Source organism: Rhodococcus sp. G6(2025) (assembly GCF_058628105.1).
The window spans coordinates 6,611,117-6,668,787 of sequence record NZ_CP179750.1 but is presented as its reverse complement, the minus strand read 5'-3'; the positions used below and the strand labels follow the sequence as shown (position 1 = coordinate 6,668,787).

Genomic DNA, 57,671 nt, shown 5'->3' with positions numbered 1-57,671 from the left:
CTGCTGCCGCTCGCGGTGGAGCGCGACGTCGCGGTCGTCCTCGGCGGTGTGTTCAATTCGGGCATCCTGGCCACCGGCGCGGTGCCCGGCGCCAAGTTCAACTACCAGCCCGCATCCGAAGCGGTGCTGAGCCGGGTGCGCGACATCGAGACGTTCTGCGAGCGTCATCGGGTTCCGTTGGCGGCCGCTTCGATTCAGTTCGCGGCCGCGCATCCCGCGGTGCGGGAACTTCTGCTGGGCGCACGGAACTGCGAGCAGCTGCGCCAGAACGCGGCCTGGCTCGAACACCCGATCCCGGCCGAATTCTGGGATGACCTGCGCGCCGCGGGACTGATCCTGGAGGAGGCGCCCACGCCGTCCTGACCGTGGATCACATCGTGTACGGAGCCGTCGCGTTCTGTAGCTCCTCGAGAAAGTCGGAGGGCACCGTCGCCCAGTCCGGCCGCCACTCTCCGGCCAGCTGATCGGCCCGCAGATCTGCGACCAGCGCGACGACGAAGGGTCCGCCGTCGGGAAGCACGCGGTGGAGTCCACGTGCCGCGCAGATCGAGGCGATGGAGGCGAGGGCCTGCTTCGCCTCCTCGTCGCGGCCCGCGGCGGCGAGGCACGCCACCCGGAGGCGCTCGGCCAGCAGGTAGGCGCGGTTGCGGCCGGTGCCGGCCAGCCGATCGGTCCACTCCTGAGCCCAGGTGCACGCCAGCTCGATGTTCTCGCGCGCCCCGGTGGCGAGCAACATCCGGATCGCGGTGGTCTCCTCGACCTGCGCGACGATCTCGTCGATGCCCGACACCGGGCGCCGCCGGTCGTCGTGCCGGATTGGGTCCGGCGCCCCCAGTGAGGGATGCGGGGTGATGCCGAGCCGCCGGCGTTCGTTCTCGATGCGGGCCCGCAGGCGGGCGAGGGAGTAGGTCTGGGCCACCTCGAGTCCGGCGTGCAGGCGTGTCGTCGCCTCCTCACGGTCACCCCGGAGCGCCTTGACGTGAGCGCCGGTGACGAAGCGGGCGACCTTGAAGTCCACCCCACCGGTCTCGACGGCGAGGGTGTAACCGTCGTCGAGGAGACGTTCGGCTTCTTCGACGTCCCCGCGTTCGTAGAGCACCTCACCGAGCAGCGACCCCGCGAGCCGGGCGGACGGCGCTCGCGGCCCGCCCAGTTTCCGTCCGGCTCGGCGGGCCCGCCGGAAACGGTCGACGGCGTCGTCGACGTCGAGCTGCTCGTAGGATGCGACACCCAGATAGCTCTGACCGTGAACAACGTTGTGCGGTCCGGTGTTCCGCTCGTAGTAGGGCCGGGCCACCTCCTGGATCCTGCGCACCTCCGCGAAGTCGAAGCGGTACACGGCGGCGAACGTCGTGACGTTGAAAGCGGCGCACACCACCCACGGGGACATGGCCTCCGGCCGCGCCAGGCAGTCGGCGGCGAGTTCGTCGATCCGGTCGCTGCGGTCGTTGCGCAGTTCGGCCACCGCACGGACGACGCCCGCCTCCGCCCGCAGATCCGCCGTGTCGCTCGCGCTCGCGCCGCTGTGTTCGAGTGCCCATTCGGCTCGCTCGAGCGCGCGTTCGGCGGCCATGGTCCGGTTCGCCATCGCGTGCGCCCACGCCGTCGTGACCTGCAGCCGGGCGCTCGCGGCGACGAGAGCCGGTGGCAGCTTGTCGACCACCGCCGACAACGTCGCCGCCTGCGACTGCTCGAGCAGTGTCAGTCCGTCGGCCTCGACGAGTTCCACGGCGCGTTGCTCTTCGCCGCCGGCGATGGCGTGGTCGACGGCCTCGCGGAGCAGGCTGTGGTCGCAGAACCAGCGGGACGCGATGCGGTGCAGTTCCCGGACGCGGTCGGGTTGGTCGCGTTCGAGCCGGCGGCGCAGGAACTCCGCGAACAGGGTGTGGTAGCGGAACCACGTCCGCTCGTCGTCGATGTGGCGCAGGAACAGGTCCCGGTCCTCGGCGGCCTCGAGCATCGCCTGCCCACGGGCGGTGTGCGCGAGGGCGCCGGCGAGGCTGCCGCACGTGCGCTCGGTGATCGAGGTGGCCAGCAGGAAGTCGAGCATCTCGGGTTCGAGGGTGTCGAGGACGTTCTCGGCGAGAAATTCGCCGATCGCGTGGTGACGGCCGGACAGTCCGGCGATCAGCTCGGAGGGGTCCGCTCGCCCGCGCAGTGACAGCGACGCCAGTTGGAGAGCCGCCACCCATCCGTCGGTGGAGTCGCGGAGCTCGGTGACGTCCTCACTGTCGAGGGGCAGGCCACCGAGGTCGACGAGGAACGATCGGGCTTCGGAATCGTCGAAACGCAGTTCGGAGTAGTCGATTTCGACGAGTTCGTCCTTGACGCGCATGCGGCTCATCGGCAGCCCGGCCCTGGTTCGGCTCGTCACCACGACCTGCAGGTGGTGGCAGCCGTTGTCGAGGAGGAACTCCAGGGCGGCGATCGTCGCGGGCTCGGACACGCGCTGCCAGTCGTCGATGATCAGGGCGATCCGTTCGCCGCTCTCGTGGATCTGGTTGACGAGCGAGGTGAGCACGTAGCGTTCGGCCTCGTCGTCGTGCTCCTCGAGGACCTGGCCGAGTTCCTTGGCCAGGTTGGGACGCACGCGGCGGATCGCCTCGATGAGGTGCGCGACGAACCAGACCACGTTGTCGTCGTCGTTGTCGACGGTGAGCCACGCGACGGCCACCCCCTCGTCGGCGAGGACGTTCCGCCACTGGGCGGCCAGAGTGCTCTTGCCGAATCCGGTGGGGCCGTGGATCACGGTCAGCAGGCGCCGGCGTCCGGCCCGCAGCAGGTCGATCAGCCGGTTCCGCTCGACGAGCTGACGGGTCGCGGCGGGGGGCCGGAACCGGGTGGCCGGCGCGGGCGGTGGCGTCGACGCGTAGCGCGCCCGTCCCGTCGTGGACGTCCGGAACGGACCGGAGATGGTCGAGACCGCCCCGGGCGAGGAATCCTCGACGTGGTGCACCCCGGCGTCGACGGGCATCGCCATCTCGTCCACGGCCAGCCCGTGGTGGCGTTCGACCTCCCGCAGTTCGTCCCCGAATGCGGCGGCGGACGCGGGGCGATCCTCCGGTTTACCGGACATCGCCCGCTGGATCACGGCGCTGAGGTCCTCGGGGAAACCCTCGGTCCGCAGGTCCGGGACGGGTTGGGTGGTGATGCGCAGGAACTGCGCGATCACCTCCTCGCCGTTGTGCCGTTCGAAGGCCGCGTGCCCGGTGATCGCGCTGAACAGGGTCGCACCGAGGCTGTACACGTCGGAGGCGGCGGTCGGGGTCCGCCCGGACAGCACCTCGGGTGCGGTAAATGCGGGGGAGCCGGTGACGGTGCCCGCAGTCGTCTCGAACGCCCCCGACATCCGCGCGATCCCGAAATCGGTGAGCTGCGGTTCGCCGTACTCCGTCAGCAGGATGTTTCCCGGTTTGACGTCCCGGTGCAGGATGCCCACCCGGTGCGCGGTTTCGAGCGCACCGGCAAGTTTCACCCCGACCCGCAGGGCGTCGCTCCAGGGGATGGGCCCGCGCCTGCGGATCTGCGCGTCCAGCGAATCGTGGGGATGGAACTGCATCACGATGTACGGCCGGCCGGTGTCGGTCGTCCCGACCTGCATGATGTTGACGATGTGCGGGTGGCCGCTCAGCCGGCCCATGGCGCGCTGCTCCCGCAGGAACCGTTCGAGGTTCTCGGCATCGAGTGCCGCGGTGAGGACCTTGACCGCCACGGTTCGATCGAGTTCCGGTTGGGCACACCGATAGACCACCCCGAACCCACCGTGCCCGATCTCCCTGGCGTCCTCGAGACCGACCGCGGACAGCTCGGTTGCGAGTGTTTTCGACACCGACTCACGCTGGGTGGCGAGCGGGTCAAAATCGGTCATTCCACCACCTCTTCGCTCGTCATCGAGCATATCGCGGTACGCGTGACCCCGAGGCCGGACAATCGAGCGATGCCACACGTGCGGAAAATCGTGGATCTGTCACACACGATCGGGCCGGGGATGCAGGTGTATCCCGGCGACCCGGTGCCGACGCTGATCCGGCACTGCACTCTCGAACGCGACGGCTACAACGTGCTGGACGTCAGGATCGGTTCGCAGTCCGGGACTCATGTCGACGCCCCGGCGCATCTGAAGGCGGGGGCCGCGACCGTCGACCGGCTGGCACCGGAGCTGTTCGTCGGCCGCGGCGTCGTGTTCGACCTGCGCGAGCTCGTTGCGCGGCAGCGGATTACCCGCGAACTGATCATGTCCCGGGCGGGCGACGTCGGGCCGGGCGACATCGCCGTGTTCCATACCGGGTGGTCTCGCCACTACGGAACGGATGCCTACTACACACATCCATTCCTCGACCCCGAGGCGTGCGCACTGCTGCTCGACCGGGGAGTGCGGACGTTCTGCCTCGACGCCCCGAGCATCGACGAGACTCCGGACGAGGACCACGCCGACGCCGGATACCCGGTTCACCATCTGATCGCCGACGCCGGCGGAGTGATCGGCGAGAATCTGTGCCGACTCGACCGGATCGACTTCCCCGACCCGCTCCTCAGCCTCCTGCCGATCGCCCTGGAGGCCGGGGACGGAGCGCCCACCCGGGCAGTGGCGATGGAGCTTGCGGAGTAGTCGCGCTCAGCCGCCGGCCACGGACTGCAGAATCTGCAGTTCCTGCCCGGGCGTCACCTCGGTGCCGACGCCGCCGAGGAGCCGGACGTCCTCGCCGTCCACGTAGACATTGACGTACCGCCGCAGGGCGCCGGTCTCGTCGCGAATCCGCCGGCCGAGAATCGGGAACTCGCCCGCGAGGACGTCGAGCACGTGGGACACCGTCGAGGCGGCGTCGAGGGGAACGTGCACGGAGCGTTCACCGCCGACGATCGACGCCAGTGCCCGCGGAACCCGCACGGTGACGCCCCCGCTCATGACGCGATCACCGCGGCCCGCACACACAGGACGTCGGGCAGATGCGCCGCGACCGTGCCGAACGAGGCACCCTCGTCGGCGCTCCCGTAGACCTCGCCGCCGCGCGTGCCGAAATACACCCCGACCGGGTCGGCGGTGTCCACTGCGGCGGCGTCGCGCAGCACCACGTTGTAGTCGCGTTCCGGCAGCCCGCTGTCGAGGCGGGTCCAGCTGTTCCCGGCGTCCTCGCTCCGGTAGACGGCCAGCCGGCCGTCGGGTGGGATCCGTTTGCCGTCCGCCTCGATCGGAACGACCCAGATGGTTCCCTCCCGGCGGGGATGGGTGAGCATCACGAACCCGAAGTCCGTCGGCAGTCCGTCCGCGATCGACTTCCACGTGTCGCCGCTGTCGTCGGAGCGGTAGACGCCGTGATGGTTCTGGGCGTACAACCGGTCGGGAACGACGGCGTCGCGGGCGATCTTGTGGACGCACTGGCCGAACTCCGGGTTCGGGTCCGGCAGGAAGTAGGCCGTGATCCCGGTGTTGCGCGGCTCCCAGGACGCGCCCCCGTCCGTGGTGCGGTAGACACCTCCGGTGCTCATCGCGACATGCACCGTGTTCTCGTCCTGTGGATGAGGGGCGACGGAATGCGCTGCGGCACCGCCATATCCGGCTCCCCACTCGAGGCGGTGCGGATGGTCCCACAGCCCACGTTCGAGGTCGAAATGCTCGCCGCCGTCGACCGACCGCCACACCGAGATGGGTTCGCACCCCGCCCACACGACGCCCGGACGGTCGTCCGTGTCGGGCCGGAGCTGCCACACTCGCTCGAGCGCGGCGCCGTCACCGTCGCCGAAGCGGATGGCGCCGTGGTCCGGTTCGGTCCAGGTGGCACCCAGGTCGTCGGAGTGCGCGACGGTGGGACCCCAGTGCTCGGATCGGACCCCGACCAGAATGCGGGTGCGGCCGGCCCGCGTGTCGATCCCGATACTCGGAATCTCGTTCATCAGGAAGTGCGGGCCTGACAACGCCCAGGTGGCGCGGTCGCGGCTGGTGGCCAGCCACAGGCCCTTCTTCGTTCCGATAGCGACCAGGACCGTGTCGGGTGCGCTCATGAAATCCATCGGACCACTCGGCCCCCGCAATTGGCAACGACGGGGCGGGAACTCTCAGCGGGCAGGCCCGTGCCCGATCCTCGCCCGCAGGTGGCTCAGCGCCCGGTGCTGGGCGACACGGACGGCGCCCGGAGTGGTGTCCAGGACCCGTGCGGTCTGCTCGGCCGACATTCCCACGATGACGCGCATGAAGAGGATCTGCTGGTGCCGGACCGGAAGGGTCTCGACGAGCTGGCCCATCTCGCCGCGCAGTTCGCGGCGCAGGACGTGATGCTCGGGGCCGTCCTCGACGTCCACCACATGATGTGCGGCAGCGCCGCGCGCGGTGGTCGGTGCGGACAACCGGGTGGCGCGGCGCCGCGCGTCGGACACCTTGTGCGCGGCGATGCCGAAGATGAACGACAGCAGCGACTTCCCCTGATTCTCGTACGTCCGCAGGGAACTCATCAACGCGAGGCACACATCCTGGGTGACGTCGTCGGCGGTGGCGTGCGGGTGATCCACCGACTCGAGCCTGCTCGTGCAGTAGCGGTGCACGAGTGGGTGCGCGATGCGGAGAACCTCTTCGACGGCGTTCTCATCGCCCGTCGCTGCGTGCGGCGCGAGGCGTTCCAACTCGGCTCTGGCGTCCAACTCGATCATGGTGTTCTCCCTGTTCCTGGTGCTGCATCCAGCCTCGGGGGAACGCGCGATCGTCGATAGGCACCGAAGGGTGCGGAAGTCGCCACCCCGGCTAGGACTTCATAGTGGGATCTAGGACACGCGCTAGATGAGCGCAGATTCGGCAACAGAGGTTGTTACCTTCGTGGCCATGGACCCTGTCCGTAACCCCTATGCGCCCGGCGCGGGGCAACGCCCGCCGGAGCTCGCGGGCCGAACCAGGCAGCTCGACGCGTTCGACGTGGTGCTCGAGCGGATCGCGCGCGGTCGCCCGGAACGCAGTGTGATGCTCACGGGTCTGCGCGGCGTGGGGAAGACGGTCCTCCTGAACCACCTGCGGTCGGCCGCCATCTCGCGGCGGTGGGGCACGGGGAAGATCGAGGCCCGCCCGGATCAGGATCTGCGGCGGCCGCTGTCGTCGGCGTTGCACATGGCGGTGCGGGAGATCGCGGGCTCGCATCGCGACCCCGACCGGGTGGAGGAGTTCCTCGGCGTCCTGAAGTCGTTCGCCCTGCGCGCGACGGCCGACAAGGGCATGCGGGAGCGGTGGCAGCCGGGCATCGACGCCCCCGCGGTGAAGGGTCGCGCCGATTCCGGCGACATCGAGATCGACCTGGTGGAACTGCTGCTCGACGCGTCGTCCCTGGCCCGCGACGTCGGGGTCGGGATCGCACTGTTCATCGACGAGATGCAGGACCTCGGCGCCGCGGACGTGTCGGCGGTGTGCGGGGCGTGCCACGAGCTCAGCCAGGACGCGGCGCCGCTGATCGTGGTCGGAGCCGGCCTGCCGCACCTGCCCGCGGTGCTGTCGGCGTCCAAGAGTTACTCGGAGCGGCTGTTCAGCTATCACCGCATCGACCGGCTGGACCGGGTGTCGGCCGATCGGGCATTGATCGCGCCCGCCGAGCGGGAGGACGTGAAGTTCACGGACGAGGCGCTCGACGCGTTGTACGCCGCGGCCGACGGCTACCCCTATTTTGTCCAGGCCTACGGCAAGGCGACGTGGGACGTGGCCGCGGCCAGCCCGATCACCGAGGAGGACGTGCGGGTGGCCGCCCCCACCGCGGAGGAGGAACTCGCGGTCGGGTTCTTCGGGTCGCGGTACGAGCGCGCGACGCCTGCCGAGCGGGAGTACATGCGGGCGATGGCCGACCTCTCCGGGGACGACGGACCGGTCGCCACGTCGGCGATCGCCTCCGAGCTCGGCCGCAAACCCGCGTCGCTGTCACCGGCGCGGGACGGGCTGATCAAGAAGGGCCTGATCTATTCGGCCGAGCGCGGGTCGATCGGATTCACCGTGCCGCACTTCGGCAAGTATCTGCGGGCGCAGAACGACTAGCGGAATCTAGCTTTCTCTACGAATTTTCCTAGATAGCCGAAGATTGTCCTGTCGAGTGCCGGACGGGTTCGGGGCGCTGGCCCTCGCCGTGACTCCGGCGCATCCTGGAGGTACGACGAAGGGATCAGCGATGTCGGACACTGTCGCCCGCAAGGTCATCGGTGCACACCTCCTCGACGGCCGGATGGAACCGGGCGAGGAGATCTCGATCCGGATCGACCAGACCCTCACCCAGGACGCCACCGGAACCCTGGTGATGCAGGAACTCGAGGCGCTCCACCTCGATCGCATCAAGACCGAGTTGAGCGCGCAATACGTCGACCACAATCTGCTGCAGACCGACGAGAAGAACGCCGAGGACCACGAGTTCCTCCGCACCGCCGCGCTGCGGTACGGGTTGTGGTTCTCGAAGCCGGGCAACGGGGTCTCTCATCCCACCCACATGCAGCGCTTCGGTGTTCCCGGCAAGACCATGGTCGGTTCCGACTCGCACACACCGGCGGCGGGATCGCTGGGCATGCTCGCGATCGGCGTCGGTGGGCTCGAGGTCGCCATGGCGATCGCGGGTCAGCCCCTGCACCTGCGGATGCCTCAGATCTGGGGTGTGGAGTTGACCGGCAGGCTCCCCGACTGGAGTTCGGCGAAGGACGTCATCCTCGAGATGCTCCGCCGCCACGGGGTCAAGGGCGGGCTCAACAGAATCATCGAATACCACGGTGAGGGGCTCGCAACGTTGACGGCGATGGATCGTCACGTGATCGCGAACATGGGCGCCGAACTGGGCGCCACGACGTCCATCTTTCCCGCCGACGACGCCGTCCGCGATTTCCTGCGCGCCGAGGGCAGGGAAGCCGACTTCGTGGAACTGCTCGCCGATGCAGGCGCGGAATACGACGTGCACGAACACCTCGACCTGTCGACGATCGAGCCGCTGATCGCGAAACCGTCTTCGCCGGGAAACGTGGTGCCCGTCCGGGAGGTCGCCGGTGAGGACGTCAGCCAGGTGGTGATCGGGTCGTCCGCCAATCCCGGGCTGCGCGATTTCGCGATCGCTGCGGCCATGGTGTCGGGGAGGCAGACCGACCCGAGCGTGAGCTTCGACGTCAATCCGAGTTCGCGGGAGATCCTTTCCGATCTGACGAAGATGGGCGCCACGCTCGCGCTCGTCGTGGCAGGCGCGCGAATTCATCAATCCGGGTGCATGGGCTGCATCGGCATGGGCCAGGCGCCGGCGACCGGCCGGAATTCCCTCCGGACGATGCCCCGCAATTTCCCGGGGCGTTCGGGCACCCGTGAGGATTCCGTGTGGCTGTGTTCACCCGAGACGGCGGCGGCGTCGGCTCTCACCGGGGTGATCACCGACCCGCGGGACTGGGCGGAGAAAGTGGGGATGCCGTACCCGGAGATCACACTTCCGGACGAGGCCACCGTCAACACGGCCATGCTGGTGGCTCCGCTGCCCGAGGAGGAGGCTCGGCTCGTCGAACTCGTGAAGGGTCCCAACATCTCGTCCCTGCCCGAGTTTCCGCCCCTGCCCGACCGCATCGAGGCACCGGTACTTCTCAAGGTCGGTGACAACATCTCCACCGACGAGATCTCTCCGGCCGGGGCGCGGGCCCTGCCGTTCCGCTCCAACATTCCCAAGCTGTCCCGGTTCACGTTCACCCAGGTGGACGAGACCTATCCGGCGCGCGCGGAGGAGACGGCGAAGACCACCGGGCATTTCATCGTCGGCGGTGACAACTACGGGCAGGGGTCCTCGCGTGAGCACGCCGCGATCACCCCGCGCTACCTCGGGTTGCACGCGGTGATCGCCACCTCGTTCGCCCGTATCCACTGGCAGAACCTCGCCAACTTCGGTGTCCTCGCGCTCGAATTCGAGAACCCGGACGACTACGACACGATCCGGCAGGACGACGTGCTTGTCCTAGACGGGGTTCGGGAGGCCATTCGTTCCGGCCCCCACCTGACCCTGTTCGACTCGACCCGTGACGTGGAGATCCCGGTGCGTCATCGGCTGTCCCCACGTCAGGTCGACGACGTGCTCGCGGGCGGATTGATTCCACAGCTGGCACGCAGGGAGTGATCGGCCGGTCGCCGTACACTCGGCGCCGATGAATGGAATTCAATCGCTGTGGGAGCGCATGAGCGCCGTCAGCCCCGCGCCGGCTCCCTGGATCGTTCAGGTCACGGCGGTGGTGGCGGTGATACTCGTCCTCGAACCGCACGCCTGGCGAGTCACCCGCAACGTGGTGACCATCGTGCACGAGGGCGCGCATCTGGTGGTCGCCCTGCTGTTCGGTCGAACGCTGAAGGGGGTGCGGCTGCACTCGGACACGTCGGGTGTCGCCATCTCGTCCGGCAAACCGACCGGGCTCGGTGTGGTCCTCATGACGTTCGCCGGCTACGTGGGTCCTGCCGTTCTGGGGCTCGGTGCGGCCTGGGTGCTGGGCACCCAGCACGCGGTCGCGGTGCTGTGGATCGGTGTCGTCGCTCTTGCGGCCATGCTGATCCTCGTCCGAAACCTGTACGGGTTGTTCTCCCTGACGGTGGTCGGGGCGCTGCTGTTCGGACTCGTGTGGTTCGGGACGCAGGACCAGCAGGTGGCCGCGGCGTATCTGATCACCCTGTTCATGCTCGTCGCCGCGCCGCGTCCGGTCCTCGAACTGCAGCGGCAACGCGCCCGCGGCGCGGCACCGGAGTCGGATGCGGATCAGCTGGCGCGGCTCACCCGCGTTCCCGGCATCGTCTGGGTGGGTCTGTCCCTACTCGTGACGCTGAGCTGCCTCGCACTGGGTGGCTGGTGGATTCTCCGTCCCGTCGGTGGCTGAGGCGCCCGCCAGGTATTCGGCCAGGATCGGTCCGATGACGGCCAGCGCCTCCGGGTCGGTCATCCGGGTGTGTGGGCGGTCGACGGTGTGTGCGATGACGTCCCCATCGATCCACGGCCGCCACGTTGCGCTCGCCGGAGCGGGCTGGGATCCGTTCCTGGCAGCGCCGAAGAACGCCAGGTCGCCGTCGAAGTGTCCCGGTACGAAGTCGGCGGCAGCGTCGACGACGTCGACGTAGTCCTCGTACAACCGGGTCAGCTGCTCCGGCCCGAGGTGCTCCGACGCCCCGCCGCCGAATTCCGTGAGCAGTTCCGGCAGCGTCGGTGCCGGGGTGTCCCGCTCCGCCGCCGCGTAGCTGTCGATCATCGCGAGCACACGCACCTCCTCGCCGAGCGAGCGCAACTCGACGGCCATCGCGTGCGCGATCACGCCGCCCACCGAGTACCCGAGCAGGTGATACGGCCCCCGCGGCTGCACACGGTGAATCTCCTCCACATATCGATGGGCCCGCTGCGTGATCGACGAAAACCGTTCGACGGGCATGGTCACGGCGGGCGACTGCACCCCCCAGACGGGGCGGTCGGGGCCGAGATGCGCACTCAATCCCGCATAGCACCAGGCCAACCCGATGGCCGGATGGATGCAGAACAGCGGCTCCCGTCCACCGTCCGGGTGCAGCGGCAGCAACACCCCGAGTCCGGCGGAGGCGTCGGAGGCCGCCGCGAAACTCGACGAGATTCGCGCGGCGATGCTCTCCGCGGTCGCGTCGGCGAAGAACCATTCGAGCCGGACCTCGACCCGAGTCGTGGCGTGCAGCCGTGACGCAGCCCTGGTCGCGGACAGCGAGTTGCCGCCCAGTTCGAAGAAATTGTCGTCCAGCCCCACCAGACCCGTGCCGAGAACGTCCGCGAACACCGCGGTGACCAGTTTCTCGGTGCGGGTCGTCGGGGGACGGAACCGCTGCGCCCGCGGCACCCCCGGATCCGGAAGCGCCCGTCGATCCAGCTTGCCGTGGGGTGTGGACGGTAGCGCCTCCAGCACCACGACCTGGTTGGGCACCATGTAGCGAGGCAGCCGCTGTGCCAGTTCCGCCGACACGGCACGGGTGTCCACCACCATGTCCGGACGCGGCACCACGTAGCCGACCAGCCGGGCCCCCGTGCCGGCTGATTCGTACACGGCCGCCGCGGACTGCGCGACGGCAGCATGGCTTCGCAGCGCCGTCTCGATCTCCTCCAGTTCGACGCGCTGACCGCGGATCTTCACCTGGAGATCGCGCCGGCCGAGATAGTCGATCGTCCCGTCTCTGCGGCGACTCACCACGTCGCCGGTCCGGTACATCCGCTGACCGGGCGGTCCCCACGGATTGGCGGGGAATCGGGCGGCCGTCACCCCCGGCTGCCCGAGATAGCCGCGCGCCAACTGGGCACCGGCGAGGTAGAGCTCACCCGGAACGCCGACGGGCACCGGATGCAGCCGCGAATCCAGCACGAGCACGCCGACGCCGTTCTGCGGCACACCGATCGGGACGGTCGCGGCCTCCGTGCCGACGACCGTGCGGGTCACAGCGACCGCCGTCTCGGTCGGGCCGTACTCGTTGTACAGCACGGCATCCGGGCACCGCGCGTGGAAACTGTGTGCCGTGCCGGGAGGCAGGACCTCCCCGCCACAGGACACCTGCCGCAGTGACGTGAGGTCGGCGTCAGGGATCGCGAGGATCTCGGCCAGCATCAGGGGAAGGAAGTATCCCGCGGTCACCCGGTGCCGTCCGATCAGCTCGGCGAGATGCCGCGGGTCGCGGTGGCCGTCCGGTCGAGCGATCACCAGCCGCGCACCGGCGATCAGCGGCCACCAGAACTCGCGGACCGAGGCGTCGAACGTGTACTGCAACTTGAGCATCACCGTGTCGTCCGCGCCGAGCGGGTCGGTGTCCTGGCGCCAGCTCAGGAAGCTCACGACGGCCGCATGAGTCACGACGACCCCCTTGGGGGTGCCCGTCGAGCCCGACGTGTGGATCACGTACGCGGGGTTCTGCGCCCGCAGGGGAGCGATCCGGTCCAGGTCGGAGATCGGCGACGGATCGACGCCGGACAGGTCCACCCGGTCGATGACGACGAGCTGTGTCTCCGCGGGCAGGACGTCGGAGAGGTCGAACCGATCGCGCTCGGTGGTGAGGACGACACGCGCGGCCGACGACCGGATGACCTGGGCATTGCGCTGCGCGGGCTGATCGGGGTCGATCGGCACGTACGCCCCGCCCGCTTTCGCGACGGCATACATTCCGACGAGGAGTTCGACCGAGCGGCGAATCGCCAGTCCCACCATGGACTCCGGGCCGACGCCGGCGCCGATCAGGTGCCGGGCCAATCGATTGACCTGCTCGTCGAGTTCACGGTAGGTGAGCGCACGATCTCCGGAAACGACGGCGGTCGCGTCGGGCGAACCCGCGACCTGCCGCTCGAACAGATCGACGAGAGTCTCGCCGGAGGACGGCACCGCGGTGGGGACGTCCGGGTCCGGATCGAGGAGGGCGAGGTCGCCGACGGACGTATCCGGTTGTGCGACGGCCTCGCTCAACATCCGGATGAACCGTTCGCCGATGTCCGCGACGGTGTGGTGGTCGAACAGGTCGGTGGCGTACGTGAACACCGCCGCACGCCGGGTGCGTTCCGTCGACGGGTCCGGATCGGCGGTCACGGTGAGTTGCAGGTCGAATCGGGCCGACCGGGTAGGGGGAGTCATCGCCGACACCCGCAGTCCGGGCAGGGTGAGCGGGGTGTGGTCGAGGTTCTGGAACGCCAGGGCCACCTGAAACAGTGGATTGCGTGCACGTGACCGGGCGGGATCGAGCACCTCGACCACGGTTTCGAACGGAACGGTGGAGTGCGCGAACGCGTCCAGGTCGACCTCTCGCACGCGGCCGAGCAGGTCCGCGAAGCTTTCCGCGGGAATCACGTCGGTGCGCAGGACCAGGTTGTTGACGAACATGCCCACCAGGTCGTCGAGGGCTTGATCCCCGCGTCCCGCGACGGGAGTGCCGATCACGATGTCGGTGGATCCGCTGAGCCTCGCGAGCAACACCGCGAATACCGCGTGCACGACCATGAACGGGGTGACGGCAAGGGCCGTAGCGGTGTGCTCGACCGCGCGATAGAGCACGTCGTCGAGCGCGAATTCGACTGTTCCGCCGCGGTGCGACGCAATGGCGGGATGCGGCCGGTCTGCAGGGAGGGACAGCTGTTCCGGCGCACCCGACAACGTGTCCTTCCAGTACGACAGTTGCTGGGCGGCAACGGACTGCGGGTCGTCGCGGTCGCCCAGCAACTCGTGCTGCCACAGGGTGTAATCCGTGTACTGGACCGGTAACTCGGGCCACCGCGGTGCCTCGCTCGAGACCCGCGCCGCGTAGGCGGTCATCACGTCGCGGACGAGCACCGGCACCGAGAACCCGTCCGTGCTGATGTGGTGGACCATGACGGCGAGCACCCATTCGTCGGGGGCCGGGGCGAACAGCCGGGCACGGATCGGCGGTTCGGCGTCCAGGGCGAAACCCTTCGACGCGAACGTCGCAACCCGCGCGGCGACGTCACCGCGGGACACGGGTATCGGTCGGAGTGTGGGAGCGGCCCGCGACACCGGGATCAACTGCTGGTAGGCCACGCCGTCACTGTCGGGATACACGGTGCGCAGCGGTTCGTGACGGCCCACCACGTCCGCGACGGCCGCGGTGAGCGCGGCGACGTCGAGTGCCCCGGTCAGCCGCAATGCCATCGGGATGGTGTATTCGGGGGAGCCGGGTGCGAGGCGGGCGAGGAACCACAGGCGTTGCTGCGCAGGCGACAGCGGCACGCGGGCCGGGCGCGGACGCACGGTGAGTGCGACGTGCGTCGCGCCGTCGGTCTGCTCGGTGACAGATGCCGCGAGCGCCGAGACGGTCGGCGAGTCGAACACCGCGCGCACCGGCACCGTCGTGTGCAGTGCGGCACCGATCCGGGACGCGGCGCGCGTGGCGGACAGGGAACTGCCGCCCACGGCGAAGAAGTTGGCCTCACGACCCACGAGGTCGAGTCCGAGCACCTCGGCGAACACTGTGGCCACCACCCGTTCGGCGGGCGTGTGCGGGGCCTCGAATTCGGTCGCCGGAGGGACGGGGTCGGGCAGCGCCGAGCGGTCCAGTTTCCCGTTCACGGTGAGCGGGACGGCGTCCACCACGACCACGATCGCGGGCACCAGCGTCGTCGGCAGACGCGTCGCCGCGTAGCGGATCAGCTGATCCGGATCGACCGTCTCGTTCCGTGCCGGGATCACGTACGACACGAGTGCGTCGACGCCGTCCCGCAGTTCACGCACATCCGTCGCCGCGAATCGCACGGTCGAATGGGTGAGAAGGGTGGCGTCGATCTCGCCGAGTTCGATTCGGACGCCGCGCAGTTCGATCTGCGAGTCGTTGCGGTGCAGATACTCGATCGACCCGTCGCGACGCCACCGACCCACATCGCCCGTCCGATACATCCGCTCCCCGGAGGTGCCGAACGGGGAGGCGACGAAGCGCGCGGCGGTCAGCGCGGGCCTGCGATGATAGCCGCGGGCGACGCCCGGACCGCAGATGTAGAGTTCGCCGGCCACTCCCGTCGGAACCGGATGCAGACGCGAATCCAGCAGGAGTACGGTGGCGCCGCGGACCGGACGGCCGATGGTGACCGGCCCGCCGGCCGCCAGGGGATCACTGATACTCGCCATGACCGTCGTCTCGGTCGGACCGTATCCGTTGAACATCTGTTCCTGCGCCGCCCACACCGCCACGAGTTCCGGTGGGCAGGGTTCGCCGCCCACCACGACGACCCGGAGGTCGTGCAGGCCGCGCGGGTCGACCGTCGCCAGCACCGTCGGCGTGGTGAACACGTGGCTGACCCGCTCGCGGGACAGCAGGTCCGTGAGCGGGTCGTCGGCCTGGACTGTCGGTGGTGCGAGCACCATGCAGGCGCCCGCACCGAGCGCGAGCAGTATCTCCAGCACCGAGCCGTCGAAGCTGGGAGACGACGCGTGCAGGGTGCGCGACGACGCCGTCACCGAATACCGCTCCCGCTGTTCCGCCGTGAAGTCGGCGAGACCGGTGTGGGTCACCACCACTCCCTTGGGATTTCCCGTCGAACCGGATGTGTAGATCACGTACGCGGGGTGGCGCGCATCGAGCGGCCGAGCACGGTCGGCATCGGTGACCGGGGCCGAAGAGTAGCCGCGACATTCTGTTCGGAAGTCCGGGTCGTCGAGCAACAGCCAGTCCGTACCGTCCGGCAGGGCCTCGCGGTCCGCGGCGGTGGTCAGCCCGAGGGCGGCGCCGGAGTCGTCCATCAGGTACCGGACCCGCGCGGCGGGGTAGTGCGGGTCGACGGGCACGAACGCGGCACCCGTCTTCGCGACCGCCCACACGGAGACGACGGACAGGACCGAGCGCGGCACCCCGAGGGCCACGAGAGCCTCGGGTCCCACCCCGCGCCGCATCAGGGCGCGGGCGAGCCGATTCGACTCGGCGTCGAGTTCGCGATACGTCATCGACCGGCCGTCCGCCGTCAGCGCCGATTCCCCCGGATTCTGCCGGGCGGCAGTGGACATCAGGTCGGGCAGGGTGCGCTGAGGCACCGAAGGCGGTCCGTGATGCTGCGCCTGCTGTTCCGCGACGTCCCGCACGTCGATGTCGCCGATCACGGCGGACGGGTGTGCGAGCGCGGCCCGCAGAAGGCGCTGGAACCGGTCCGCGACTCCCGAGACCGTGTCGTCGTCGAACAGATCGGTGGCGTAGGTGAAAACGCACGATATCGGTCCCGGGGCGCCTGCGTCGTCCACTGATTCGGTGACCGTGAGCTGGAGGTCGAATTTCGCGGTGTGCGTCTCGATCTCGACGATGTCGGCGGAGATCTCCGGCAGGTCGATCACGACCGGCGCCGTGTTGTGATAGGCGAGCGCCAGCTGGAACAGCGGATTACGACTGCGGGACCGAGCGGGCGCGACCGCCTGCACAACCTCCTCGAACGAGACGTCCGCATGGGCGTACGCGGCCAGATCGACGTCCCGCACGCGGCCGATCATGTCGGCGAACGTGGTGTGCAGCGGGACGTCTGTCCGGAGCACCAGTGTATTGACGAACATCCCGACGAGATCGTCGAGTGCGCGGGGCCCGCGACCCGCGATCGGCGTGCCGACGACGATGTCCGACGTGTCGCCGAGTCTGGCCGCGAGGACGGCCAGCGCCGCATGCACCACCATGAACGGAGTGGCGTCGTGAGTACGCGCGAGAGCACGAATCCGCCGATGAATCTCGGCGTCGAGAATGAACTCGATGCTCGCGCCCCGGTGCGTCGTGACGGGCGGGCGCGCACGGTCGAACGGCAGGGGGAGCAGTTCGGGCAACCCGGACAGGGTCTGCGTCCAATACGCCAGTCCGCGCTGCCCGTCCTGCAGTTCACGCTGCCAGAGGGCGTAGTCGGCGTAGCGGACGGGAAGGGGCATCCAGACCGGCGAGTTGCCCTGCGCCCGGGCGCGATATGCGGCCATCACATCCCGGGCGAGCGGTCCCAGCGAGAACCCGTCCGCACTGATGTGATGGACGACGAGGGCCAGCACCCATTCGTCGGCGCTCACCGCGAGAAGTTCGGTGCGAACCGGGGGTTCGGCGGTGAGGTCGAATCCGGTCGACAGCAGGCCGCGGACCCGGCCGATCGGGTCCGTCGTCGTCCGCACCGTGCACGGCGGCACCGCGGAGGTGGGGAGAACATGCTGGCAGGGGACCCCGTCGTGCTCGGGATAGACGGTGCGCAGGGGTTCGTGTCGTTCGATCACGTCACCCACCGCCGCACACAGTGCCGATTCGTCGAGCGTGCCGGTGAGGCGGAGCACGACGGGAATGCTGTCGGTCGCCGAGCGTCCGTCGAGCCGGTTCAGGAACCACAGTCGCTGCTGTGCCAGGGACAGCGGCACGTGGGCGGTCGGGGCGCGGGGGACGAGGGGCGCCCGCCCGGTCTGGTGCGTTCGCTTCGCGAGATACTCCGACAGGTCCGCGACCGTCGGGTGGTCGAACAGTGCGCGGACGTCGACGGAGATTCCCAGCGCCGCTCCGACGCGGGCGACGGCTTGCGCCGCGGTCAGCGAGTTTCCGCCCGCCGCAAAGAAGTTGTCGTGCCTGCCCACCCCGCCGGTGCCGGTGACCTCCGCGAACACGAACGCGACCACGTCCTCGGTGGGGGTGACGGGCGGGTCGAAGGAGGAGGTCGCGGAGGCCGGTTCCGGTAGGGCGGCGCGATCCAGCTTTCCACTGGTGGTGAGTGGTAGTGCCGCGAGCGGGACGACGGCGGAGGGAATCATGTAGTCCGGGAGCAGACCGGCGAGACGGTCGACGATCCGTCGCTCATCCGGCGGCACACCGTCCGCGGCTACGACATAGGCGATCAGCCGATCTCCCGCTTCCGGGTCACGGTGCACCGTGACCGCCGCGTGGGTCACAGCCGGGTCGGACGTGAGCGCGGACTCGATCTCGCCGGGTTCGATGCGCTGGCCGCGGAGTTTGATCTGGAAGTCGGTGCGCCCGAGATACTCGAGCCGGCCCGACTGATTCCACCGCACCACGTCGCCGGTGCGGTACATCCGTCCACCGGTTCCGCCGAAGGGATCGGCGACGAACCGCTCGGCGGTCAGGTCGGGGCGTCCGGCATACCCGCGCGCCAAGTACGCACCGGCAAGGTACAACTCGCCCCTTGTCCCGATCGGCGCCGGCCGGAGCCGGCTGTCGAGTACATACGTACGTATGTTGTGAATGGGACGGCCGATGGCGACCGCCGTGCCGAAATCGTTGCCGTCGACCGACTCCGAGGTCGCCGCCGCCGCCTCGCACGGGCCGTACCAGTTGTACAGCGCGGCGGGACTGCGTCCCTCGAATCGCGATGCCGTCGCCGCGGACAGGGGTTCACCCGCCGAGTACACGCGGCGCAGCGGGGCGAGTTCCCGCGGCCCGCACTGCTCCAGAAAGGCGTCGAGCATCGACGGCACGACATGGAGAGTCGTGATCGACTCCCGCGCGACGATCCGTGCGAGGTAGCGGGGATCGCGGTGTCCGTCGGGTGCGGTGATCACCACCCGTGCACCGGTGTGCAAGGGCCACAGCAGTTCCCACGCGGAAATGTCGAACGTGAGAGGCGTCTTGTGCAATACCGCATCGGAACCGTCGAGCGGTGTCAGCGTCTGCGCCCAGCGGAACTGGTTCACCATCATCTCGTGGGTCACCGTCACGCCCTTGGGCCGGCCCGTGGAACCTGACGTGTAGATGACGTACGCGGCGTTCGCCGGATGCAGCGGTGCGCGTCGCTCGGAATCCGTGATAGATCGGGGGTCGTACCCGGTGACGTCCAACAGATCGAGATCCACGCCGGCGACTCCGTTCGGGACCGTGCGATTGCGGGAATCGGACGTGAGGACCAGCGCGGGTGAGGCCGAGTCGATGACGAGTGCCGTTCGTCCGAGTGGGTGCTCGGGGTCCATCGGCAGGTAGGCGCCGCCGGCTTTCAATACCGCGTGCAGCGCCACGAGAAGCTGGATCGAGCGGGGTACCGCGACACCGACGACGGTTTCCGGTCCGATTCCCTTCGCGACGAGATACCGGGCGAGTCGATTCACCCGTGCGTCGAACTCCGCGTACGTCAATCGATCCGGGCCGAAGACCACCGCGACGGCCTCCGGGGAACGCTCGGCCTGCGCGTCGAACAGGTCCACCAGGGTCTGCGAGGGAACCGGTGCGTCCGTCGCGTTCCAGGTGCGCAGCACCCGCTCGCGCTCCTGATCGCCGAGGAGGTCGAGCCTGCCGAGGACGACGTGCGGATCCCCGCTGATGCACTCGAGGACGCGGCCGACCCGGGCGAGCAGGGCTTTCTCGTCGTACCGATGTGACCGGCACTTCGCCGTCAACCGGAGGGTCCGGGCGACTGTCACCGCCAGCGTCACGGCGTAGTGCGACGCATCGTGTGCGCGGACCTCGTCCAGTGTGAGTCCGTCGACGGGTTCCGGCAGCGCGGTGCGGTCCACGGGGTACGACTCGAACGCGACCAGCGTGTCGAACAGCGGCGCCACTCCGACTGCCTGCTGGATGTCCGCCAGGCCCAGATGGTGATGGTCCAGGAGGCGCACATGGTCGGCCTGAAGGCGGGTGAGCAGCATGGCGGTGTCGGTATCGGGGTCCAGCGGGATCCGCACTGGCACGGTGTTGACGAACAATCCCACCGCACTCTCCACCCCGGCGACGTCCGCGGGCCTGCCGGAGACGGTCGCGCCGATCACGACGTCGTCCCGGGCGGTCGCCTGCCCGATGACAATTCCCCAGGCTGCCTGCACGATCGTGCTCAGCGTGACGCCGAGCTCGGTAGCGCGGGCCGTCAGCTTTCGGGTGTCCTCCTCGCTCAGCTCCAGCACCGTCTCCGACGTGGTGGGGGTGGGCTCGGCCCGGGCGGCGGGCTCGGTGATGCCGTCGAGAGCCGCGGCCCACGCCCGCGCCGAGGCCTCGGTGTCCTTCGTCGTCAGCCACACCAGGTAGTCGCGGTACGGGCTCGAATCCGGCGGCTCGGTGCGGACGTCGTCGCGTTGGTAGGCGGTGAAGAGTTCGCGCACCAGCAACGGCATGGACCAGCCGTCCAACACGATGTGGTGGGCGGTGATCGCCAGGTCGACGCGGTTCGCCCCCCGCGACAGCAGGGTGAACCGAATCAGCGGTGGGGCAGACATGTCGAAGCGGGCGGTGCGGTCGTCGCGCAGGATGTCCTCGGGATCCTCTGTGACGCCCGTGAGGTCGACGTGCCGCCACCGCAGCGGCACGTCGTCGAGCACGAGTTGCACCGGGACGCCGCGACTGTCGCGCACGAACGCGGTGCGCAGGTTCGCGTGCCCCGCAAGGACGGCGCTGCATGCGCGCCGGAGCCGATCCTGATCGAGGTGTCCGGACAGGGTCAGGATCACCTGCATCGCATACGGATCGGCATCCGTACCCGCGAGTGCCGCGTGGAACAGCAGGCCCGACTGCAACGGCGTCAGCGGCCATACGTCGAGCAGACCCGGATGGTCCCGCTCCCACTCGTCGATGTCGTTGCGGTCCACGGCGACGAGCGGCAGATCGGACGGGGTGAGCCCACCGGCGTGCGGAGACCGCGCCACCGCGGCGAGCGCTGTCAGCGCCTGCTCCCAGAGATCGCCCAGCGCCCGCACGTCCTCGGGCGCAATCGCACCCGCCGGGTATGCGAAGGTGGCGTCGAGGACGCCGTGGGTGGTGAACGCGGTGATGTCGATCAGCGCGGTGACCGGCATCGACGGTTCCGCCGACGAGAACACGGCGGTGTCATCCCGCACCGGGCGCCAATCATGTTCTGTCTCCGCGGTATCGAGCCGGCCGAGGTAGTTGAAGGCCACCTGGCCGAGGTCGTCCCCCGGATACCGCAACAGCCCGTAGCCGATGCCCTTGTCGGGCACCGCACGCAACTGTTCCTTGACCAACTTGATCGCGGTGCTTGCAGCAGGGCCGCCCGCGAACGCCTCGTCCAGATCGACGTCCCCGAGGTCGAGGCGAATCGGGAAGATACTGGTGAACCACCCGACGGTGCGGGAAAGGTCGGCGCCGGGGAGCACCGCTTCCTCGCGGCCGTGCCCCTCGAGCCGGATCACCGGCGCGGTGGCCGGTCGTCCCCGCCGGCGCTGCCACTGCGCGAGGGCGAGGGTGAGCGCGGTGAGCAGTGCGTCGTTGACCTCACAGCGGAAGGCGGCCGGGAGGCCGGTGAGCAACGAGTGCGTGACGTCCGCAGACACTTCCGTGTGGACCCGATCCACGGTGGAATTCACGTCACGCCGCGTGTCGAGGGGGCGGGTGCCGAGCGGCGAATCCTCGTACGCGGTCATCTCACGCCAGAACGGCAGCTCGGACCTGCGGCCCGGCCGCTGCGCCTCCTCGATCAGGCCGTGCGACCACCGGCGCAGGGAGGTGCCGATCGGTGCCAGGGTAGGCGATATCCCCGCCTCCACCTGCGCCCACGCTGCCGCGAGATCGCCGATCAGGATTCGCCACGACACCCCGTCGATCACCAGGTGATGGGCGACGAGGAGGAGCCGCCCGCGGCGCGTGGTGTCTTCCGGTCCGGGATCGAGCCAGACGCACTGCACCATCACGCCCGCAGCAGGATTCAATCGGCGGACTGCGGCCTCGTGTTCGTCCCGCGTACGCTGCGCCGGGTCGGCGTGGTCGGGCAGCGGGACCCGCAGGGTCGTGCCCGCCGGCAGCGGTGCGCCTGCCGGGCTCACGGTGAGGAACGCCGTCCCGTCCGAGCCGCGCACGAGGCGCGCCCGCAGTGCGTCATGCCGGTCGGCGACGGCGCCGATCACCGTGTGCAACCTCTCCGTGTCCATGCCCCGTGGCAGTTCCACCGCCACCGCCTGTGCGTACCGGTCGATGACGCCCGCCCGGTCGAGGAGAAATCGGGCCGCCGGGGTGAGCGGCATGTCGCCGACCCCGCCGCCGGGCAGTTCCGCGAGGACCGGTCTGTCGAGGTCGCTCCCCGCGACGTGGCCGAGACGGGAGATCGTGCGCTGCTCGAAAACGTCGCGCGGAGTGAACGAGATTCCCGCACTCCTCGCCCGGGAGGCCAATTGGATCGCCATGATGCTGTCGCCGCCGAGCGCGAAGAACGACTCGTCCACACCGAAATCGGACGTCCCGAGAACGTCGGCGTACAGGCCGTGGAGTGTGCGTTCGCGCTCACTTCTGGGGGCGGTCCGGGAACGTGACGGGAGGCTGTGCTCGGGGAGGGCAGTGCGGTCCAGCTTGCCCGACGGGGTCAACGGAATGTCGGGGAGCACGACGACGGCGGCCGGCACGAGATGCGGTGGCAGCTCGGCGCTGAGGAACGACAGCAAGTCCTGCTCGGACACGGTGTCGGTGCCCACCACGTACGACACGAGCTGATCGCCGACCGCCTGCGAGCGAATCACGGTGACAGCGAACCGAACCGCCGGGAACCGGAGGAGTGTCGCGTCGATCTCGCCGGGCTCGACGCGCAGACCCCGCAGGTTCACCTGTTCGTCGCTGCGTCCGAGGTACTCGAGTTCGTGGTCCCGGGTCCAGCGGACCGTGTCGCCGGTGCGGTACATGCGGGTGCCCGCTGGTCCGTACGGGTCGGCGACGAACCGTTCCGACGTCTGCCGAACCCTGCGGTGGTACCCGCGGGCCAGGGCGGTCCCCGCGACGTACAGCTCGCCGACCACACCGGCGGGGACCGGGCGGAGCCGGTGGTCGAGGACCACGGCCCTCGTTCCGTGGATCGGCCGGCCAATGGTGACGGTTTCCTCATCGGCGAGGGGTTTGCTGACGGTCGCCATGACGGTAGTCTCCGCCGGACCGTACGCGTCGATCATCCGGCATCGGGATGCCCACCGAGACAACAGTTCCGGCGGACACTTCTCACCCGCGACGACGAGTGTGCGCAGGCCTCCGACCTCCCCGGGGTCCATCGACGCCAGGACCGACGGGGTGATCACCGCGTGGGTGACGCGTTCGGTGGTCATCAGCCGTGCGAGAGGGGATCCACCGAACACTGCGGGTGAGGCGATGACGAGCGCAGCACCGGAGCCGAAGGCCATCAGCATCTCGAAGACGGAGGCGTCGAAGCTCGGTGATGCGACATGCAGAACCCTTGCCGCGCTGTCGAGGTCGAGTCGGGTGCGCTGCGCGGAGACCAGATTGGCGATCCCGCGGTGGGTGACCACGACTCCCTTGGGAACTCCGGTGGATCCGGATGTGTAGATGAGGTAGGCGGCGTCGTCGAGTCGCGTTGTCGGCGTGGGCACATCGTCGGCGGTCGAGCCGCCCGACTCGTCGCGCAGTAGCCACTCGATGCTGTCCGGCAGCGTGTTCGTGTATTCGGTGGACGTCAACCCGACTGCCGCGTGGGAGTCGTCGAGCATGTGCCGAACACGGGCGACCGGGTAGGTCGGATCCACCGGCAGGAATGCCGCCCCCGTCTTCGCGACGGCCCAGACCGCGCAGACGTAGTCGGAGGACCGCGGGAAAGCCACCGCGACCATGTCGCCGGACCCGACGCCGAGCCGTGCCAGCATCGCAGCGATCCGATCCGATCGCCCGTCGAGTTCGCGGTAGGTGATCTCGCGGCCGGCGCTGACGACGGCGGTCGCGTCCGGATGCTGTGCGGCGGAGGCGCGAAACACGTGGGCGAGCGTGACGGGCACGCTGTCGGGCGGTCCGGGGAAGGGGACCAGTGCCGCGGTTTCGTTCTCCGTGAGGACCGGGAGTTCACCGATCGGGTGGGCGGCATCGGCGTCGAGGAAGTGCCGGAAGTACCGCAGGAATCTCGTATGGTGCCCCTCGAGCTCGTCCTGCGAATACAGTCTCGGGTTCGCCTTGAAATCGAGGTGCACACGTCCTCGGGGACCGTACCGGTACAGATTCACCAGGAGGTCTTCGATCGGACCCGAAGACAGCACATGCAATTGGCTGCGTAGCGAACCGAGTTCCAACTCTTCGGGGAACAGCATGATGTTGACGGCGGGGCCGAACAGTCGCGGCCCGGACAGTGCGCTTCCCAGGTCTGCGCGAATGTCCTCGTGCCGGTACCGCTGATGCCGCAGGGCGCCCGACATCACGAGGCGCGTGCGGGACACCAGATCGCCGACAGTCCCTGTCCCCGCGGACGTGATGCGCAGCGGCACCACGTTGGACACCATTCCGCCGGACCGGCGCAGCGCCGCCGTCGTGCGTGCCGACACCGGCAGGCTGAGCGTGACGTCGTCCTCGCCGGTCATTCGCGCCAGATAGCCCGCGACCGCACAGACGGTGAGCGTCGCAGGATTGACGCCGTGCGCTGCCGCGCTCTTCTCGAGTTGATCGACGACCTCGGTGGTTAACGTTGCGCCGACGTGCCGGGAACCGGCGGTCGGCGGCGCGGAGCCGCGCGCGAGGGTGCTCGCGTGGGTGACACCACGCATCGTTTCTGTCCAGTAGTCCCGGTCGGATTCCCGGCGGGCGGAGGTGCGGTAGTAGGTCTCGAGTTCGTGGATGCGCCGCAGACCGACCGGACTGCTCGCGGGTGGTGGCAGTCCGTGCACCGCGGCGGTGTAGAGCGCGGCGATCCGGTAGAGCATCGTGACGGACCCGAAACCGTCCATCGCGATGTGGTGGGCGCGCGAATACCAGAAGTAATGGTCGTGTCCGACGTGGAGAAGGAACGAGACGGTCAGACGGTCACGCTGGATGTCGATCGGATCGGCGGTCTCGGTGCGCATCCACGCGTGCGCCGACGCCTCCGGGTCCGGCGTGTCCCGGAAGTCGAGGTAGCCGACGGAGGCGTCCAGGCTCGGGTCCACCCATTGCAGCGGTTGCCCGTCGATCTCGGAGACCTTCAGGAAAAACGACTCGAACTCGGCGGCCGCGCGGACACACGCGTCTGTGAGGGCGCTCCGGTCCAGGTCGCCGTGGATGTCGACGTACTGGGCGACCGACACCGGAACCGCGGGATCGACGTGCTGCGCGAGCCACATCCCCGCTTGCGCGGGTGACAGGGGGAACGCGCGCGCCGACGAGTCTCCGGGACCAACCGAGGTCGGTGAACTCATGCTGACTTCTCTCACGCATACGTCCCCGCACGACGCTGCTTGCTGGGGTGCCTCCATTCAGGAGTCTGCCCCAGTTTTCTAGGAGATTGCTTAGAAACGTCTAGATAGTGCTACTGCCGGTTGCAGTCGTGCGGTCATGCCACCTCGTGCTCTCCGCCGGCAGCGACTTTCCGCAGGCCACGGTAGGCGCCTTCCGGCGTCTGCCGACCCGCGACCACCGCCTCGACCTCGGCGGCAATGGGCATCTCCACGTTGTAGTCGCGGGCCAGTTCCATCACGGTGGGGGCCGTCTTCACGCCCTCGGCCACCTGCCCCAACTTTGCGACCGCCTCGTCGACCGTCATGCCGCGGGCGATGTACTCGCCCACCCGCCGGTTACGCGAACTCGGGCTCATACAGGTGGCGATCAGGTCTCCGACCCCGGTGAGTCCCGCGAACGTCCGCGGGTTCGCGCCCATCGCCTCACCCAGCCGGGTCATCTCGGCCAACCCTCGCGCCAGGACCATCGCGCGCGTGTTGTCGCCGACATCCAGCCCGTCGGCCATTCCCGAGGCGATCGCCACGATGTTCTTCAGCACGCCACCGAGTTCGCAGCCCAGCACATCGGTGTTCCGGTACACCCGGAACACGGCGGACGCGAACAACGGCTGCAACGCGGTGGCCACCCGAACGTCCTGGGTGGCCACGACCGACGCGGCCGCCAGTCCGTCCACGATCTCCCGCGCAATATTCGGGCCCGCGAGAAGCCCGACCGGATGCCCGGGCAGGCACTCGGCGATCACCTCGGTGGGTCGCAGCCGTGTTCCCGGCTCCAGCCCCTTCGCCAGCGACAGCACCGGCACCCACGCCCGCACCTCGTTGGCGATCTGCGCGAGGGTGCTGCGGACCGCGTGCGACGGCACCCCAACCACGAGAACGTCGGCTTCATGGGCCGCTTCGACGATCTCGGCTGTGGAGCGCATGGAGTCGGGGAGCGGGCGGTCGCCGAGGTAGCGGGAGTTGCGGTGCTCGTTGTTGATCTCGTCGGCCGTATCCGAGTTCCGCGCCCACAGCAGGGTCGGTGTGTTGTGGGCGGCGAGACCTGCCACCGTCGTCCCCCACGAGCCGGCGCCGAGCACGACGACGCGTACCGGGCGGGCCATTACCGGTCACCCATCGAGTTGATGCTGTCCATGACCTCAAGCCTGGCACTTGCCGGGCGTTCACGAAGCTGATTCGGCAAGTCCCTGTGGCCGCTAGCATCCATTCATGCGTGGACGAATTGCAGGACTTGCGGCGTGTGTCGGTGTGCTCGTCTCCATGGCGGCCGGTGAAGCGCGCGCCGTGCCCCCGCCGCTCGGCGACGTGGCGGCAGTGCGAGCCGCCCTCCAATCGGCCGCCATGCCGATCAGCACCCGCACCGCGCAGTCGATCACGACCACCATCGAGCGCATCGCCGACGGTACACCGCGCTACAACTACTTCCCCCGATCGGTTCATCTCGTCGAGGGCACCGCCCAGCCGTTCCTGTACGACACCACCGCAGCCGACTGCCTCCCTGCCGGCTTCGGAGAGCAGAACGATTCGGTCGGTATCGCTCGCGCGATAGCAGGCCCCGCCGTCGACGAGAACCTTCCTGTCCCAGTCATTCCGCCGGGGAAGGTCAATGTCTTCTTCAGCGGGATGAACACGGCAATGTCGTCGCCACTGCAGGGCGACCTCGTCGAGGTCGCCTGGCTGAACCTCACCACCATGCAGTCGGGGCGAGCGCCGTTGTATCAGGAGCGGCCGGCCGACTACATCGTCACGCTGTCCAATACCCTCGAGACAGGCAGGGGCACAATCGTGTTCGTCGTCTTCGGGAGCATCCTCGACAACACCAGCCGGGCATTGCCGCCATGTGATTACGCCCCGGTGGTCGGCGTCGTCCAGGCGTGATCGCGCTGTCACGACGCACGCAGGCGTGCGATCAGTACCGCCTCGACCTCCGACTGTCGTGCCGCGGCCGGGAGCGGCGGGGCCGCCGATCGGTAGTGGTGCCCGGTCGGGGTGCCGAGGTCGAGGAGGTGGGTGCCGCCGGGCCTGCTCACGGGACGTGCTGTCCAACCCGGTGCTTCCTTCGCGTAGTTGCAGGCCTCGCAGAGCCCGGACCCGTTTCGCGCGGTGGTCTTACCCAATTTACTGCGTGAGCGGATGTGATCGTGATGCCGGATCGGCGCATCGCACCACGGAGTCCGGCACGTCCGATCCCGGAGGTCGATCAGCTTTCGCAGGCTCTTCGGGAACGTGCGCGACCGGGACTCCATCGCCGTCAACGCCCCCGACTGGGGGCACGAATACACCCGCTGCAACGACGTCTCGGTGCCACTATCGACGGCCTCGGCCACCAGTTGCCGGGCAATCCCCGCCGGCACCGGCCCGAACCCCTGCAACTGCGCGGCCTCGTGCCCACCGGCCAGCAAGGTCTCGTCCGAGAGCACCAGATTCACCGCCACCGGCACCCCCGCCGCCACCGACGCTCCGGTGCCGCGGTCGAACAACAGGTCCACCATCAGCTGATTGCGGGTCCGGCCGCCACTGTTCCCGGTCGCGATCAGACTGTCGGCATCCCGCCCCAACGTGGCCTGGAGGCACACTGCTTGCTCCACCGGCATCAACACACTGAGGTAGGCCATCGAATCCGGCGCCGGCCGTGTCGTGACCCGACGCTCGGACACCGCCTTGCGATGCCGGGCTACAACCGCCGCGGCGTCGAGTTCGACCGCCAACGCTTTCGCCCGCGCGATCAGCCCGCGGTCGCCGACCCCGTCGAGAGTGGCCGGGTCCGAACACAACCGACGGTCCACGATGCCCCGATCCGTCGCCGACAGGCACGCCGTCTCCCGCACCAACAACGTGGCACGCCATTCGTTCAACCGGCCCGACCGCAACATCGCCAGGGTGTGCGGCATCTCGTGCACCAACGCCCGCGCGAACCCGAGATGCCGACCACCACGGTTAGGGGATTCCCTGCGTGCCAACGCAATCTGCGAGGCAATGCCGCGGTCCCAGTCCGCCCGCGGCAACCCGGCAGCCTTGCGGTCCGCGCGGATAGACGTGGCGACGTCGTCGGTGATCACCGCCTGCGCCGCGCACCCGACCGACTTCAACGTCTCGATCGCGTCGAGCAGATCGATGCCCAATCCCGCATCGCCACTCGCCGCCTCGGCACATTGCAACCGCGCCGTGAACGCGCGCAATTCCTCGAGAAGTAATGCCCCCACAACCAACCTCCCCCAAGGTCATTCGAATACATGTTCGACTCTAGCAACCCGTTCCGGACCGGGCAATACCCAAGTTGCCGAATGGGTAACGTGTGCATGGTCGGGGTGGAGGGGGAGTGCGATGACCCAGCGGGTCGAGTCGAAATGGCGCAAGAGCATCTGGATGGACGTGACGGCGGTCGTGTCGGTGGTGGCGGTGGGGATCGTGGTCGCGGGCATGCTGAACGAGCCTGCCGAAGAATCGTCCGCCGACTCGCGCATCCCGGGCTGCGACGTCGTCGAGTCGCCCATGGAGCCGAGACGCTTCAGCGTCGCGTATTCCCCGTCACAGGACTACTACAACGCGAAGTACCCATGGTTTTCCGGTCCGAAGGCGACCGCGATGACGAACGCCGTCATCCAATCTCTGCCCGCCGATGTGGACGTGGTGTTCGCCAGTCCCGGCGAGTCGCTCGAGTTTCAGCCGATCGATGACATCGCACAATCGCAGTTGCCCGATGATGTCGACGCGGCACTGTTCAATGGGTCGACCAGTGCTCGGGGCTCGCTGGTCCGGGACGGACAGGTCGGCACGCTGACAGTCGATGTCCGCGCGTGGGATCGGCCGGTGCCGCCTTGCGTAGCCGGCGGATTGGACCGGCGCGAAATGCTACCGAACGGCACCGTGCTCGACTTGCAGGAAACGTGGGCCGAAAGCAACGGTGTGCGACACCTGAAGCGCGACGTAGTGGCGTACCTACCGGACGGAACCAGGGTCGTCGCCAGAGTCGACGACGGCGACTCGACGGAGCCGAACGCCCGAACCCGGCACGCCGGCCGCACCCCGCTGACCCTCGACGACCTCACTGCCATCGCGACGACGCCGGATTTGGCTGTCGCAGCCGGGGTTCCGCCGGGCACGTTGCCGCCGATGCGTGCGTGCAGTACCGAATCGAACGGGACGGGACCCGTGTTGACCCGGGGAGCCGTTGCCGACATCAATCGGGCACTCGATGAGCGGTGGTCCGGTGTGTCGAGCACCGACGTCTCCCTGGACCGTCCGATCGGTTCGCTGCGTCCGGGGGATTTCGGCAGAGACAACGTGTGCGAGGTGCTCACGACAACATCCGGGGGCGGCTCCGGTCGGCTCGAGATCGCGCTCCTGAGCGGTAGGGATACTCCGTCGCCTCACGAGCAACTTTGTCGGAACTCGACCGGGACAGGAAGTCCGAAACGCTGCAAGACGGTTCCGTCATCGTTCGCGCGGCCTACCCGTCGAACGGCGGTGCCTTCGTGTCGGTCACCCGGCCGTCCGGTGCGCAGGTCGTGGTCAGCGCGTCGGCGCCCGAAGCATCCGCGTCGCCGTTGACACTGGAGGAACTCGAGTTCATCGCCACCACACCGGGCGTCGTGCCGTGATCAGCAGCGACGCACCGGTCGTCGACGGTCAGACGACGAAGATCTGGTACGACGCTGCCGACCCGGGCGACGAGAGCGTGACAGTGGTCGACCTCGCTACCACTTCCGTGCGGTGAGGAGGAGGTACTCCCAGTTCATCACGGTGCTGCCGGTGCCGTGGTCGAAACGACGTGCGAGATCGGCGAGTTCGTGATCCAGCGCGGCGACGCGGGCGGGGTCGTCGGCGATGTTCCGGTACACGGCGATGGTCGGACCGTAGCGGGATTTGAAGTAGTCACGGAAGTCCTCGGGTGACCGGAATTGATCGATGCGCACGGTGTGCCGGGTTGCCACGATGTCGGTGACGCGATGGCCGAACAATGCCCGGACGTGTTCTTCACGACCCCACAGTGGCGGGGGCTGCGCGCCCGGAGGGGGCGGGGGTGCATACGGTTTCATCGTTGCGAACATCTGCCCGATGAAACCTTCGGGGGTCCAGCTGAGTAGGCCGATCGTTCCTCCCGGTCGGCAGACGCGGACGAGTTCGTCGGCGCTCGCCTGATGGTGCGGGGCGAACATGACGCCGACGCACGACAGCACGGTGTCGAACTCGTTGTCGGCGAACGGCATGGCCTCGGCGTCGGCTTCGCGCCACTCCACCTCGGCTCCGAGTTCGGCGGCACGGCGGCGTCCGGCGTCGAACAGTTCGGGGGTGAGGTCACCGGCGACGACGCTCGCGCCGGACAGCGCCGCGGGGATGGCCGCGTTGCCGGAGCCTGCCGCGACGTCGAGAACGCGGTCGCCGGGCCTGACCCGGCTGGCGCGGACCAGGGCGGGCCCGAGGCCGGCGATGATGTCGGTGGCCAGCGCGGGGTAGTCGCCGAGAGCCCACATGGCGCGGTGTTTGTTCTTCAGGTCGCGGTCGGCTTGCACTGCGTCGATCGTGTCATCCATCTCGGTACTCCGGTGGGTCGGCTGCATCGGTCGAGATCCAGCCTGGCCGGATGGTGGTGCCCCGAACAGGCACCCTCGGGGTAGGTTCCCGCCACCTCGGCTGTCAGTCCTGGTCGCGGAACTGCGCGGCGAGTTCGCTGCGCGAGCGGATGCCGAGCTTCGCGTAGACCCGTGTCAGGTGGTACTGCACGGTCTTGACGGACAGGAACAGTTCGCCCGCAGCCTCCTTGTTGCTGGCTCCGCCGGCGACGAGTTCGGTCACGGCCCGTTCCTGCGGAGTCAGTTCCTCGAGTGTGAACCGGCTGCGTTTGAGGTTGAGGCCGCCTGCCTTGAGTTCGCGGTCGCACCGCTGCACGTAGGAGGTGGCACCGAGCGCGAAATATCCCTCCCGGGCGGCCTGCATGACGGCGTCCGCTTCGCGCCGCTTGCCTGCCCGGCGCAAAGTCTGGCCGTACGCGAAGTTCACGCGTGCCCGATCGTAGGGGAGGGGAAGTGTGTCGAGGTGCGTCAACGCCGTCTCGAACACGTCCCGGGCGGCATCGATGTCGCCACGCGCGCCGGCGACGCGACCGCGGGCGTAACCGAGGCGAGCCATAGCCGACCGGTGCCCGCGCTCCACGGCGCGTTCCTCGTGCGGGATGAGGAACGCGTCCGCGTCGTCGACGCGACCGGCCATCACGAGAGCGTTCGCGTAGACGTCGGTCCATTGCCAGAAGCCGGGCTCGTCGATGCCCTCCCGCGGTTGCAGGCGGGTGAGAGGCTCGAGCGCCCTGATCACGGCGGCGTAGTCGGCCTGCACTTCGGCGCATTGGGCGCGGGCCAGGGAGGACGGAATGAACATCATCGGGTAGTCGTGCGAACTCGCCGCCGCGAGGCGGAGGTGCTCCTGCGCAGCGGGCCAGTTTCCGCGCAGCGCGTGTGTCTGCGCGCCGGTCCAGTGCACCAGGGGCCGGACGAGGTCGAGTGCGGCGTCCTCGAGTTGGTGTGCCGCGCGGTCGACCGTGGCGATGGCGCCGCTCCAGTCGCCGAGGGCGAATTGCGTTCGCGCCAGCCAGGCCTGCGCCCACAGCGAGATGCGGGTCGAGCCCATCCGGAAGGCCGTGGGGACGGCGCTCTCGAGTTCCTGACGCGCCGATTCGGGATCGTCCAGCGCCAGGTCGAGCCAACCCCTGGCCATGTCGAAGCGCTGGGACTGGGCACCGAGGGCGATCTTCGCGGACAGCGTGTCGTAGGCGGCCCGTGCCTCCACGATCTGACCCGTGGCGGCGAGTCCGAGTCCCATGATCGCCGCGGATTCGACGGCCGACGGATCGCCAGGATCGACGAGAGCTACGGCCCGGCCGGCCCATTCGACGAGGTCCGGTCCGTGCCAGCGGACGAGTGAGTCCAGGACGCGGCGCTGGCAGATCAGCGCGGCGGTGGCCGGATCTGTATCCGGGTCGCATGCGGTCCACGACTGGGTGAGCAGCAGATCGGCTTCCGCGGGTCGTCCCCGGAGGATGGCGAGGTAGCCGAGTACGGCGTCGCGTAACGGACTTTCGGGGAAGCTCTCGATCTCCGGCGCGAACGCCAGTGCCTGGGGAAGGTTGCTGGCACCGACGAGGGCGTCGACGGCCCGGATGAGGCGTTGTTCGCGTTCGCCGCGGTCCGCGGTGAGGCGGCTCGACTTGATCAATGCGTCCGCGACAGCCGACCACGCCCCGACGGTCGCCCGCTGCGCAGAGTAGGTGTCCAGTTCGTCCGCGAGCACCGGATCGGCGAACGGCGCCGCGGCGGCGCGATGGTCCAGTCGCCTGCCCTCGTCCTCGACGATCCGTGCGGCATGATCGTGCAGGTCACGCAGCCGGATGGGCCCGAGGCTGCGGTAGACGGCGGCCCGGGTCAGCGGCGACGGGAAGGTCAGCACGGTCACGCCGCGATGCTCACCGACGGTGAGGAGGCCCGCCCGGTGGATTTCGTCGAGCGCTTCCACCGGGTGCTCGATGCCCGCGAGCGCGGCGGCGTCGGCGAATCGAGGATTACCGGCGAGTACCGCCGCCGATTCGACGAGCGCCCGGGCAGGCGCCGAGCACCCCGACAGTTGTGACTGCACTTTCGCGGCGAACGTGCGGGGCACCGGGAGCACTGGCTGCCACTGGCTCCACGCGCTCGGGTCGACTTCCTGCAGAAGTTGCGTGAGGTGCCGTGGATTCCCCGCCGTGTGCTGAACGAGCTGGTGCGCCACCGGGGCCGGAAGGTCGAGATGCGCAAGGGTATTCGCAAGTCTTCGGGTGTCGGACGCATCGAGCGGACGGACCTGGATCCGATGCCGGCGATGCCGGTCGAGGAGGTCGAGGACTTCCGCGGGAACACCGTCGGGAGGTTCCGAGTTCGTGACGAGGACGATCATTGCCGGTCGGTCGAGCAGGTGCACGGCGGAGGTCAGCGCCTGCAGTGAGGCGAGGTCTGCCCAGTGCGCATCGTCGAGCACGAAGACGAACGGAACGTCACCAGCAGGCGGATCCACCGCAGCGACGAGTTCGCGGGCGACGTCGACGGGGTCCTCCGACGTCACGGCCGCCCCGAGGAGCTGTTCGGCGACGCCGAAGGGATGGCCGGACGCCCACGGGGCGCAGACCGCGGAGAACGCCGGCAGGTCGGGGTGTGCCGCGAGGAAGTGTTCCATCAGAGTGGTCTTGCCGATGCCCGGCACGCCTTCGACGACCACGACGGCGGGCGCGTTCTCGCGCGCCTCACGCAGGATCGACTCTAGTTCGGCGAGTTCGCGGGAACGCCCGACGAGCTCGATGTTCCCTGGGGCACTCACACCACTCACCGTATCGCGACGCCTGATTTCGGCGTGTTCCTGGCGAAAACTGGGAACGCTTGTACCGTGAGGTTAGAAGCTGCTGGTCAGAACGACTACGAGTCGAAGGATTCGGTGCATTCATGACGACGGAGGTTAACTCCACGAAGCTGGAGCGGGTGGCGATCCGCTTTGCCGGAGACTCCGGCGACGGCATGCAGTTGACCGGCGACCGGTTCACGTCGGAGGCGGCGGCGTTCGGCAACGACCTCGCCACCCAGCCCAACTTCCCCGCCGAGATCCGGGCGCCTCAGGGCACCCTCCCCGGTGTGTCGTCGTTCCAGATCCAGATCGCGGACTACGACATCCTCACCGCCGGCGACCGCCCGGACGTTCTGGTCGCCATGAACCCGGCGGCGTTGAAGGCGAACCTGGACGATCTGCCGCGGGGCGGCATGATCATCGTGAACACGGACGAGTTCACCAAGCGGAATCTCGCGAAGGTCGGATACGCCACGAGCCCCCTCGACGACGACTCCCTCGAGGACTACGTGTTGCATCCGGTGGCGATGTCGACGTTGACGGTCAGCGCGGTCGAACCCGCCGGACTGAGCCGGAAGGACGGCGAGCGGGCGAAGAACATGTTCGCGCTCGGACTGTTGTCGTGGATGTACAACCGTCCCACCCACAGCATCGAGCGGTTCCTGCAGACCAAGTTCGCAGCGAAGCCGCAGATCGCGGAGGGCAACCTGCTCGCGTTCAAGGCCGGATGGAATTACGGGGAGACGACGGAGAGTTTCGCGACCACCTACGAGGTGTCCGCGGCGACGCTCCCGTCGGCCACGTACCGCCAGGTCACCGGGAACACGGCCCTGGCCTACGGGGTGGTGACCGCGGGACGGCTGGCGTCGCGGGACGTCTTCCTCGGCACCTATCCGATCACCCCGGCATCGGACATCCTGCACGAGCTGAGCAAGCACCGGAATCTCGGCGTCACCACGTTCCAGGCGGAGGACGAGATCGCCGGAATCGGCGCGGCGCTGGGCGCGTCGATCGGGGGCGCGCTCGGCGTGACGAGCACGTCCGGACCCGGACTGGCGTTGAAGAGCGAAGCCATCGGGCTGGCGGTGATGACGGAGGTCCCGCTGCTCGTCATCGACGTCCAGCGTGGTGGCCCGTCCACCGGTCTCCCCACGAAGACCGAGCAGTCGGACCTGTTGCAGGCGATGTACGGACGCAACGGCGAGTCGCCGGTCGCGGTGATCGCACCGTGCTCACCCGCGGATTGTTTCGATGCTGCGGTCGAGGCCGCCCGGATCGCGTTCACGTACCGCACACCGGTGCTGTTGCTGTCGGACGGCGCCATCGCGAACGGCAGCGAACCGTGGGCCATCCCGGACGTGTCCGAAATGGACCGGATCGACCCCGGCTGCGACACGGCACCACCGGTGGACGGCGAGTTCGCACCGTACGCCCGCGACCGGGAGACGCTCGCCCGTGCCATGGCGATACCGGGAACGCCCGGGCTCGAACACCGCATCGGCGGACTCGAGAAGGCCGACGGCAGCGGCGACATCTCCTACGATCCCGCCAACCACGACCTCATGGTGCGGTTGCGCCAGGCCAAGATCGACGGAATCGCCGTTCCCGACGCGGTCGTCGACGACCCGTCGGGTGAGGCCGACCTGCTGCTCGTCGGGTGGGGCAGCTCGTACGGACCCATCGGCGAGGCCTGCCGGCGTGCTCGCCGTGAGGGCAAGAAGGTGGCCCACGTGCATGTGCGCAACCTCAATCCGCTGCCCGCCAATCTCGGTGCGGTGCTGCGCAGCTACGGGACCGTCGTCGCGCCGGAGATGAATCTGGGTCAGCTCGCGATGATTCTCCGTTCGAGGTTCCTCGTGGACGTGCACTCGGTGACCAAGGTGCGGGGGCTCGCCTTCCTCGGCGACGAACTGCACGAGGTGATCGATTCCGCGCTGGCCGGAACGTTGCGTGAGCACGAGCTCGCGAAGACCGCCGACGCGCTCGCGTCGGCTACCTACCGATCGACCGGACCCCGGCAGGAGGAATCGGTGTGACACGGATGATCAGTCGTGTCGGTGCGGATCTGGGCCTGAGCGCCACCGCGCACGTGCCGAGGACCGACGAACCGCAGAAGGCCAAGGACTTCACGTCGGACCAGGAGGTCCGTTGGTGTCCGGGGTGCGGCGATTACGTCATCCTCGCCACGATCCGAAGTTTCCTGCCGGAGTTGGGACTCCGACGCGAGAATCTGATGTTCGTCTCCGGTATCGGATGCTCGAGCCGGTTCCCGTACTACCTGGACACGTACGGCCTGCACTCGATCCACGGTCGTGCGCCTGCCATCGCGACGGGTCTCGCGGTGACGCGCCCCGACCTGTCGGTGTGGGTGGTGACCGGCGACGGCGACGCACTGTCGATCGGGGGCAACCATCTCATCCACGCCCTGCGGAGAAACGTCAACATGACGATCCTGTTGTTCAACAACAGGATCTACGGGCTGACCAAGGGGCAGTACTCGCCGACCTCGGAGGTCGGCAAGGTCACCAAGTCGACGCCGCTGGGTTCGGTGGACCACCCGTTCAACACGCTCTCCCTCGCGCTGGGAGCCGAGGCGACCTTCGCGGCCCGAGCCATGGACTCGGACCGCAAGGGGCTGACGGAGGTGCTGCGGCAGGCGGCGGCCCACCGCGGCACGTCGTTCGTGGAGATCTACCAGGACTGCCCGATCTTCAACGACGGCTCGTTCGACGTCCTACGCAAGGACGGTTCAGAGCAGCGCCTCATCCCGCTGACCCACGGAGAGCCGATCGTCTTCGGCGGAGCGGGCGAATTCTGCGTCGTCCGATCGGGTTTCGGTCTGAAGGTGGTCGCGACCGCAGACGTCGACCGGGACGACATCGTCGTGCACGACGCCCACACCGACGACCCCGACTACGCGTACGCACTGTCGAGGCTCTCGGACCAGGACCTCACCCACACCGTGACCGGTGTGTTCCGCAGCGTCACGCGGGATACGTACGACGACATGGTGCGCCTGCAGAACGAGATCGCGCGGGAGAAGGACCCGGTCGACGACGGCTCGCTGCAGCGTCTGCTGACCGGTCACGACACCTGGACGGTGGAGTAGGCGGCTTCGCCGGTGCCCGCCACCTCGGCGCGGGTGACCCGTGCGCGCGGAACGAAGAACGTCACGATCCCGCCCAGGACGGCGATGCCCGCGAAGACGTAGAACGCCACCTGGCTGCTGATGCCGGCGCTGATCAGTGCTCCACCGATCAGTGGGCCGAAGATGCCGCCCAGCCGGCCGAATCCGGCACACCACGCCACCCCGGCGCCGCGTGCGGACGTCGAGTAGTAGTTGGAGACGAAGCCGTAGATCAGGACCTGGGTGCCGATGGTGCCGACTCCGGCGACCGCGACGGACGCGAGCAGCACCGGCAGCGGGAAGCCGAGCGTCAGGAGGATCAGGGCGAGTGCGGCGAGACCGAATGTCGTGGCGACGACGCGTTGCGGTCCGATGCCGTCGGCGACCTTGGAGGCGATCAGCCCGCCGAGGATCGCGCCGCCGTTGAGTACGAGCAGGAACGACAGCGAACCCTTCGCGTTGAAACCGGCGTCCTCCATGATCTTCGGAAGCCACGTGTTGAGTCCGTACGTGAGCAGGAGGCCGGAGAAGCTCATCATTCCGAGAAGTGCAGTGCCCCAGGCATAACGGCGCGTCGCGAGTGCGGCGAAGCCGACCTTCTCGACCGAGGCCCGTTCCGCGGCGATCTCGTCGGCGCCGGGCATCGGGATGCCCGTGCGCTCGGAGATTCGGCGGGCCTTGTCCTCGTGCCCGCGGGCGACGAGCCACTTCGGCGACTCGGGCAGTTTCACGAGCGCCAGCGGCAGCAGGATCACGATGGGCAGTGCGCCGATACAGAAGAGGCCGCGCCAGCCGATCGTGTCGCGCAGGACGATAGCGAGGAGGGAGGCGAGCACCCCGCCGGCGGGGACGCCGCTGTAGACGATGGCGTTGTACAGGTTCCGCTTTCCGGGAGGTGCGAACTCCGCCACCATCGCACCGGCGGTGGCGACGAGGCCACCGACCCCGATGCCGGTGAAGAATCGCAGCAGGCCGAACATGGTGACGTTGGTGGCCAACGCGGCGAGCCCCATTCCGATGGAGAACCACGCGATGTTGACGAGCATCATCCGCCGCCGGCCCAGGTAGTCGCCCACAGCGCCGGCGGTGAGTGCGCCCACCATGACACCGATGAGCGCGTACGAGCCCAATGCACCGGCCTGCTGCGCGGAGATCTCGCCGAGCTGGCCGGGATCGTTCATCAACGTCGGGAGGATGGTGCCGTACACGACCAGGTCGTAGCCGTCGAAGATGATCGCGATCGTGGCGATCGCGACGACCCACGTGACGGCACTACGGTGTCTCGGACTCGCCCAGGTATCGGGGGTGGTGGATGGGTTCATGGTGATCTCCGCTCGGTGGGTGTGACGGGGAACCGTTTCGAGATCTGTGGGCTGCTAGCCGAGGTCGCCACCGGCGACGGGCAGTACCGTCCCGGTGATGTACGTGGCCTCGTCGGAGGCGAGGAAGACGATGGCCGCGGCCTGCTCGTCCAGCGTTCCGTACCGCTTCAGCAGGGACGAGTCGACGGTCTGGTCGACGATCTGCTGGTACCAAGCCTTTTCCTGATCGGTCTCCGCGCCGGGGCCGCGGGGAACGCGGCGAGCGGGCGCCTCGGTGCCGCCGGGTGCGGTGGCGACCACGCGGATTCCGTACTGTGCGGCTTCGAGAGCCAGGGAGGCGGTGAGGGCGTTGACGCCGCCCTTCGACGCCGCGTAGGGCACGCGGTTGACACCCCGCGTGGCCACCGAGGACACGTTGACGATGGTGCCCGACTGCTGCGCGATCAGGTGGGGGAGGACGGCGCGGCACGTCCACAGGGTCGGGAACAGCGACCGCTGCACCTCCGCCTGGATCTGCTCCGCCGTGTAGTGCTCGTACGGCTTGGCCCAGATGGTGCCGCCGACGTTGTTGATCAGCACGTCGAGCCGGCCGTGCTGCTGCCGCGCCTCGTCGATCGCCGCCTCGGCGTCGGCGAACTGTTCCAGATCGGCGGTGATGCTGTGCGCGTCGGTTCCGTTCTCGCGCAACCCCTTCGCGACGTCGTGGACGAGTTCGGCGCGGTCGATCAGGATCAGCGACGCACCCTCGGCCGCGAGTCGGGTCGCGACCGTCAGGCCGATGCCCTGCGCTGCGCCGGTGACCGCGACGACCTTGCCGTCGAAGCGATGCGGAGTGACGAGTCCACTCATGCGACGGCACTCCTCTCGATGGCGCGGCACATGGTGGCCTTCGCGTGCGCGCTGTGGCTGACGATCAGGTCGTGGGCGGCGGCCCGGTCGCCCTTCTCGAACGCGGTGACGATGTCGAGGTGGTCGTGCTGGATGTGTTCGTCCACCCAGTCCGCGGTGCGGAGCACCTTCGTCATGAGCTGGGTGACCTCCAGGCGGTTGTACGCCTCGAGCAGCACGTCGTTGGCGGTGCACCGGAACAGGAATTCGTGGAAGGCGGCGTTGGTGTCGGTGAAGGCGCCTGCGTCCGTGAGGTGGTCGTTCTCGATCGATTCGCAGGAGGTCTCGGCGAGGATCCGGTACTCGGACAGCTGTTCCTTCGTCATCCGGCCGATGGTCAGTTCCATCGCACCGAGTTCGAGCGCCATGCGGGCGTCGAACTGCGCGTCCGACTCGGACAGCGGCTGGTGTTCCTCGCCGATCTCGTACTCGGGGGCCGCCTCGACGGCGTCGGCCGCCGCCGGTGCCGACGCCTCGGACCCACTCGGTGTCGCCGCGTTGTTGAACTTCTCGAAGTAGAAGTTCGCCGGCGTGACGCCCTCCGACTTCAGGTGGTCGCGCACCGCCTCGACCATGGGAGGCGGACCGCACAGGTACACGTCCACATCGCCGTCGTTCAGGTGTGCGGGCTCGAACAGTCCGGTGACGTACCCCTTGTTCGGTGCACTGCTCTCCGGGTCGGACACGCAGTAGTCGAACGTGAACTGGGGCAGGGACTTCGTGTATTCCTCGAGCTTGTCCAGTTCCACCAGGTCCGCGTCGGACGAGACTCCGTAGACCAGGTGCACGGGGTGGTCGGCGGCGTCGGTGCGCATCTTGTCGAGGATCGACAGCAGCGGGGCCAGCCCGGTGCCGCCGGCCAGCAGCAGGGCGCGACGCTTCTGCTCCCGCAGGAAGAAGCTTCCCATCGGGCCGGTGAACTCGAGCGTGTCGCCGACCTGTGCGCGGCTACGCAGGTACTCCGACATCAGGCCGCCGTCGGTGATCTTGACCAGGAACGACAGTTCCTTCGACGTGGGTCCGGTGCTGAACGAGTACGAGCGCGTCGCGTCGGTCCCGGGAACGGTGATGTTCACGTACTGGCCGGGGAGGAAAACCAGGTCGTCGCGGTTCGCGATCTTGATCGTGAATCCGATGGTCGTGTCGGAGAACTTACGGATCTCGGTGACCGTCGAGGTGAACGTGCCTGCGGCGGTCTTCGCGACGTCGGACGTCGTCGGGATCTGCAGCACCAGATCACTTTCCGGCATCATCTGGCAGGGAAGGCAGTAGCCCTGCTCCGCCTCTTCGTCGGTGAGCGCTTCCTCGATGTAGTCGCCGCCGTCGTACGTGCCGGATTCGCAGAGCGACTTGCAGGTGCCGCACGCCCCGTCTCGACAGTCGAGGGGAATGTTGATGCGCGCGCGGTAGGACGCGTCGGCGACCGTCTCGTCGCCGTCACACTTGATGAAGCGGGTGATCCCGTCCTCGAAACTCAGTGCAACTTGGAAAGTCATGGAAAACAGCTCGATTCGCGAAGAATGGGGAAGAAATCAGATGTGGTAGATGTCGACCACGTGGTGGATGTAGTCGTTCTTGAGCACGACCTTCTTCTTCAGGATCAGAGGCTGCTCATCAGAGAAGTCGATGGTGTAGAACGAATTCCCGAAGTACGTGTCGACCGTGTTGTACCGGAAGTAGAGCGTGAACCAGTTGAACCGGACATCTACGACTTCGCCGCGACGGTCGGTGACCTCGACGTTCGAGATGTTGTGACCGGTGCGGGGTTCCGGAAGGCTCGTCGCGCTCGACCGGTCGGTCTTGATGCGGAACACCCGGTCCTCGATGCCACCACGATTGGCGTAGTAGATCAGTGAGATCTCGGTCATCGGGTCGGTGGTCAGGTCACCGTCGTCGGCCCACGCCGGCATCCAGAACTCGGAGTCGGGGTGATAGCACTCGATCCACTTCTCGAACTCGCGGTCGTCGAGGTAGCGGGCCTCACGGTAGAGGAACTGCTCGATGTCGTGCTGGGTGACAGTGCTTTCGGCTACTGCGGTCATGTTTCTCGTCTCCCTCAGCGGTTGTTCGCGGCAACGTCGGCGTCGAGCGCCTTGGTGAGCGCTTGCACCCAGTAGCCGTGCTGGATCGGGTAGAGGCCCTCGTCCTCGGTCTTCACACCACTGGAGATGGGATTGATGCCGATCTTCTTCGCACCCTCGTCGGGGCCCTGGAGTTGGTGGGTGACACCGCGGCTGAGGTCGTTGAACGGTGCGGCGCCGGCCTGGTACGTCTTCTGGCAGGAGCGGAACTCCTCGAGATCGTCCGGGGTGGCCATGCCAGTGGCGTTGAAGAAGTCCTCGTACTGGCGGATGCGGGCGGCGCGTGCCGTGCGGCTCTCACCCTTGGGGGCGATGCAGTAGATGGTGACCTCGGTCTTGTCGACGGAGATCGGACGGAAATGCCGGATCTGCGAACCGAACTGGTCCATCAGGTACACGTTCGGGTACAGGCACAGGTTGCGGGACACACCGATCATCCAATCGGCGCGATCCTCCCCGTACTCGGCGACGAGTTCGTCACGACGCTCGTTGAGGGGACGGTTGGCGGGGTCCGCCCACTTGGTCCACAGCAGCAGGTGACCGTTGTCGAACGAGTAGTACCCGCCCTGCTGCTTCGACCACTTGCCGGCGTCCATCGCCTTCGTGGCGTTGGTGGACTCGCCGGACTCCCGACGTGACGTGGTCGCGGCGTAGTTCCAGTGGGTAGCGGACACGTGGTAGCCGTCGGCACCGTTCTCGGTCTGCAGCTTCCAGTTGCCGTCATAGGTGTAGGTGGACGCACCGCGCAGGACCTCGAGGCCGTCGGGCGACTGGTCGACGATCATGTCGATGATCTTCGTGGTGTCACCGAGGTGTTCCTCGAGCGGCGGGACGTCGGCGTTGAGGCTGCCGAACAGGAATCCGCGGTAGTTCTCGAACCGCGCGACCTTGGTGAGGTCGTGGGAGCCGTCCTTGTTGAACTGTTCCGGGTAGCCGGCCTCACGCGGGTCCTTGACCTTGAGAAGCTTGCCGGAGTTGTTGAACGTCCAGCCGTGGAACGGGCAGGTGAACGTGGTCCGGTTGTCCGTCTTGCGCCGGCAGAGCATGGCGCCGCGGTGGCTGCACGCGTTCACCAGGGCGTTGAGCTCACCCTCCTTGTTGCGGGAGATCACGATCGGCTGGCGGCCCATGTACGTGGTGAAGTAGTCGCCGACGTTCGGGATCTGGCTCTCGTGGGCCAGGTAGATCCAGTTGCCCTCGAAGATGTGCTTCATCTCGAGTTCGAACAGGTCCTCGTCCGTGAAAACGCTTCGTCGCACCTGGTAGCGACCGGTTTCCGCGTCCTCGACGAGCGCGTCGGCCAGCTTGGCGCGCACGCCGTCGGACGGCGCTGTGTACAGGGTTTCAGTCATGGGATCCTCCAAGATCTCCGGGGGGCTTGCGCCCTGCGAGGGCGCCCGGGTCCGGCAATGAATCCCACTCTTGCAGCCTGTGCGCTGCATCACACTAGGCATTTACCGAGTACTGACTAGGACGTGTTCGGCATGCGCACGCCGAGGCTCGGAGGGCCTCGGCGTGCGCACGCGGGCGGACTTCACACGGCTGGCGTGAACTTCTCCCGGAAGATGCGTCGCGGAGCCATACGCCGGCGCTTGAATGCCTTGACGCCGGCGTCGACCATCGCCGGCGGCCCGCACAGGTACCCGGAGTATCCGCGACAGGTGTCGAAGTCCTCCACGAACGCGTCCGTGACGTAACCGGACCGCCCGGACCACGACTGGTCGCTCAGACACGGCACGTACCGGAAGCCCGGGTGCGCCCGCTCCCACTCCTGGAACAGGTCGACATCGTAGAGGTCGGACTCCTCGCGCACGCCGTGATACAGGTGGATCGCGCGGTCCGGAGCCGACGTGAGTGCCTGGCGGACCATCGATTTCAGCGGGGCGAGCCCGGTTCCGCCGCCCAGCAGGATCATCGGACCCGCGTCCTCCGGATCGAGCCGGAAGTCCCCGAGCGGCCCCGCCATCTCGACGCGCTCGCCGACGGACAGCGTGCCGAAGACCCAACCGTCCGTCGCGACTCCGCCCGGCTGCCTGCGGATGTGGAACTCGAGCTGTTTCGACTCGCCCGGCGTGTTCGCCATCGAGTACTGGCGGCGGTGGTCGGTGCCGGGTACTCGCAGTTCGACGTACTGCCCCGCGGAGAATTCGAGCGGGCTGTCGAGCGTGACGAGAACCCGCCGCGTGTCACGTGCGACGTCCTCGATCGCGCTCACGGTGCCGACGACGTCTCGCAGTGCGTGGACGGTGCCCGCCGGTGCCGTGTCCAGGCGTTCCACCACCGTGTCACCGAGCGGGGTGGCCTGGCAGGCCAGGGCGAATCCCTGCTCACGTTCGGCCCGGGTCAGCGTGTGTTCGGGCGACAGGCCGTGGTCGACCTCCCCCGATACGACCCGCAGCTTGCACGTTCCGCACGTGCCCTGGTTGCAGGAGTTCGGCATCCACACGCTGCCCCGGAGGAAGGCGTCCAGAAGCGGCTGGTCGGGGCGGCATTCCACCCTGTCCGCGGAGACCGAGACGGTGAAGGTCACGGCTACACCTCCCACGTGGTCCGGAGGGCGGTCGGGCCGCGGAAACCCCAGCCCCAGAACTCCACGTCCGCGCCGGAGTCACGTTCGAGGTTCGGGATCGCCTCGAACAGTTCCTCCAGGCCGATGCGGCAGACGTGGTTGGCGAAGTAGATGCCCGCGCACGCGTGATTGCCGGAACCGAACGCCAGGTGGGGGAGCGGGGGACGCGTCATGTCGTAGTCGGAGGGGGCGTCGTAGACGGCGACGTCGTGGTTGGCCGAACCGTAGGACAACAGGACCACGGATCCCTCGGGAAGGAACACGTCCCCGAGCGTGACGTCCTTGGTGCTGATGCGGGCGGTCGCCGACCAGATCGGGGAGGTCCAGCGCATTCCCTCGGAAATCGCCCGCGGAATCAGCGCGGGCTCGTCGATGACGGCCTCCAGTTGCTCGGGGCGGGTGAACAGGCCCACGAGCGTCGACGCCATGCCGTGGCCGGGTTCCTGCATCGCGCCCAGCAGGTACACGAAGAGCGTGGGGTAGATGTACTCGCGGTCGCGGACCTTCCCTTCGGGCATGCCGTCGTGCAGCCAGTGCGAGATGGCGCTGTCGTCGGGTTCGACGATCCACTTGTCGATGAGCGGATCGACGACGGCCCGGATCTCTGCCTTGGCCTCGTCGCCCTGCACGAATCCCTCCGGGTTCGTGAACTCGCCGTCCGCGTCCACCCCGGCATTGGTGAAGGAGTTCGACAGCCGGTGGAACCAGTCACGCAACGTGTCCGAGCTGACGTCGTTCAACCCCAGCAGGTCACCGAGTGCGCGCACGCTGACGGGTTCGCAGTACTGCGAGACCAGATCGGCCTTGCCGTCGTTCTCGAACTGCTCCACGTAGCGACGCGCGATGGGGCGGACGAGTCCGTCGACCCAGCGGTCCACCTCCGACGGTTGCAGTGCGGGGTCGACCATCGAGCGGAGGTCGCGGTGGATCTCGCCGTTGACGCCGATCACCGCAGGGTGACCGAACGTGCGGCCGCCGGCCTTGGTGATGATTCCCTCGAAGTCGGGGCTGTTGGCGATGGTGCGGCACAAGTCGGCGGTGGTCGCGACGAACGAGCCGAGGACCGGGACGTAGGCCAGCGGCGCCTCGGCACGCAGCCGCTCGTAGACGGGGTACGGGTTGCGCTCGAGTTCCGTCATCGTGATCTCGTCGATCCAAGAGAGGGTGGCGGTCATCTGAATCTCCTCATTCAAAGCAACTGCTCGGAAACAACTTTCGTTGTGTGAGCGGGGTGAGGAAGAAGGTATGCCGTCGTACGAGGGTGGTCTAGCCACTCTGCGCGGTCTCTGGACCATCTGCGCGACTACTTGTGATTGCGGTCTCAGTTATCCTCGACTGGGCGTGACGACACGGTTTCAATGAGGTCGGAACGATTCTTCAGTGAGGCAGGTGCATGACGATGGCATCGACGATCACCGAAACCCAGGACTGGGATGCGGCGTCGAGGGCGGTGGCCGGTGCGTACTTTCCCCACACGTTGACCGACTTGTCGCCGAATGGAGCGATGAAGCTGTCGATGCGGACCGTCGACCTCGGCCCCGTCACTCTCGGGAGGTTGGGCTGGGGTGCCGACGTGTCGATCGAGTGCGACTATCCGGATGCGTACGAGATCAACATTCCGCTGTCCGGTTCGCTGGAGTCCTGTTCGCAGGGCGACACGGTGCTGTCGCGGCCCGGTCAGGCCACGGTCTTCCGGGCGGACGAGCCGACCTTGATCACCCGGTGGAGCGGCGACTGCTCGGTGCTCGGCGTCAAATTCGACAGCGCCTACCTCGAGCAGGAGGCTGACCGGATCCTCGGCTCCGACCTGCGGCCCGGGCTGCACCTACCGTCGCAGATCGATCTCACCGAGGCCCCGGGACACAGCTGGTTTCGTCTGGTGCGCTCATTGACCGCGCAACTGCGGGAGCCGGCCGACCTCCTGGCCAACCCGGTGGTCGGCCCACAGCTCGCCGGCGCGATCACCTCGGCGTTCGTCCTGGCCGTCACGCCCGACGAGGAGGTGCGCGGGGGCGCACCCCGACCGCGAATCGTCAAGCGAGTGCTCGACGGACTCAACGACGACCCAGCCCGCGCCTGGACGGCAGCCGACATGGCCGAGTTGGCGGGTACCAGCGTCCGCCGGTTGCAGGAAGGGTTTCGCGAGTACGTCGGGCGCAGTCCGTCGGAATGCCTCCTCGACATCCGCCTGAGTCGCGCCGACGCCGACCTGAGGGCACTGGAACCCGGTGTCACGGTCTCCGAGGTCGCTGCCCGGTGGGGGTTCACCCATGCGGGCCGGTTCTCCGCCGCGTACCGCCGGCGGTACGGCAAATCCCCGTCAGAGCTGATTCGCTTCTGACGGGGATTGCGTGGGTGTGCGGTTACTTGTTGCCGAAGTACGAGACGTCGTCGTTGCCGATGAGGTCGGGGACCGTCCAGCCGTCGAGGTCGTATTCGGACAGGCACTGCTCGGCGAAGCCCTTCATGGAGGCGACGTCGCCACGGTTCTCGGCGGCGAACAGCAGTTCCGCCTTGACGTTTTCGTGGTTGCCGGAGTAGTTGCGCTCGTAGAGTTCGTGGCGGCCACCGAACTCGCTGCCGATCGAATCCCACAGGGCCTTCATGATCTTGACGCGTTCGACGGCGGTCATGCCGTCGGAGCCGCGGACGTACTTGTCCAGGTATGGGCGGACGTCGGGGCTCTTGAAGTCGCGGGCGCTCGAGGGCAGGTAGATCAGGCCGGACGCGACGTCCTGTTCGATGATCTCCTTGATGCGCGGGTAGCCCTGGATCATGAACATGCGGTACGTGAGGCCGTACTCGAGCTTCGGGATGACGGTGTCGCCGATCCACGGCTCGGGGTTGCGTGCCATCGATTCGGTGAGTGACCAGAACAGGTTTCGCCAGCCGATGACCTCACCGACGCGGGTCTGCACGCCGCGGAAACCGCCCGCGCCGGTGGCGTCGAGGGCCTTCATCAGCATGCCGGCGATGAAGTCGAGCTTCACGGCGAGACGGGTGCAGCCCTGGAAGGTGAAGCGGGGCAGGAATCCGGACTGCGGGAAGAAGCCGTTGATCTTGTCGACGTCGCCGTACATGAAGACGTTCTCCCACGGCACGAGCACCTTGTCGAAGATGAAGATGGTGTCGTTCTCGTCCATCCGGCTCGACAGCGGGTAGTCGAACGGGGTGCCCATCACGGCCGCGTTCTGGGTGAACGAGGACCGGCAGATCAGCTTCACGCCCGGTGCGTCCATCGGGACGGTGCAGATCAGGGCGAATTCCTTCTTCTTGATCGGCAGGCCGTAGTGGGCGATGAAGTTGTAGTTGGTGATGGCCGAGCCGGTGGCCACCACCTTGGCGCCGGAGACGATGAGGCCGGCGTCGGTTTCCTTCTCCACCTTCATGAACACGTCGCCGACCTCGTCGGGCGGGAGTTGCCGGTCGACCGGCGGGTTGATGATCGCGTGGTTCCAGTACAGGACCTTTTCCTGCGATTCCTTGTACCAGCGCTCGGCGTTGTCCTGGAACGGCGAGTACAGCTCCTTGTTGGCATGCAGGGTGCCGAGGAAGGAGGCCTTGTAGTCGGGCGACCGGCCCATCCAGCCGTACGTCATGCGCGCCCAGGTGGCGATGGCGTCGCGTTCCTTCAGCAGGTCGTCCGAGGACTTCGGCGCCTTGAAGAACGGCATCGTGACGCCGCCGTTGCCGGTGTCGGTGGGGGTGGTGACCTTGTCGACGTGTTCGCCCGTGTGCATCGAGTCGTAGAGGCGGGCGGTCATCCGGATGGGGTTGCGGAACGCCGGATGGGTGGTGACGTCCTCGACGCGCTCGCCGTGCAACCAGATCTCACGGTCGTCGCGCAGCGACTCGATGTACTCGTCACCGGTCATCGGCCGCGACGCGAAGTTGGCGGTGCGGTTGGCTTCGCAGTCTGCGGCCGGGTTGACCTTCGTCGGGTCGAGCGCGGTCTCGGGAGCGCTTTCGGTGGTGGTCATGGAATGTCCTTTCGGATCGGGCGGTCAGTTGACGGGCTGAAGATGGAACGGGGTGAAGGAGGTGGTGGAGTCGAACCAGCCGTTGTTCGGATCGTCCATCGATCCGTTCCATGCGGCCGACGCGGACGGTGAGCCGAGGTCGTGGAAAGTGCTCCGGTAGAACAGCAGCGGGTCCTTGCCGCTGGATTCGGCCGTGACGATCTCACCGATGAAGATGATGTGATCGCCACCGTCGTACTCGGCCCACGGCCGGCACGACAACGTGGCGGCGGCACCGCAGATGATGGGGGCGGTCGGCCCGTCGGCCCACACGGGTTCGGGGTTCTGCGGTCGCCCGGCGAAATGCATCGCGGTGTCCACCTGGTCGGCGGCGAGAATGTTGACGGCGAAGGGTGCCTTGCTCAAGTAGTTGCAGGCCTTGGACTTTCGGGTCAGGGTGATCTGGCACAGTCTCGGCTCGATCGAGACGGCGGTGAAGGCGGTGACCGTCGCTCCGTGCGGCAGGCCCTCGGAGTTGGCGCACGTGATGACCGTGACTCCGCTGGCAAACTGCCCGAAAATGTTCCGGAGTTCGCGTTGCTCCATGGTCGGAGCCTCCCTTCCTGTCCGGGGCGCTGATGAGGTACGGACGAAAGTACGACCGTGGGAACGGCGCGTCGATCCGCTGAGCGCGGAGGTGATCCGCTTTGCGCGGTGACTTGGATCACGCCGAAAATTGCAATCGAAGGTGTCCGTAGTCACACTGGTGCCATGCAGCCCGCGTCCAAGCTGATTCGCCCCGAAGATTGGGACGAAGCGTCGCACGTGGTGTCGGACGTGTACTTCCCGCACCGGCTGACCCCGCTGAACAGGTCGAACGCGGGCAATACCGTCGCGGAGGCGGTGGAACTCGGGCCTGTGAAGATCACCCACATCGGCTGGGGCGCGGACGTGTCGATCCAGTCGGACCACCCCGGCGCGTATGCGATCAACGTGCCGCTGTCGGGGCATCTGGAATCGGTGACCGGCAAGCACGAGGTGTCGTCCGTGCCCGGGGCGGGAACGATATGCCCGCCCGACACGACGACGCTCATCACCGACTGGAGCAAGGACTGCTCCATCATCGGCGTGCGCGTCGACCGCGACTACCTGCATCGTGAGATGGCGCGGATCCTGGCGCGGCCGGGACTGCGACTGCCCCCGCAGTTGGATCTGACCAGCGAGAACGGTGCCAGCTGGCTGGCTCTGGTGCGGTCGCTGCTCGACCAGATGCTGCGGTCGGACGGCATCTACACCAACCCCCTCGTCGCCGAGCAACTGTCGGGAGCGGTCACCACGGCACTGGTCCTGGCAGCGATCCCGGACGACGAGACGGCCGGTGCCGGTACCCGGCCGCGCATCGTCAAGCGCGTCATCGACGAGATCCACGCCGATCCCGCACGGGCGTGGACGGCGGCCGAGATGGCCGAGATCGCGGGTGTCGGGGTCCGCCGCCTGCAGGAGGGATTCCAGGAGTACGTCGGGGTGAGCCCCCGCGACTACCTGCTGGACGTCCGGCTCGAACGTGTCCACGACGACCTGCTGCGCGCGGACGGTTCACCGACGGTCGCCGAGGTCGCGATGCGCTGGGGTTTCACCCACACCGGTCGGTTCGCGGCGGCGTACCGCCGGAAGTACGGCGTGGCGCCCTCGGAAGCGCTCCGGGGCTGACGGTCCGGCGTCAGCTCACATAGGAGAAGATCGTCGCCATGCCAGCGGCAAGGTGATAGTCGTTGTGGCAGTGTGTGATCCACTGGCCAGGGTTGGTCGTGTCGACGTCGGCGGCGACGGTCTGCCCGGGGAGCACGATCACGGTGTCCTTCCGCGGTCCGGAGCCGTCCGACCGGGCGACGGCGAACGTGTGCCCGTGCAGGTGCATGGGGTGGAACATCATCGTGGGGTTCGTATAGACCAGCCGCACTCGCTGGTCCCGGTGGACGGTCAGCGGGGTGTGGGCGGGATAGGCCTTGCCGTTCACCGTCCACACGTACTGCTTCATGTCGCCGCCGAGCGACGCCTCCAGTGTGACACCCGGGTCGACGACGGGTAGCCGGACGGCGTCGGTGGCACGCAGGTCGGCCACGGTGAGTGGGGGAGCGCCCAGCTCACGGGGCGCCACGGCGGGATCGGGGGCTGCGCCGCCGCCGGTGCGCACCACCGCGAATGCCTGCGCGCCCTTCCCCTCGGCGACCGCGACCAGCGGGAACACCCCGTCCTGCAGGGTGACGACGGCGTCGTACCGCTCGCCCATGCCGATCAGCACCGAGTCGGTGTCGACCGGTTCGACGGGGAAACCGTCCGTGTCAGTGACGGTCAGCCGGTGGCCACCCAGCGCGACCCGGAACGCGGTGTCGTCGCCCGCGTTGATCAGCCGGATACGGGCGCGTTGCCCCGGCCGTGCCGTGAAGACGGCCGGATCGCCGGGGGGTTTCCCGTTCAGGAGGTACACCGGGTACCGGACGTCGCCGGAGTCACCGCCGAGCACGCGCGACGTCATCTCGGGCATGGACGTCATCCGCCCGCCGCGGAGTTCGTCGAAGACCTGCGACGGCGTGCGGTCGGTCAACCAGTCGGAGAGCACGACGACGAACTCGGCGTCGTAGTTCGCGGGACCCCCGGGATCGTCGATGATCAGAGCCCCGTACAGCCCTCGGCCGCGCTGGAGATCGCCGTGCGTGTGGTACCAGTACGTGCCCGGGTCGGGCGGGATGAAGTCGTAGACGAACTCTGTGTCCGCCGGTATCGGAGCCTGCGTGACATCCGGGACCCCGTCCATGTCGTTGCGGATGGCCAGCCCGTGCCAGTGCACGGTGGTGGAATCCGGCAGCTGGTTGCGAAACCGCACCTGGACCCTGTCCCCGACGTTCGCCCGCAGGATCGGGCCCGGCAGTTGCGTGTTGTACAGCCACGCAGCAGTGCGTTTACCTGCGAGGTCGACATCGGACTGTGTCGCGGAGAGCTCGTAGGCGACCGGCCTGCCGCCGGGAAATCGCCGGGACTCGGCCTCGGCGAACGCGCGCACCTCCGGAGAGTCGGGTCCGATCGCGCCCTCGGTGTCGTCGCTGCGGGCGCAGGCTCCGGTGAGCCCGAGGAGTGCCGCTCCGGCTCCCCACTGCAGCACCCGCCGCCGGGACAACTGCACGTCGAGTGGACGGTTCCCAGGCATCCCCCCGCTCCTTCCGCGGGTAGACCGTTTCCCGTGACGCTACTCGGGCGGATTACGCCAGGGCGCCGATTCGCGCCCGGTCGCGGAGGGCGATGAGTTCGCGGGCGTGCGCCTCCAGCTTGCGGTCCTCGTCGGACTGCGGCACCCACTGCTGTACTGCCGTTGCGGCGCCGTCCTCGTCGACGGCGGCGACGACGGTGAGGCAGTGGGTGGTGAGGTTCATTTCCCGGGTGCGCGGGTCGCCGGATCGCACGTGCACCGAGATGTGCGTGGTCTGCGCGCCGGTGTGCAGCAGGCGGGCATCGACCTCGACGACGTGCCCGATCTGGATCGGGCGGTAGAAACGCACCCCGCCGGCGTACACGGACACGCACGGCGTGCCGTTCCACGACGTGCCGCACAGGTAGGCGGCCTCGTCGATCCAGCGCATCACGGTTCCGCCGTGGGTCTTGCCGCCCCAGTTGACGTCGGTGGGCGCTGCGAGGAAGCGGGTGAGCGATTCCGGTGCGGTGCCCGCGTCGGTGTAGTTCTGCTTGCTCATCGCCTCTTCGATGTCGGCCCGCAGGCCGATGCGCATGACCGCCTCCTCGGACTCGGCGCGGTCGGTGGCGGTGACGGGCTGCCACGGCGGCACACTCGTCGGCTTACCGGAGTCGTCGACGGCGACGAAGATGATCAGGCAGTTGCTGGCCTCGGTGAACTGTCCGGTGCGCGGGTCGGCCGATGACACGGTGCACTGGATGTGCATGCTGGAGCGCCCGGTGTGGACGAGCCGGGCTTCGACCTCGACGAGGTGTCCCGACTCGATGGACCGGGTGAACTTGATGTTTCCCACGTAGGCGGTGACGCAGTAGCTCCCGCTCCAGCCGACCGCGCAGGCGTAGGCGGCCTTGTCGATCCATTCGAGGATCCGGCCACCCTGGACGGCCCCTCCGAGCGTCGCCACCTCGGTGGGTGCGGCCAGGAAGCGGAGGGTGATGCTGCGGGGAGGCGTGGTCATCGATGTGATCCTCGGGGATTCGACGTGGCCGGCACGAGGGCGCGAACCGGGGACGGCGAAACGTCGTTGTCCGCCGGTGGCGGGGAAATTATCCCACAGATGCACCGGGCCGACCCGTCCGCGATGTGAACGGGCCGAGGTTGACGAAAGCGTGTGACCACGCGCACACTCGACATCGACCGCACAGCGTTCTCAATGTACGCACAGCGTACGAGAGTGATCGGATCAGGTGATGACCTCAACGTCGACGACGACCGCACCTCACGTGGACCAGGCAGGCCTCGACCACGTCGACCGGGAGTTCTACCTCCCCGCGCAGCGAGTGCTGCCGTGGAAGGCGAACCTCGCGGCACTTCCCGGCGAGCCGGGAACTCCGCTCCGCATCGCGGGGGTCGTGCGCTCACGCGACGGCGAACCGCTGTCGGGGGCGGAACTCGAGATCTCGCACGCGGACGCCGGCGGCTGCTACTCCGGGTACTCCGTCGAGATTCTGCGCAACAACCTGCGCGGCATCGTCGTCACATGCGCCGGGGGCCGCTTCGACATCTCGACCGTGCAGCCGGCGCCGTGCGAATTCTCGAGGGCCCGAGGCGAAGCGGATGTCGGGCATGTCAACGTCGTCGTGCATGCGCGTGGCTTCCGGCCGCTCGAGACGCGCCTGGTGCCGACACCGGGCGCATCGCGAGAAGTGGACGCGTCCGCCGTCGAGTCGCTCGTCGACGTCGGGCTCGGCGGAGAGGTCTCCTGCGACTTCGTGCTCGACCCGATCTGACCGACGTGATGCCGTCAGCCGGCGAAGCCCATGTCCGTGCTCAGGGCGGCCGCGGCGGCGAGGACGCACGGAACGGCCTGTTCGCGGAACTGTGCCGGAGTGTTCCGCGCGGACGACGTGGAGCACGCGACCACGCCGACCACTGTGTCGCCGGCGTCGCGGACGGGGGCGGCCAGCGAGATCAGACCCTTCTCCAGCTCCTCGGACGTCAGGGCGAACCCCTGCTCGCGGACCTTGGCGAGTTCCCGTTCGAGTTCGGCTGCAGTGCCGATGGTTTCGGGCCCGAGTTTCTCGAATGTGGACTCGGCGACCACCCGCTCGACCACGTCGGCGGGAGCCCAGGCCAGGAGCGCGCGACCCATGGACGTGGCGTACGCGGGGACGCGGGTGCCGACGGAGACGTTGATGCTCATGATCCGGCGGACGGGAACGCGCGCCGCATAGACCACCTCGGCGCCGTCGAGCACGCCGAGCGACGCGGACTCCTGGGTCTTCTCGGCCACCTCGAGCAGCCGGGGCATCGCGGCCTCGATCAGTGCGTGCGACTCCGAGTAGTGCTGTCCGATGCTGAGCACGCGGGGGGTGAGCGACCACCGGCCTCCCGAGCCGGCGACGTACCCCAGCTTCTGCAGGGTGAGCAGGATCCGGCGGACCGCGGGACGCGACAGTCCCGCTTCTGTGGCGAGTTCGGCGAGCGTCGGGTTCGGACGCTGCGCGTCGAATGCGAGGAGCACTGCGAACCCGCGCTCGATGCTCTGGATGTAATCGCGATCGCTCTCGGTCATTGCGGCCTCCACCAGCGATTCGTGTGCGTATTCGGACTTGGGGTTGACATTTCAATGTGACTGCGCGCACAGTAGTGGTGTACGCACAGCGTGATGTTAGTACGCATAGCGTACAGGATGCAAGACCCCTCGGCGCGTGAACACCCACCGCGTCGCCCAAAACTCGATATCAGCCCAATCCGATCCCCTCCCAGCCCAAGGAGAAACAGATGACCACCACCGAGAGCCCCACCGCCGCCGGATCCGGCTCCGCCGCCACCGACAAGTTCAAGGCCGAGCGCGTCACCGCCGACACCTCGCCGGAGCGGCTCGCGGCCATCGCCAAGGACGCGCTCGGCGCACTCAACGACGTGATCCTGAAGCACGGCGTCACCTACCCCGAGTACCGCGTGTTCAAGCAGTGGCTGATCGACGTCGGCGAGGGCGGCGAATGGCCGCTGTTCCTCGACGTGTTCATCGAGCACTCCGTCGAAGAAGTCCTCGCTCGCAGCCGCAAGGGCACCAAGGGCAGCATCGAGGGCCCGTACTACATCGAGAACGCCCCCGAGCTGCCGTCGAAGTGCACCCTGCCGATGCGGGTAGAGGACGAGAAGATCACCCCGCTCGTCTTCTCCGGCCAGGTCACCGATCTCGACGGCAACGGTCTCGCCGGCGCGAAGGTCGAACTGTGGCACGCCGACAACGACGGCTACTACTCGCAGTTCGCCCCGCACCTGCCCGAGTGGAACCTGCGCGGCACCATCATCGCCGACGAGAACGGCCGCTACGAGATCACCACGATCCAGCCGGCGCCCTACCAGATCCCGACCGACGGCCCGACCGGTCAGTTCATCGAGGCGCAGAACGGTCACCCGTGGCGTCCCGCGCACCTGCACCTCATCGTGTCGGCGCCGGGCAAGGAGTCGGTGACCACGCAGCTGTACTTCAAGGGCGGCGACTGGATCGACAGCGACGTCGCGTCGGCGACCAAGCCGGAACTCATCCTCGACCCGAAGACCGGTGACGACGGCAAGAACTACGTCACCTACAACTTCGTGCTCGACCCCGCGTGACCCGTTCCACCCGTAGAGAAAGTGATCCGATGACCGACCTGTCGATCGTCTCCGTCGAAACGACGATCCTCGATGTGCCGTTGGTGCGTCCCCACAAGTTCGCCACCACGTCGATGACGGCGCAGCCGCTACTGCTCGTCGCCGTCACGACCGCGGGCGGCGTGACCGGCTACGGCGAGGGCGTCGTCCCCGGCGGCCCGTGGTGGGGCGGCGAATCGGTGGAGACGATGCAGGCGATCGTCGAGAAGTACATCGTCCCGGTGCTGCTGGGCCGGGGTGTCGACGAGATCACCGGCATCATGTCGGACATCGAACGAGTCGTCGCCAATGCACGTTTCGCGAAGGCCGCCGTCGACGTCGCGTTGCACGACGCCTGGGCCCGCAGCCTGGGCGTGCCCGTGCACACGCTGCTCGGCGGCGCCTTCCGGAAGAGCGTCGACGTCACGTGGGCCCTCGGCGCCGCACCCGCCGAGGAGATCATCGAGGAGGCCCTCGGTCTCGTCGAGTCGAAGCGGCACTTCAGTTTCAAGCTGAAGATGGGTGCGCTCGATCCCGCCGTCGACACTGCCCGGGTGGTCCAGATCGCGCAGGCTCTGCGGGGCAAGGCCGGCGTCCGCATCGACCTCAACGCCCGCTGGGACAGGCTCACCGCGCTGAAGTACGTGCCCCGCCTCGTCGAAGGCGGCGTCGAACTGATCGAGCAGCCCACACCCGGTGAGCAACTCGAGGTCCTCGCCGAGCTCAACCGCCTCGTCCCCGTCCCGGTGATGGCGGACGAGAGCGTGCAGACTCCGCACGACGCCCTCGAGGTCGCACGCCGCGGCGCCGCGGACGTCATCGCCCTCAAGACCACCAAGTGCGGCGGCCTGAAGAAGAGCCGCGAGGTGGTCGCGATCGCCAAGGCAGCCGGAATCGCCTGCCACGGAGCCACGTCCATCGAAGGCCCGATAGGAACCGCGGCGTCCATCCACTTCGCGTGCGCGGAACCCGGCATCGACTTCGGCACCGAACTGTTCGGACCGCTGCTGTTCAGCGAGGAGTTGCTGCAGGAACCGATCCGCTACGCCGACGGCCAGGTGTTCCTGCCCGAAGGTCCCGGACTCGGAATCGAGCTCAACATGGACGCAGTCAAGACCTGGACCAGGAACTAAAGGAGCACACCACCCGATGGCACTCTTTCACGTCCGCATGGACGTCGCCATTCCCCGTGACCTCGACCCGACGGTCCGGGACGAGACCATCGCCAAGGAGAAGGCGTATTCGCAGGAGCTCCAACGCTCCGGCAAGTGGCCCGAGATCTGGCGGATCGTCGGCCAGTACAGCAACATCAGCATCTTCGACGTCGAGTCGGCCGACGAACTGCACGAGATCCTGTGGAACCTTCCACTGTTCCCGTACATGACGATCGAGATCATGCCGCTCACCAAGCACGGTTCCGACGTCAAGTAGGCGGCTTCGCCGCCCGTGCGCGGTGAGCGAGTCTCTGGACTCGTCAACCGCTCACGGGCGCGGAGCGCCTGCGAGCAGCTGGTCCACCGCGCGCACGCTGAGGACGTGGTCGAGCGCCATGGTGGCGCTGCCGACGACTCCCGACAGTTCCCCGTGCGTCCAGGGGAGGATCTGAAGCTGTTGGGTGGCAACGGCGATCGCGTTGCCGTAGAGGGTTTCGCGTAGCCCGGCGACGAACGTGTCGTAGGCCTGCGCCATGTCGCCGCCGACGATCACGACCTCCGGGTTGAGGAGGTTGATCGCGCCCGACAGCACTTCGCCGATCTGCCGTCCGCTCTCACGGATCATCCGCCGGGCCTCGGCGTCCCCGGCCAGGGCGAGGGTGATGACGTCGCGAATGTGGGTGACTTCGCGTCCCTGCTCCTGCAGATTGCGGACCAGCGCCCACCCGCCGGCCACGGCCTCGATACAACCCACATCACCGCAGCGGCACACCACACCTTGTGCCGCTGCGGTTTTCGTGTGCCCGATTTCGCCCGCCGCGCCGAGGGCGCCCCGCTGGAGCACACCACCGGACACGAGTCCGGCGCCCAGCCCGGTCGACGCCTTGATGAGCAGCATGTCGGCGAAGTCGCGGCGTTCTCCGCGCCGCTCCGCCAGCACCATGACGTTGGCGTCGTTGTCGACGAAGACGGGCGCGTCGGTGACGTCGGCGAGGAACGGCTGGAGGGGGACGCCGTCCCAGCCCGACATCATGGGGGAGTTCAGGCTGCACCCGCGTTCGGTGTCGACGGTCCCGGGGAGGCTGATCCCGATCCCGACCGTCCGTCCCGCGGTCTCGCCCAGACTCTCGCGCAGCGCGATGAGACGTTGCGCGATGACGGGCATCAGCTCGGCCGGGCTGGTGCCGATCTCCTGCTCCACGTCCTCGGCGACGATGACGTCGCCGGCGAGGTCGCAGATGGCCAGCTGGGTGCGGCTCCGGCCGATGGCCGCCGACAGCACGACACCGGCCTGTACGTGAAACGAGAGCTTCACCGGCGGGCGACCCCCGGTCGAGACGCCCTCCTCGCGCTCGACGACGAGCCCCGACGCCTGCAGCGAGGAGACCCGCGCCGCGACCGCGGTGCGGGAGAGGCCGGTGAGGGTGCCGATCTCGGTGCGCGTCGTTGCTTGCCCTGCGCGAATGAGGGCGAAGACGTCGCCACCCGTCGCCGGGGAGGTCGTCGAGCGAGGCGTCCGCATGCAGGCCATTCAACCAACCGGACACGCGTCTGACAACGTAAGCCCCTGATCTTTGTTCGCAGAAATACTTAAGTCTGTATTGATCGAAAGCCAAAGGTCGCCTACTGTCGTCTGTGACGGCCCACACATCCGGCTTTCAGAGGGAGATGACATGTCACCAGCGACCACCGTGGAACCGTGCGATTTCGTCGTGTTCGGCGGGACCGGCGACCTGGCGGTTCGTAAGCTGCTTCCTGCGCTCTACCTGCGCGACAGGGACGGCCAGCTGCCCGCAGAAACCCGCGTGATCGGTGCCTCGCGAGCCGGTCTCGACACCGACGGCTACCGCGACAAGGTGCGAG

At 68.1% G+C, this 57,671-nt stretch carries 38 protein-coding genes (2 of these 38 running past the window's edge); 16 read left to right on the top strand and 22 right to left on the bottom strand.

Annotated elements, in window-relative coordinates; translation table 11 throughout:
• A protein-coding gene (locus ACLIVD_RS30855; RefSeq protein ID WP_491931164.1) for an aldo/keto reductase crosses the window boundary here: on the top strand, nt 1-363 show its end. It extends 654 nt beyond the left edge of the window; 363 of the gene's 1,017 nt are visible here — the last part of the coding sequence; its start codon lies beyond the left edge, outside the window; its stop codon occupies nt 361-363.
• 7 nt (nt 364-370) lie between these two features.
• On the opposite strand, the gene ACLIVD_RS30850 is transcribed toward ACLIVD_RS30855, so the two are convergent.
• Complete coding sequence (locus ACLIVD_RS30850; RefSeq protein ID WP_491931163.1) at nt 371-3,868, bottom strand: protein kinase domain-containing protein; 3,498 nt, start codon at nt 3,866-3,868, stop codon at nt 371-373.
• Nucleotides 3,869-3,937: 69 nt separating this feature from the next.
• On the opposite strand from ACLIVD_RS30850, the gene ACLIVD_RS30845 reads away from it, so the two are divergent.
• Nucleotides 3,938-4,609 carry a cyclase family protein gene (locus tag ACLIVD_RS30845; RefSeq protein WP_280780463.1) on the top strand — a complete coding sequence of 224 codons (672 nt, stop codon included), beginning with the start codon at nt 3,938-3,940 and terminating at the stop codon, nt 4,607-4,609.
• Between the two features lie 6 nt (nt 4,610-4,615).
• Here ACLIVD_RS30845 and ACLIVD_RS30840 read toward each other — a convergent pair whose 3' ends face one another.
• The 3 genes from ACLIVD_RS30840 to shbA are packed head-to-tail and all read right to left on the bottom strand — an operon-like array spanning nt 4,616 to nt 6,642.
• Nucleotides 4,616-4,906: a MoaD/ThiS family protein gene (locus ACLIVD_RS30840; RefSeq protein WP_280780462.1), complete on the bottom strand. Its 291-nt coding sequence runs from the start codon at nt 4,904-4,906 to the stop codon at nt 4,616-4,618.
• Nucleotides 4,903-6,000, bottom strand: coding sequence for a WD40/YVTN/BNR-like repeat-containing protein (locus ACLIVD_RS30835; protein WP_283333813.1), 1,098 nt, complete (start codon nt 5,998-6,000; stop codon nt 4,903-4,905). The genes ACLIVD_RS30840 and ACLIVD_RS30835 overlap by 4 nt, the downstream gene beginning before the upstream one ends.
• A gap of 54 nt (nt 6,001-6,054) precedes the next feature.
• Nucleotides 6,055-6,642: an RNA polymerase sigma factor ShbA gene (shbA, locus tag ACLIVD_RS30830; protein WP_283333814.1), complete on the bottom strand. Its 588-nt coding sequence runs from the start codon at nt 6,640-6,642 to the stop codon at nt 6,055-6,057.
• 169 nt (nt 6,643-6,811) lie between these two features.
• On the opposite strand from shbA, the gene ACLIVD_RS30825 reads away from it, so the two are divergent.
• From ACLIVD_RS30825 to ACLIVD_RS30815, 3 genes are all read left to right on the top strand, one after another.
• A complete protein-coding gene (locus tag ACLIVD_RS30825; protein ID WP_029539211.1) occupies nt 6,812-7,999 on the top strand; it encodes a DUF8462 domain-containing protein in 1,188 nt (395 codons plus the stop codon).
• Nucleotides 8,000-8,129: 130 nt separating this feature from the next.
• On the top strand, nt 8,130-10,085 hold the full coding sequence (locus ACLIVD_RS30820; RefSeq protein ID WP_491931162.1) for an aconitate hydratase: 1,956 nt from the start codon (nt 8,130-8,132) through the stop codon (nt 10,083-10,085).
• A gap of 58 nt (nt 10,086-10,143) precedes the next feature.
• A complete protein-coding gene (locus ACLIVD_RS30815; protein ID WP_491931161.1) occupies nt 10,144-10,830 on the top strand; it encodes a M50 family metallopeptidase in 687 nt (228 codons plus the stop codon).
• On the opposite strand, the gene ACLIVD_RS30810 is transcribed toward ACLIVD_RS30815, so the two are convergent.
• Entirely contained in the window at nt 10,765-25,476 is a 14,712-nt protein-coding gene (locus tag ACLIVD_RS30810; RefSeq protein WP_491931160.1) for a non-ribosomal peptide synthetase, read from the bottom strand. The two genes, ACLIVD_RS30815 and ACLIVD_RS30810, sit on opposite strands and share 66 nt — an antisense overlap.
• Before the next feature lie 134 nt (nt 25,477-25,610).
• Entirely contained in the window at nt 25,611-26,618 is a 1,008-nt protein-coding gene (locus tag ACLIVD_RS30805; RefSeq protein ID WP_317568226.1) for an NAD(P)H-dependent glycerol-3-phosphate dehydrogenase, read from the bottom strand.
• A gap of 106 nt (nt 26,619-26,724) precedes the next feature.
• Between ACLIVD_RS30805 and ACLIVD_RS30800 the strand changes: the two genes are divergently transcribed.
• A complete protein-coding gene (locus ACLIVD_RS30800; protein ID WP_283333823.1) occupies nt 26,725-27,393 on the top strand; it encodes an Rv1157c family protein in 669 nt (222 codons plus the stop codon).
• 8 nt (nt 27,394-27,401) lie between these two features.
• Here the strand turns inward: ACLIVD_RS30800 and ACLIVD_RS30795 are convergent, their stop codons facing one another.
• Nucleotides 27,402-28,718 carry an HNH endonuclease gene (locus ACLIVD_RS30795; protein ID WP_491931158.1) on the bottom strand — a complete coding sequence of 439 codons (1,317 nt, stop codon included), beginning with the start codon at nt 28,716-28,718 and terminating at the stop codon, nt 27,402-27,404.
• A gap of 121 nt (nt 28,719-28,839) precedes the next feature.
• Between ACLIVD_RS30795 and ACLIVD_RS30790 the strand changes: the two genes are divergently transcribed.
• Entirely contained in the window at nt 28,840-30,066 is a 1,227-nt protein-coding gene (locus ACLIVD_RS30790; protein WP_491931157.1) for a hypothetical protein, read from the top strand.
• Between the two features lie 146 nt (nt 30,067-30,212).
• Here ACLIVD_RS30790 and ACLIVD_RS30785 read toward each other — a convergent pair whose 3' ends face one another.
• Together ACLIVD_RS30785 and ACLIVD_RS30780 are read right to left on the bottom strand one after the other, a co-directional pair.
• Nucleotides 30,213-31,049 carry a class I SAM-dependent methyltransferase gene (locus tag ACLIVD_RS30785; RefSeq protein WP_280780454.1) on the bottom strand — a complete coding sequence of 279 codons (837 nt, stop codon included), beginning with the start codon at nt 31,047-31,049 and terminating at the stop codon, nt 30,213-30,215.
• A gap of 103 nt (nt 31,050-31,152) precedes the next feature.
• Entirely contained in the window at nt 31,153-33,855 is a 2,703-nt protein-coding gene (locus tag ACLIVD_RS30780; RefSeq protein ID WP_491931156.1) for a helix-turn-helix transcriptional regulator, read from the bottom strand.
• A 122-nt stretch (nt 33,856-33,977) separates the two neighbouring features.
• On the opposite strand from ACLIVD_RS30780, the gene ACLIVD_RS30775 reads away from it, so the two are divergent.
• On the top strand, nt 33,978-35,912 hold the full coding sequence (locus ACLIVD_RS30775; protein WP_491931155.1) for a 2-oxoacid:acceptor oxidoreductase subunit alpha: 1,935 nt from the start codon (nt 33,978-33,980) through the stop codon (nt 35,910-35,912).
• A 5-nt stretch (nt 35,913-35,917) separates the two neighbouring features.
• A complete protein-coding gene (locus ACLIVD_RS30770) occupies nt 35,918-36,985 on the top strand; it encodes a 2-oxoacid:ferredoxin oxidoreductase subunit beta (RefSeq protein WP_283539899.1) in 1,068 nt (355 codons plus the stop codon).
• Here the strand turns inward: ACLIVD_RS30770 and ACLIVD_RS30765 are convergent.
• The 7 genes from ACLIVD_RS30765 to ACLIVD_RS30735 all read right to left on the bottom strand — a co-directional run bounded on the left by ACLIVD_RS30765 (nt 36,961) and on the right by ACLIVD_RS30735 (nt 45,038).
• Nucleotides 36,961-38,325 (bottom strand): MFS transporter, encoded by a 1,365-nt coding sequence (locus ACLIVD_RS30765; protein WP_491931154.1) that lies wholly within the window; start codon nt 38,323-38,325, stop codon nt 36,961-36,963. The genes ACLIVD_RS30770 and ACLIVD_RS30765 overlap by 25 nt on opposite strands.
• A 54-nt stretch (nt 38,326-38,379) precedes the next feature.
• Entirely contained in the window at nt 38,380-39,174 is a 795-nt protein-coding gene (locus ACLIVD_RS30760; protein WP_007297188.1) for a 1,6-dihydroxycyclohexa-2,4-diene-1-carboxylate dehydrogenase, read from the bottom strand.
• Nucleotides 39,171-40,709 (bottom strand): benzoate 1,2-dioxygenase electron transfer component BenC, encoded by a 1,539-nt coding sequence (gene benC, locus ACLIVD_RS30755; RefSeq protein ID WP_491931153.1) that lies wholly within the window; start codon nt 40,707-40,709, stop codon nt 39,171-39,173. Before benC ends, ACLIVD_RS30760 begins: the two co-directional genes overlap by 4 nt.
• 36 nt (nt 40,710-40,745) lie before the next feature.
• Nucleotides 40,746-41,255, bottom strand: coding sequence for a benzoate 1,2-dioxygenase small subunit (benB, locus tag ACLIVD_RS30750; RefSeq protein ID WP_491931152.1), 510 nt, complete (start codon nt 41,253-41,255; stop codon nt 40,746-40,748).
• A gap of 14 nt (nt 41,256-41,269) precedes the next feature.
• Nucleotides 41,270-42,646, bottom strand: a complete 1,377-nt coding sequence (gene benA, locus ACLIVD_RS30745; protein ID WP_491931151.1) for a benzoate 1,2-dioxygenase large subunit — start codon at nt 42,644-42,646, stop codon at nt 41,270-41,272.
• Nucleotides 42,647-42,828: 182 nt separating this feature from the next.
• A complete protein-coding gene (locus ACLIVD_RS30740; protein WP_491931150.1) occupies nt 42,829-43,824 on the bottom strand; it encodes a 2Fe-2S iron-sulfur cluster-binding protein in 996 nt (331 codons plus the stop codon).
• Between the two features lie 2 nt (nt 43,825-43,826).
• The gene (locus ACLIVD_RS30735) at nt 43,827-45,038 is read right to left on the bottom strand and encodes a cytochrome P450 (protein WP_491931149.1); all 1,212 of its coding nucleotides are present in this window, start codon (nt 45,036-45,038) and stop codon (nt 43,827-43,829) included.
• Nucleotides 45,039-45,256: 218 nt separating this feature from the next.
• Here ACLIVD_RS30735 and ACLIVD_RS30730 point away from each other — a divergent pair, with 218 nt between their 5' ends.
• Nucleotides 45,257-46,204 (top strand): AraC family transcriptional regulator, encoded by a 948-nt coding sequence (locus ACLIVD_RS30730; RefSeq protein ID WP_005562308.1) that lies wholly within the window; start codon nt 45,257-45,259, stop codon nt 46,202-46,204.
• Between the two features lie 22 nt (nt 46,205-46,226).
• Here ACLIVD_RS30730 and ACLIVD_RS30725 read toward each other — a convergent pair whose 3' ends face one another.
• Together ACLIVD_RS30725 and ACLIVD_RS30720 are read right to left on the bottom strand one after the other, a co-directional pair.
• Nucleotides 46,227-47,843, bottom strand: coding sequence for a 4-hydroxyphenylacetate 3-hydroxylase family protein (locus ACLIVD_RS30725; protein ID WP_007297195.1), 1,617 nt, complete (start codon nt 47,841-47,843; stop codon nt 46,227-46,229).
• A 24-nt stretch (nt 47,844-47,867) separates the two neighbouring features.
• Entirely contained in the window at nt 47,868-48,428 is a 561-nt protein-coding gene (locus tag ACLIVD_RS30720; RefSeq protein ID WP_164059868.1) for a flavin reductase family protein, read from the bottom strand.
• Nucleotides 48,429-48,593: 165 nt separating this feature from the next.
• Between ACLIVD_RS30720 and ACLIVD_RS30715 the strand changes: the two genes are divergently transcribed.
• Entirely contained in the window at nt 48,594-49,532 is a 939-nt protein-coding gene (locus ACLIVD_RS30715) for an AraC family transcriptional regulator (protein ID WP_164059869.1), read from the top strand.
• A 10-nt stretch (nt 49,533-49,542) separates the two neighbouring features.
• On the opposite strand, the gene ACLIVD_RS30710 is transcribed toward ACLIVD_RS30715, so the two are convergent.
• Entirely contained in the window at nt 49,543-51,027 is a 1,485-nt protein-coding gene (locus tag ACLIVD_RS30710) for a multicopper oxidase family protein (protein ID WP_491931148.1), read from the bottom strand.
• A 52-nt stretch (nt 51,028-51,079) separates the two neighbouring features.
• On the bottom strand, nt 51,080-52,027 hold the full coding sequence (locus tag ACLIVD_RS30705) for an acyl-CoA thioesterase (RefSeq protein WP_491931147.1): 948 nt from the start codon (nt 52,025-52,027) through the stop codon (nt 51,080-51,082).
• Between the two features lie 232 nt (nt 52,028-52,259).
• Here ACLIVD_RS30705 and ACLIVD_RS30700 point away from each other — a divergent pair, with 232 nt between their 5' ends.
• Nucleotides 52,260-52,799: a dioxygenase family protein gene (locus tag ACLIVD_RS30700; RefSeq protein ID WP_491931146.1), complete on the top strand. Its 540-nt coding sequence runs from the start codon at nt 52,260-52,262 to the stop codon at nt 52,797-52,799.
• A 14-nt stretch (nt 52,800-52,813) separates the two neighbouring features.
• On the opposite strand, the gene ACLIVD_RS30695 is transcribed toward ACLIVD_RS30700, so the two are convergent.
• Nucleotides 52,814-53,584 (bottom strand): IclR family transcriptional regulator domain-containing protein, encoded by a 771-nt coding sequence (locus ACLIVD_RS30695; protein ID WP_491931145.1) that lies wholly within the window; start codon nt 53,582-53,584, stop codon nt 52,814-52,816.
• Between the two features lie 209 nt (nt 53,585-53,793).
• Between ACLIVD_RS30695 and catA the strand changes: the two genes are divergently transcribed.
• Genes catA through catC form a run of 3 tightly spaced genes read left to right on the top strand, consistent with a single transcriptional unit; the run spans nt 53,794 to nt 56,085 of the window.
• Entirely contained in the window at nt 53,794-54,636 is an 843-nt protein-coding gene (gene catA / locus ACLIVD_RS30690) for a catechol 1,2-dioxygenase (RefSeq protein ID WP_491931144.1), read from the top strand.
• 29 nt (nt 54,637-54,665) lie between these two features.
• The gene (locus ACLIVD_RS30685) at nt 54,666-55,787 is read left to right on the top strand and encodes a muconate/chloromuconate family cycloisomerase (protein ID WP_491931143.1); all 1,122 of its coding nucleotides are present in this window, start codon (nt 54,666-54,668) and stop codon (nt 55,785-55,787) included.
• Between the two features lie 16 nt (nt 55,788-55,803).
• Nucleotides 55,804-56,085, top strand: a complete 282-nt coding sequence (gene catC, locus ACLIVD_RS30680; RefSeq protein ID WP_283333852.1) for a muconolactone Delta-isomerase — start codon at nt 55,804-55,806, stop codon at nt 56,083-56,085.
• Nucleotides 56,086-56,136: 51 nt separating this feature from the next.
• Here the strand turns inward: catC and ACLIVD_RS30675 are convergent, their stop codons facing one another.
• Complete coding sequence (locus ACLIVD_RS30675; RefSeq protein WP_005264060.1) at nt 56,137-57,330, bottom strand: ROK family transcriptional regulator; 1,194 nt, start codon at nt 57,328-57,330, stop codon at nt 56,137-56,139.
• A 151-nt stretch (nt 57,331-57,481) separates the two neighbouring features.
• Here ACLIVD_RS30675 and zwf point away from each other — a divergent pair, with 151 nt between their 5' ends.
• Nucleotides 57,482-57,671, top strand: the 5' end (the start) of a protein-coding gene (gene zwf, locus ACLIVD_RS30670; protein ID WP_491931142.1) for a glucose-6-phosphate dehydrogenase. The gene runs 1,289 nt beyond the window's last position; only the first 190 of its 1,479 coding nucleotides appear in the window; it begins with the start codon at nt 57,482-57,484; its stop codon lies off the right edge, out of view.

Excerpts from the sequence above, each read along its gene's own strand:
- benA (WP_491931151.1), bottom strand. The coding sequence starts at position 42,646 with ATGACTGAAACCCTGTACACAGCGCCGTCCGACGGCGTGCGCGCCAAG.
- ACLIVD_RS30720 (WP_164059868.1), bottom strand. The coding sequence starts at position 48,428 with ATGGAGCAACGCGAACTCCGGAACATTTTCGGGCAGTTTGCCAGCGGA.
- benC (WP_491931153.1), bottom strand. The coding sequence starts at position 40,709 with ATGACTTTCCAAGTTGCACTGAGTTTCGAGGACGGGATCACCCGCTTC.
- ACLIVD_RS30735 (WP_491931149.1), bottom strand. The coding sequence starts at position 45,038 with ATGACCGCCACCCTCTCTTGGATCGACGAGATCACGATGACGGAACTC.
- ACLIVD_RS30685 (WP_491931143.1), top strand. The coding sequence starts at position 54,666 with ATGACCGACCTGTCGATCGTCTCCGTCGAAACGACGATCCTCGATGTG.
- ACLIVD_RS30840 (WP_280780462.1), bottom strand. The coding sequence starts at position 4,906 with ATGAGCGGGGGCGTCACCGTGCGGGTTCCGCGGGCACTGGCGTCGATC.
- ACLIVD_RS30835 (WP_283333813.1), bottom strand. The coding sequence starts at position 6,000 with ATGAGCGCACCCGACACGGTCCTGGTCGCTATCGGAACGAAGAAGGGC.
- shbA (WP_283333814.1), bottom strand. The coding sequence starts at position 6,642 with ATGATCGAGTTGGACGCCAGAGCCGAGTTGGAACGCCTCGCGCCGCAC.
- ACLIVD_RS30705 (WP_491931147.1), bottom strand. The coding sequence starts at position 52,027 with ATGACCACGCCTCCCCGCAGCATCACCCTCCGCTTCCTGGCCGCACCC.
- ACLIVD_RS30810 (WP_491931160.1), bottom strand. The coding sequence starts at position 25,476 with ATGAGTTCACCGACCTCGGTTGGTCCCGGAGACTCGTCGGCGCGCGCG.
- ACLIVD_RS30695 (WP_491931145.1), bottom strand. The coding sequence starts at position 53,584 with ATGACCGAGAGCGATCGCGATTACATCCAGAGCATCGAGCGCGGGTTC.
- ACLIVD_RS30825 (WP_029539211.1), top strand. The coding sequence starts at position 6,812 with ATGGACCCTGTCCGTAACCCCTATGCGCCCGGCGCGGGGCAACGCCCG.
- ACLIVD_RS30805 (WP_317568226.1), bottom strand. The coding sequence starts at position 26,618 with ATGGCCCGCCCGGTACGCGTCGTCGTGCTCGGCGCCGGCTCGTGGGGG.
- ACLIVD_RS30790 (WP_491931157.1), top strand. The coding sequence starts at position 28,840 with ATGACCCAGCGGGTCGAGTCGAAATGGCGCAAGAGCATCTGGATGGAC.
- ACLIVD_RS30845 (WP_280780463.1), top strand. The coding sequence starts at position 3,938 with ATGCCACACGTGCGGAAAATCGTGGATCTGTCACACACGATCGGGCCG.
- ACLIVD_RS30820 (WP_491931162.1), top strand. The coding sequence starts at position 8,130 with ATGTCGGACACTGTCGCCCGCAAGGTCATCGGTGCACACCTCCTCGAC.
- ACLIVD_RS30765 (WP_491931154.1), bottom strand. The coding sequence starts at position 38,325 with ATGAACCCATCCACCACCCCCGATACCTGGGCGAGTCCGAGACACCGT.
- ACLIVD_RS30770 (WP_283539899.1), top strand. The coding sequence starts at position 35,918 with ATGATCAGTCGTGTCGGTGCGGATCTGGGCCTGAGCGCCACCGCGCAC.
- ACLIVD_RS30730 (WP_005562308.1), top strand. The coding sequence starts at position 45,257 with ATGACGATGGCATCGACGATCACCGAAACCCAGGACTGGGATGCGGCG.
- ACLIVD_RS30675 (WP_005264060.1), bottom strand. The coding sequence starts at position 57,330 with ATGCGGACGCCTCGCTCGACGACCTCCCCGGCGACGGGTGGCGACGTC.
- ACLIVD_RS30775 (WP_491931155.1), top strand. The coding sequence starts at position 33,978 with ATGACGACGGAGGTTAACTCCACGAAGCTGGAGCGGGTGGCGATCCGC.
- ACLIVD_RS30785 (WP_280780454.1), bottom strand. The coding sequence starts at position 31,049 with ATGGATGACACGATCGACGCAGTGCAAGCCGACCGCGACCTGAAGAAC.
- benB (WP_491931152.1), bottom strand. The coding sequence starts at position 41,255 with ATGACCGCAGTAGCCGAAAGCACTGTCACCCAGCACGACATCGAGCAG.
- catA (WP_491931144.1), top strand. The coding sequence starts at position 53,794 with ATGACCACCACCGAGAGCCCCACCGCCGCCGGATCCGGCTCCGCCGCC.
- ACLIVD_RS30710 (WP_491931148.1), bottom strand. The coding sequence starts at position 51,027 with ATGCCTGGGAACCGTCCACTCGACGTGCAGTTGTCCCGGCGGCGGGTG.
- ACLIVD_RS30800 (WP_283333823.1), top strand. The coding sequence starts at position 26,725 with ATGCGTGGACGAATTGCAGGACTTGCGGCGTGTGTCGGTGTGCTCGTC.
- ACLIVD_RS30700 (WP_491931146.1), top strand. The coding sequence starts at position 52,260 with ATGACCTCAACGTCGACGACGACCGCACCTCACGTGGACCAGGCAGGC.
- ACLIVD_RS30715 (WP_164059869.1), top strand. The coding sequence starts at position 48,594 with ATGCAGCCCGCGTCCAAGCTGATTCGCCCCGAAGATTGGGACGAAGCG.
- catC (WP_283333852.1), top strand. The coding sequence starts at position 55,804 with ATGGCACTCTTTCACGTCCGCATGGACGTCGCCATTCCCCGTGACCTC.
- ACLIVD_RS30850 (WP_491931163.1), bottom strand. The coding sequence starts at position 3,868 with ATGACCGATTTTGACCCGCTCGCCACCCAGCGTGAGTCGGTGTCGAAA.
- ACLIVD_RS30725 (WP_007297195.1), bottom strand. The coding sequence starts at position 47,843 with ATGACCACCACCGAAAGCGCTCCCGAGACCGCGCTCGACCCGACGAAG.
- ACLIVD_RS30815 (WP_491931161.1), top strand. The coding sequence starts at position 10,144 with ATGAGCGCCGTCAGCCCCGCGCCGGCTCCCTGGATCGTTCAGGTCACG.
- ACLIVD_RS30760 (WP_007297188.1), bottom strand. The coding sequence starts at position 39,174 with ATGAGTGGACTCGTCACTCCGCATCGCTTCGACGGCAAGGTCGTCGCG.